50 protein-coding genes and 1 pseudogene (2 of these 51 only partly in view) are annotated in these 57,282 nt (G+C 60.8%); 35 read left to right on the top strand and 16 right to left on the bottom strand.

Features of this window, described 5'->3' with window-relative positions:
• A protein-coding gene (locus BMZ32_RS14735) for an acetyl-CoA C-acetyltransferase (protein ID WP_090243295.1) crosses the window boundary here: on the top strand, nt 1-954 show its 3' portion. It extends 225 nt beyond the left edge of the window; only the last 954 of its 1,179 coding nucleotides appear in the window; its start codon lies off the left edge, out of view; its stop codon occupies nt 952-954.
• 211 nt (nt 955-1,165) lie between these two features.
• Complete coding sequence (locus BMZ32_RS14730; RefSeq protein ID WP_090243293.1) at nt 1,166-2,032, top strand: MBL fold metallo-hydrolase; 867 nt, start codon at nt 1,166-1,168, stop codon at nt 2,030-2,032.
• Between the two features lie 8 nt (nt 2,033-2,040).
• Here the strand turns inward: BMZ32_RS14730 and BMZ32_RS14725 are convergent, their stop codons facing one another.
• The 4 genes from BMZ32_RS14725 to BMZ32_RS14710 all read right to left on the bottom strand — a co-directional run bounded on the left by BMZ32_RS14725 (nt 2,041) and on the right by BMZ32_RS14710 (nt 6,506).
• Nucleotides 2,041-2,340 (bottom strand): YceK/YidQ family lipoprotein, encoded by a 300-nt coding sequence (locus tag BMZ32_RS14725; RefSeq protein ID WP_090243291.1) that lies wholly within the window; start codon nt 2,338-2,340, stop codon nt 2,041-2,043.
• Entirely contained in the window at nt 2,333-2,965 is a 633-nt protein-coding gene (ubiX, locus tag BMZ32_RS14720; RefSeq protein WP_090243288.1) for a flavin prenyltransferase UbiX, read from the bottom strand. The genes BMZ32_RS14725 and ubiX overlap by 8 nt, the downstream gene beginning before the upstream one ends.
• Nucleotides 2,966-3,133: 168 nt before the next feature.
• Nucleotides 3,134-4,486 carry a UDP-N-acetylmuramate:L-alanyl-gamma-D-glutamyl-meso-diaminopimelate ligase gene (gene mpl, locus BMZ32_RS14715; protein ID WP_090243286.1) on the bottom strand — a complete coding sequence of 451 codons (1,353 nt, stop codon included), beginning with the start codon at nt 4,484-4,486 and terminating at the stop codon, nt 3,134-3,136.
• Between the two features lie 115 nt (nt 4,487-4,601).
• Nucleotides 4,602-6,506: a sigma-54-dependent Fis family transcriptional regulator gene (locus BMZ32_RS14710; RefSeq protein ID WP_090243284.1), complete on the bottom strand. Its 1,905-nt coding sequence runs from the start codon at nt 6,504-6,506 to the stop codon at nt 4,602-4,604.
• A 302-nt stretch (nt 6,507-6,808) separates the two neighbouring features.
• Here BMZ32_RS14710 and exaC point away from each other — a divergent pair, with 302 nt between their 5' ends.
• The 5 genes from exaC (at nt 6,809) to BMZ32_RS14685 (ending at nt 12,691) form a co-directional block, all read left to right on the top strand.
• A complete protein-coding gene (gene exaC / locus BMZ32_RS14705) occupies nt 6,809-8,329 on the top strand; it encodes an acetaldehyde dehydrogenase ExaC (protein WP_090243283.1) in 1,521 nt (506 codons plus the stop codon).
• 173 nt (nt 8,330-8,502) lie between these two features.
• Nucleotides 8,503-9,783 carry an ethanolamine utilization protein EutH gene (eutH, locus tag BMZ32_RS14700; protein ID WP_090243280.1) on the top strand — a complete coding sequence of 427 codons (1,281 nt, stop codon included), beginning with the start codon at nt 8,503-8,505 and terminating at the stop codon, nt 9,781-9,783.
• An 84-nt stretch (nt 9,784-9,867) separates the two neighbouring features.
• Complete coding sequence (locus BMZ32_RS14695; RefSeq protein WP_090243278.1) at nt 9,868-11,265, top strand: ethanolamine ammonia-lyase subunit EutB; 1,398 nt, start codon at nt 9,868-9,870, stop codon at nt 11,263-11,265.
• Nucleotides 11,266-11,276: 11 nt separating this feature from the next.
• Nucleotides 11,277-12,089, top strand: coding sequence for an ethanolamine ammonia-lyase subunit EutC (gene eutC, locus BMZ32_RS14690; protein ID WP_090243276.1), 813 nt, complete (start codon nt 11,277-11,279; stop codon nt 12,087-12,089).
• A 134-nt stretch (nt 12,090-12,223) separates the two neighbouring features.
• Nucleotides 12,224-12,691, top strand: a complete 468-nt coding sequence (locus BMZ32_RS14685; RefSeq protein WP_090243274.1) for a GNAT family N-acetyltransferase — start codon at nt 12,224-12,226, stop codon at nt 12,689-12,691.
• Between the two features lie 49 nt (nt 12,692-12,740).
• Here the strand turns inward: BMZ32_RS14685 and BMZ32_RS14680 are convergent, their stop codons facing one another.
• A complete protein-coding gene (locus BMZ32_RS14680) occupies nt 12,741-14,333 on the bottom strand; it encodes a protein kinase family protein (RefSeq protein WP_090243272.1) in 1,593 nt (530 codons plus the stop codon).
• A 111-nt stretch (nt 14,334-14,444) separates the two neighbouring features.
• On the opposite strand from BMZ32_RS14680, the gene BMZ32_RS14675 reads away from it, so the two are divergent.
• The 3 genes from BMZ32_RS14675 to BMZ32_RS14665 all read left to right on the top strand — a co-directional run bounded on the left by BMZ32_RS14675 (nt 14,445) and on the right by BMZ32_RS14665 (nt 16,433).
• The gene (locus BMZ32_RS14675) at nt 14,445-15,284 is read left to right on the top strand and encodes a M90 family metallopeptidase (RefSeq protein WP_090243270.1); all 840 of its coding nucleotides are present in this window, start codon (nt 14,445-14,447) and stop codon (nt 15,282-15,284) included.
• Nucleotides 15,285-15,363: 79 nt separating this feature from the next.
• Nucleotides 15,364-15,891 (top strand): inorganic diphosphatase, encoded by a 528-nt coding sequence (gene ppa / locus BMZ32_RS14670; protein WP_090243268.1) that lies wholly within the window; start codon nt 15,364-15,366, stop codon nt 15,889-15,891.
• A 170-nt stretch (nt 15,892-16,061) separates the two neighbouring features.
• The gene (locus BMZ32_RS14665; RefSeq protein ID WP_090243266.1) at nt 16,062-16,433 is read left to right on the top strand and encodes a PilZ domain-containing protein; all 372 of its coding nucleotides are present in this window, start codon (nt 16,062-16,064) and stop codon (nt 16,431-16,433) included.
• 46 nt (nt 16,434-16,479) lie between these two features.
• On the opposite strand, the gene radA is transcribed toward BMZ32_RS14665, so the two are convergent.
• Together radA and BMZ32_RS14655 are read right to left on the bottom strand one after the other, a co-directional pair.
• Entirely contained in the window at nt 16,480-17,844 is a 1,365-nt protein-coding gene (gene radA, locus BMZ32_RS14660) for a DNA repair protein RadA (protein WP_090243883.1), read from the bottom strand.
• Between the two features lie 180 nt (nt 17,845-18,024).
• Nucleotides 18,025-18,267: an HP1242/YdcH family protein gene (locus BMZ32_RS14655; protein ID WP_090243264.1), complete on the bottom strand. Its 243-nt coding sequence runs from the start codon at nt 18,265-18,267 to the stop codon at nt 18,025-18,027.
• Nucleotides 18,268-18,401: 134 nt separating this feature from the next.
• Here BMZ32_RS14655 and BMZ32_RS14650 point away from each other — a divergent pair, with 134 nt between their 5' ends.
• The 3 genes from BMZ32_RS14650 to BMZ32_RS14640 all read left to right on the top strand — a co-directional run bounded on the left by BMZ32_RS14650 (nt 18,402) and on the right by BMZ32_RS14640 (nt 20,800).
• Nucleotides 18,402-19,148, top strand: a complete 747-nt coding sequence (locus tag BMZ32_RS14650) for an EAL domain-containing protein (RefSeq protein WP_090243262.1) — start codon at nt 18,402-18,404, stop codon at nt 19,146-19,148.
• Nucleotides 19,149-19,214: 66 nt separating this feature from the next.
• Nucleotides 19,215-19,628, top strand: coding sequence for a large-conductance mechanosensitive channel protein MscL (mscL, locus tag BMZ32_RS14645; protein WP_090243260.1), 414 nt, complete (start codon nt 19,215-19,217; stop codon nt 19,626-19,628).
• A gap of 134 nt (nt 19,629-19,762) precedes the next feature.
• A complete protein-coding gene (locus BMZ32_RS14640; RefSeq protein WP_090243257.1) occupies nt 19,763-20,800 on the top strand; it encodes a CNNM domain-containing protein in 1,038 nt (345 codons plus the stop codon).
• Here BMZ32_RS14640 and BMZ32_RS14635 read toward each other — a convergent pair.
• A complete protein-coding gene (locus BMZ32_RS14635; protein WP_090243255.1) occupies nt 20,791-21,567 on the bottom strand; it encodes a ferredoxin--NADP reductase in 777 nt (258 codons plus the stop codon). The two genes, BMZ32_RS14640 and BMZ32_RS14635, sit on opposite strands and share 10 nt — an antisense overlap.
• 71 nt (nt 21,568-21,638) lie before the next feature.
• On the opposite strand from BMZ32_RS14635, the gene BMZ32_RS14630 reads away from it, so the two are divergent.
• Nucleotides 21,639-22,763, top strand: coding sequence for a methyltransferase (locus tag BMZ32_RS14630; protein ID WP_090243252.1), 1,125 nt, complete (start codon nt 21,639-21,641; stop codon nt 22,761-22,763).
• A 42-nt stretch (nt 22,764-22,805) separates the two neighbouring features.
• Here the strand turns inward: BMZ32_RS14630 and BMZ32_RS14625 are convergent, their stop codons facing one another.
• Nucleotides 22,806-23,585, bottom strand: coding sequence for a COG4705 family protein (locus BMZ32_RS14625; protein WP_090243250.1), 780 nt, complete (start codon nt 23,583-23,585; stop codon nt 22,806-22,808).
• 33 nt (nt 23,586-23,618) lie between these two features.
• Nucleotides 23,619-25,292 carry a phosphoethanolamine transferase gene (locus BMZ32_RS14620; RefSeq protein ID WP_244153997.1) on the bottom strand — a complete coding sequence of 558 codons (1,674 nt, stop codon included), beginning with the start codon at nt 25,290-25,292 and terminating at the stop codon, nt 23,619-23,621.
• A gap of 243 nt (nt 25,293-25,535) precedes the next feature.
• On the opposite strand from BMZ32_RS14620, the gene BMZ32_RS14615 reads away from it, so the two are divergent.
• The 13 genes from BMZ32_RS14615 (at nt 25,536) to BMZ32_RS14555 (ending at nt 37,647) form a co-directional block, all read left to right on the top strand.
• Nucleotides 25,536-26,462, top strand: coding sequence for an NHL repeat-containing protein (locus BMZ32_RS14615; RefSeq protein WP_244153996.1), 927 nt, complete (start codon nt 25,536-25,538; stop codon nt 26,460-26,462).
• 3 nt (nt 26,463-26,465) lie between these two features.
• Nucleotides 26,466-28,553 (top strand): LTA synthase family protein, encoded by a 2,088-nt coding sequence (locus BMZ32_RS14610; protein WP_090243248.1) that lies wholly within the window; start codon nt 26,466-26,468, stop codon nt 28,551-28,553.
• A gap of 102 nt (nt 28,554-28,655) precedes the next feature.
• Nucleotides 28,656-29,234 (top strand): class I SAM-dependent methyltransferase, encoded by a 579-nt coding sequence (locus tag BMZ32_RS14605; protein WP_244153995.1) that lies wholly within the window; start codon nt 28,656-28,658, stop codon nt 29,232-29,234.
• 82 nt (nt 29,235-29,316) lie between these two features.
• Nucleotides 29,317-30,084: a sulfite exporter TauE/SafE family protein gene (locus BMZ32_RS14600; protein ID WP_090243244.1), complete on the top strand. Its 768-nt coding sequence runs from the start codon at nt 29,317-29,319 to the stop codon at nt 30,082-30,084.
• A gap of 158 nt (nt 30,085-30,242) precedes the next feature.
• Nucleotides 30,243-30,563: a nucleotide pyrophosphohydrolase gene (locus BMZ32_RS14595; RefSeq protein WP_090243242.1), complete on the top strand. Its 321-nt coding sequence runs from the start codon at nt 30,243-30,245 to the stop codon at nt 30,561-30,563.
• Nucleotides 30,556-31,305, top strand: coding sequence for a methyltransferase (locus BMZ32_RS14590; RefSeq protein ID WP_090243240.1), 750 nt, complete (start codon nt 30,556-30,558; stop codon nt 31,303-31,305). Before BMZ32_RS14595 ends, BMZ32_RS14590 begins: the two co-directional genes overlap by 8 nt.
• Before the next feature lie 29 nt (nt 31,306-31,334).
• Complete coding sequence (locus BMZ32_RS14585; RefSeq protein ID WP_090243238.1) at nt 31,335-31,928, top strand: DUF4136 domain-containing protein; 594 nt, start codon at nt 31,335-31,337, stop codon at nt 31,926-31,928.
• 13 nt (nt 31,929-31,941) lie between these two features.
• The gene (locus BMZ32_RS14580) at nt 31,942-32,505 is read left to right on the top strand and encodes a DUF4136 domain-containing protein (RefSeq protein ID WP_090243236.1); all 564 of its coding nucleotides are present in this window, start codon (nt 31,942-31,944) and stop codon (nt 32,503-32,505) included.
• Nucleotides 32,506-32,586: 81 nt separating this feature from the next.
• Complete coding sequence (locus tag BMZ32_RS14575) at nt 32,587-33,075, top strand: GNAT family N-acetyltransferase (RefSeq protein WP_090243234.1); 489 nt, start codon at nt 32,587-32,589, stop codon at nt 33,073-33,075.
• A gap of 209 nt (nt 33,076-33,284) precedes the next feature.
• Nucleotides 33,285-33,734, top strand: coding sequence for a DMT family transporter (locus BMZ32_RS14570; RefSeq protein ID WP_090243232.1), 450 nt, complete (start codon nt 33,285-33,287; stop codon nt 33,732-33,734).
• Between the two features lie 300 nt (nt 33,735-34,034).
• A complete protein-coding gene (locus BMZ32_RS14565; RefSeq protein ID WP_090243230.1) occupies nt 34,035-35,522 on the top strand; it encodes a SulP family inorganic anion transporter in 1,488 nt (495 codons plus the stop codon).
• A 12-nt stretch (nt 35,523-35,534) separates the two neighbouring features.
• Nucleotides 35,535-36,386 (top strand): universal stress protein, encoded by an 852-nt coding sequence (locus tag BMZ32_RS14560; RefSeq protein WP_090243227.1) that lies wholly within the window; start codon nt 35,535-35,537, stop codon nt 36,384-36,386.
• Between the two features lie 139 nt (nt 36,387-36,525).
• On the top strand, nt 36,526-37,647 hold the full coding sequence (locus BMZ32_RS14555; RefSeq protein WP_090243225.1) for a GGDEF domain-containing protein: 1,122 nt from the start codon (nt 36,526-36,528) through the stop codon (nt 37,645-37,647).
• Nucleotides 37,648-37,738: 91 nt separating this feature from the next.
• Here the strand turns inward: BMZ32_RS14555 and BMZ32_RS19865 are convergent, their stop codons facing one another.
• From BMZ32_RS19865 to pbpC, 3 genes and pseudogenes are all read right to left on the bottom strand, one after another.
• Complete coding sequence (locus BMZ32_RS19865; protein ID WP_425272883.1) at nt 37,739-38,467, bottom strand: methyl-accepting chemotaxis protein; 729 nt, start codon at nt 38,465-38,467, stop codon at nt 37,739-37,741.
• Between the two features lie 141 nt (nt 38,468-38,608).
• Nucleotides 38,609-39,625, bottom strand: a pseudogene (locus BMZ32_RS19860) (HAMP domain-containing protein); the annotation flags it as partial.
• Between the two features lie 235 nt (nt 39,626-39,860).
• The gene (pbpC, locus tag BMZ32_RS14545) at nt 39,861-42,242 is read right to left on the bottom strand and encodes a peptidoglycan glycosyltransferase PbpC (protein ID WP_090243221.1); all 2,382 of its coding nucleotides are present in this window, start codon (nt 42,240-42,242) and stop codon (nt 39,861-39,863) included.
• A gap of 136 nt (nt 42,243-42,378) precedes the next feature.
• Here pbpC and BMZ32_RS14540 point away from each other — a divergent pair, with 136 nt between their 5' ends.
• Nucleotides 42,379-42,672: a hypothetical protein gene (locus BMZ32_RS14540; RefSeq protein WP_090243219.1), complete on the top strand. Its 294-nt coding sequence runs from the start codon at nt 42,379-42,381 to the stop codon at nt 42,670-42,672.
• 135 nt (nt 42,673-42,807) lie between these two features.
• Here BMZ32_RS14540 and BMZ32_RS14535 read toward each other — a convergent pair whose 3' ends face one another.
• Nucleotides 42,808-47,730 carry an alpha-2-macroglobulin family protein gene (locus BMZ32_RS14535; RefSeq protein ID WP_090243217.1) on the bottom strand — a complete coding sequence of 1,641 codons (4,923 nt, stop codon included), beginning with the start codon at nt 47,728-47,730 and terminating at the stop codon, nt 42,808-42,810.
• Nucleotides 47,731-47,968: 238 nt separating this feature from the next.
• Here BMZ32_RS14535 and BMZ32_RS14530 point away from each other — a divergent pair, with 238 nt between their 5' ends.
• The 3 genes from BMZ32_RS14530 to BMZ32_RS14520 are packed head-to-tail and all read left to right on the top strand — an operon-like array spanning nt 47,969 to nt 50,790.
• A complete protein-coding gene (locus BMZ32_RS14530) occupies nt 47,969-49,291 on the top strand; it encodes an MATE family efflux transporter (RefSeq protein WP_090243215.1) in 1,323 nt (440 codons plus the stop codon).
• Entirely contained in the window at nt 49,278-50,306 is a 1,029-nt protein-coding gene (locus BMZ32_RS14525; protein WP_090243213.1) for a GGDEF domain-containing protein, read from the top strand. The genes BMZ32_RS14530 and BMZ32_RS14525 overlap by 14 nt, the downstream gene beginning before the upstream one ends.
• A gap of 28 nt (nt 50,307-50,334) precedes the next feature.
• Nucleotides 50,335-50,790: a DUF2214 family protein gene (locus BMZ32_RS14520; protein ID WP_090243211.1), complete on the top strand. Its 456-nt coding sequence runs from the start codon at nt 50,335-50,337 to the stop codon at nt 50,788-50,790.
• Nucleotides 50,791-50,969: 179 nt separating this feature from the next.
• Here BMZ32_RS14520 and BMZ32_RS14515 read toward each other — a convergent pair whose 3' ends face one another.
• Nucleotides 50,970-52,241 carry a serine hydrolase domain-containing protein gene (locus BMZ32_RS14515; RefSeq protein WP_090243209.1) on the bottom strand — a complete coding sequence of 424 codons (1,272 nt, stop codon included), beginning with the start codon at nt 52,239-52,241 and terminating at the stop codon, nt 50,970-50,972.
• Between the two features lie 315 nt (nt 52,242-52,556).
• Between BMZ32_RS14515 and BMZ32_RS14510 the strand changes: the two genes are divergently transcribed.
• Together BMZ32_RS14510 and ispA are read left to right on the top strand one after the other, a co-directional pair.
• A complete protein-coding gene (locus BMZ32_RS14510) occupies nt 52,557-52,802 on the top strand; it encodes an exodeoxyribonuclease VII small subunit (protein WP_090243207.1) in 246 nt (81 codons plus the stop codon).
• Nucleotides 52,799-53,686 (top strand): (2E,6E)-farnesyl diphosphate synthase, encoded by an 888-nt coding sequence (gene ispA / locus BMZ32_RS14505; protein WP_090243205.1) that lies wholly within the window; start codon nt 52,799-52,801, stop codon nt 53,684-53,686. Before BMZ32_RS14510 ends, ispA begins: the two co-directional genes overlap by 4 nt.
• On the opposite strand, the gene BMZ32_RS14500 is transcribed toward ispA, so the two are convergent.
• The gene (locus tag BMZ32_RS14500) at nt 53,683-54,612 is read right to left on the bottom strand and encodes a LysR family transcriptional regulator (protein WP_090243203.1); all 930 of its coding nucleotides are present in this window, start codon (nt 54,610-54,612) and stop codon (nt 53,683-53,685) included. The two genes, ispA and BMZ32_RS14500, sit on opposite strands and share 4 nt — an antisense overlap.
• Before the next feature lie 160 nt (nt 54,613-54,772).
• Between BMZ32_RS14500 and BMZ32_RS14495 the strand changes: the two genes are divergently transcribed.
• Entirely contained in the window at nt 54,773-56,464 is a 1,692-nt protein-coding gene (locus BMZ32_RS14495) for an AMP-binding protein (RefSeq protein ID WP_090243199.1), read from the top strand.
• Nucleotides 56,461-57,282, top strand: the start of a protein-coding gene (locus BMZ32_RS14490) for a carboxyl transferase domain-containing protein (protein WP_090243197.1). It continues 2,457 nt past the right edge of the window; 822 of the gene's 3,279 nt are visible here — the first part of the coding sequence; it begins with the start codon at nt 56,461-56,463; the stop codon falls past the right edge of the window. The genes BMZ32_RS14495 and BMZ32_RS14490 overlap by 4 nt, the downstream gene beginning before the upstream one ends.

Raw genomic sequence — 57,282 nt, 5'->3', positions numbered from 1 at the left:
CCGCACACGGTGCCAGCGCTGACCCTGAACAAAGTCTGCGGCTCCGGCCTCAAGGCCGTGATCATGGCGGCCCAAGCCATTCGCTGCGGCGACGCCGAGGTGATCATCGCCGGCGGCCAGGAAAACATGAGCCAGTCGCCACACGTGCTGAACGGTTCACGTAATGGCCTGCGCATGGGCCACGGCCAGTTAGTCGACACCATGATCCACGACGGCCTGTGGGATGCCTTCAACGATTACCACATGGGCATCACCGCCGAGAACCTGGCCGAACAGTACGGCATCAGCCGCTCCGAGCAGGATGCCTTCGCCGCGCACTCGCAGCTGCGCGCCTGCGCCGCTGTTGAGGCCGGCCGCTTTGCCAACGAAATCACCCCGATTGAAATCCCTCAGCGCAAAGGTGACAGCCTGATCGTCGCCGCCGATGAACAACCGCGCGCCAGCAGCACTCTGGAAGCCTTGGGTAAACTGCGCCCGGCCTTCAAGCGCGACGGCAGCGTCACCGCGGGCAATGCCTCAACCCTCAACGACGGCGCGGCCGCTGTGCTGCTGATGAGCGCCACTAAAGCCGCCGAGCTGAACCTGCCGGTGCTGGCGCGAATCAAGGCCCACGCCAGTGCCGGCGTCGACCCGGCGACCATGGGCATCGGCCCGGTGTTCGCCACCTGCCGCGCCCTAGAGAAAGCCAACTGGAGCCTGGAGCAACTCGACCTGATCGAGGCCAATGAAGCCTTCGCCGCCCAGGCCATTGCGGTCGGGCGCGAACTGCAGTGGGACAGCGCCAAGGTCAACGTCAACGGCGGCGCCATCGCCCTCGGCCACCCAATCGGCGCGTCGGGCTGCCGCATTCTGGTCAGCCTGATCCATGAGATGATCCGCCGCGACGCGCACAAAGGCCTGGCCACCCTGTGCATCGGTGGCGGCCAAGGCGTGGCGCTGGCCATCGAGCGCTAAACGGCGCGGTGGATGTAAAAAGCGACATCCACCCTACGTCGACATGACCCGTAGGGTGGATCACGCTTCACCGATCCACCACGCTCGACTCGACTCGACTCGACGGGTATTAACAACCCCATCAGCCCTTCGTCCAATGGCCACACTCACCTATGTGGCTCACGCTTCAACGATCCACCGTGCAATCCCCGACAAGAACAAGAGAATCCCCATGCGAACCCTGACCACTCTGACCGGCAACAGCCAAAAACTCGACGGCGGCGCCATGTTCGGCAATGCGCCGAAAGCCCTGTGGCAACGCTGGATGAAACCGGACGAACTGAACCGCATCGACCTCGGTTGCCGCGCTCTACTGGTGCAAGAGGAAGGCCGCAACATCCTGGTTGAAACCGGCATCGGCGCGTTTTTCAGCCCCGACCTGAAACAGCGCTTTGGCGTACAAGAAGAGCGCCACGTGCTGCTCGACAGCCTGGCCGCCGCAGGCCTGAGTGATGCTGACATCGACATCGTGGTGCTCACCCACCTGCACTTCGACCATGCTGGTGGCTTGCTCGCCGCCTGGGAAGATGGCCAACCAGCTCGTTTGCTATTCCCCAATGCGCAGTTCATCACCGGCCGGCGTCAATGGCAGCGCGCCTGCCAGCCCCATGCCCGCGACCGCGCCTCCTATATCCCCGAGTTACTGGAGCTGCTCGAGGCCAGCGGCCGCCTGCATCTAATCGATGAAAGCGCATATTGCGAGCTGCTCGGTGCAGACTGGCGCTTGCACTGGAGCGACGGTCACACCCCAGGCCAGTTGATTCCCGAAGTCGCCATGCCGGACGGCCCAGTGGTGTTCCCCGCAGATCTAATCCCCGGCGCACCGTGGGTGCACCTGCCGATCACCATGGGCTACGACCGTTTCCCCGAAGGCTTGATTGAAGAGAAAGAAGCCCTGCTGGCCGATTTGCATACACGCGGCGGTCGCCTGGTGTTTACCCACGACCCGGATACCGCCATGGGCCGCGTAAGCCGTGATGAGAAAGGCCGCTATGGCCTGCAGCAAACGCTGAATCAAGCGGCAAAACTGGTCAGCTGAGTGATGCGCTACAGCCCGCCGCTGATTCCCAGGTTAAGGCCGATGGCGGTGGCCAGGGACAGCGGCAGCAACAGGGTATCGAGCAAGGCACTGACCGGCAGATCAACCGCCGGGTAGGCCGGCGCTTCAGCACCAAAGCGATCCGTGGCGCAGCAGCCCCCTTGCAGCGCATACCAATCCAGGCGCGTACCGGCATACACCACCGGTGCGCCCGGTTTGGCCGCATCCAGAGTGCGCACCGTGGCGCAACTGCTGAGGGTCAGCCCCAACAGCACAGCGACGGTGGCACGCGCCAGCGGCTTATTCATCCGGGGTGATCTGATGGTGCTCGCCCCAGCGCGGCAGCATGTCCTGCGGCACACCCAAACAGTTGAGGATGCGTGCCACGACAAAGTCGATCAGGTCATCAATGGTCTGCGGCTGGTGATAAAAGCCCGGCGCGGCAGGCAGGATGGTCGCGCCCATGTTCGACAGCTTGAGCATGTTCTCCAAATGAATGCTGGAGAACGGCGCCTCACGCGGCACCAGAATCAGCTGGCGACGCTCCTTCAACACCACATCCGCTGCGCGCTCGATCAGGTTATTGCAGGCACCATTGGCAATCGCTGACAGCGAACCGGTACTGCATGGCACCACTACCATCGCCGCGGGCGCACCTGAACCGGAGGCCACGGGGGCCATCCAGTCTTCCTTGCCATACACACGAATCTGCCCGGGTACAGCGCCGGTGTATTCGTTCAAAAACGCCTGCATGGCCTGCGGCTTGGCCGGCAAAGTCACGTCGGTTTCCGTGGCCATCACTAACTGCGCGGCCTTAGAAATCAGAAAATGCACTTCGCGGTCTTCCCGCACCAGGCAATCGAGCAGGCGCAGACCGTACTGCGCGCCGGAAGCGCCGGTCATGGCCAAAGTAATGCGTTCGGGACCGCTCATATATTCACTCTCAAAGTTGCTGCGCGTGCTTATGCTGCGTTGAAAAACTACTCGAACCGCTGATTTACCGTACCCGTAGGATGGGTGGAGCGGAGCGATACCCATCACCCACGCTCGGCCCGATGGGTATCGTCGCTCCGCTCATCAACCCATCCGACTAACGACTGATTACTCAGCCAGGGCCGCTGCCAGCTTGCCGTGCAGGCCGCCAAAGCCGCCGTTGCTCATCACCACCACCTGAGTGCCGGGCGCCGCTTCGGCCTTGACCCCGGCGATGATCGCTTCCAGCGAGTCGCACACCTGAGTGGGTACCGTTGAGCGGGCCACCGTACCGGCCAAGTCCCAGCCCAGATTCGGCGCTGCGTACCAATATACCGAGTCGGCCTGCACCACGGACTCGGGCAAACCGTCGCGGTGCGCGCCGAGCTTCATCGAGTTGGAACGCGGCTCGACGATGGCGATCAATTTGGCGCCGCCGATGCGTTTGCGCAGGCCATCCAAGGTGGTAGCAATCGCCGTGGGGTGGTGAGCGAAGTCATCGAAAATGATCACGCCGTTCACTTCGGCAACCTTCTCCATGCGCCGCTTAGCATTGATAAAACTGCACAGTGCAGCGATGCCCAACTCCGGCACCACACCGACATGCCGCGCTGCTGCCAGCACCGCCAGGGCGTTGGCGACGTTGTGCTGGCCGGTCAGTTGCCAATCCACGGTACCCGCAGCCTGGCCCTCGAAGCTCACCTCGAAGCGCGAGCCGTCAGCACTGAGCAGATTGGCCTGCCATTGCCCACCCTCGCCGGTGGTGGCGACCTCCGTCCAGCAGCCCATCTCGATCACCCGCTTGAGCGCCGGCTCAGTGGTCGGGTGAATGATCAGGCCCTCGCCGGGAATGGTGCGCACCAGATGGTGGAACTGCCGCTCGATGGCTGGCAGATCTGGGAAGATGTCGGCGTGATCGAACTCCAGGTTATTCAGGATCGCGGTGCGTGGGCGGTAGTGGACGAACTTGCTGCGCTTGTCGAAAAACGCGCTGTCGTACTCGTCGGCCTCGACCACGAAGAACGGCGTACCGCCTAAGCGCGCGGAAATACCGAAGTTCTGCGGCACGCCGCCAATTAAAAAGCCTGGGCTCATGCCGGCATGTTCCAACACCCACGCGAGCATGCTCGAACTGCTGGTCTTGCCATGGGTGCCGGCCACGGCCAGCACCCAGCGACCTTGCAGCACGTGATCAGCCAGCCACTGCGGACCACTGACGTAGGGCAGGCCTTTGTTCAGCACATACTCCACCGCCGGGTTGCCGCGCGACAGGGCATTACCGATCACCACCAGATCCGGGGCAGGCTCCAGTTGCGCGGTGTCATAGCCCTGGGTCAGCTCGATGCCCTGAGCTTCCAACTGGGTGCTCATAGGCGGGTAAACGTTGGCGTCGGAACCGGTCACGCGATGGCCAAGCTCCTTGGCCAGCACCGCTAGCGAGCCCATAAAGGTGCCGCAGATGCCGAGAATATGGATATGCATGATTTACCTTAAAGGTGCCCTAAAAAACCTGCGCATAAGCGCGATAAAAACTGGCCGCAGGTTAGCACAGCGTCGCCGCCCAGCAGAGGCTTAGCGGCGCGCTGCGAGGGTCAGCTCAACCCGCTGAGCGCACCTTGATCGCGTGCTTACGCAACTTGCGGTACAGCGTGTTACGGCTGATGCCCAGCTGCTCAGCACTGCGGCTCATGTGCCAGTGCTGTGCCTCTAGGACCGCGAGCAATGCCTGACGTTCGGCGTCGCCCAACTGGTCTGCCTTCGGTACGGCCGGCAGCGTTGGCGCTGCCCGGGCATGACGAATCTCCACAGGCAACTCTGCAAGATTGATCACACCGTGCTCGCTGAGCGCACACAAGGTACGCAGCACGTTGCGCAATTGCCGCACATTGCCCGGCCAGGCGAACGCCAGCAGCGCCTCACGTGCGGGCGCTTCAAGGTGTACGGGTTGTCCGCGCGCTTCCTCGGCCAACAGAAACTCGAGCAACTCGCGCTTATCCGTCCGCTCACGCAGCGCCGGCAACTCGACCATCAGGCCGTTAAGGCGGTAGAACAGGTCTTCACGGAACTGGCCATTGCCTACCCGCTCATTCAGGTCTCGGTGGCTGGCACTGATTACCCGCACATCGATGGCCTGCGACTCGCCGCCAATCGGCTCAACCCGGCGCTCCTCCAGCACCCGCAGCAAACGCGTCTGCAGCGCCAGCGGCATATCGCCAATTTCATCGAGGAACAGGGTGCCGCCGTCGGCCTGCTGCAACTTACCGCGCATGCCTTCCTTAAGCGCCCCGGTAAAGCTACCGCCGCGATAACCAAACAGCTCGCTCTCGATCAGGCTCTCGGGAATCGCCGAACAGTTCAGCGCGATAAAGGGCTTACCACCCCGCGAGCTAACTTGATGCAAAGCCTTGGCAAAGGCCTCCTTGCCGGTGCCGGTTTCGCCGCCGATCAACAACGGCACATCACGCTCATAAACCCGCAGCGCGCGGCGGAATTTGTTCTGCAGGGCCGGGTCGGCCAAACACAGCGCTGGCGGCGCCACTGCCGGCGTGCCGAGCACTTTAAAGCTGCGCCGTGGCTGGCCGCGAAGCATGGCGAAGAGCAACTGGCCACGCTGGGTATACAGCGGCCAACTGGCGCTTGGTTGGGCCGAAGCGCGGCCGAGTAGGTCATCCAAATGACAATCGAAGACCTCCACCAAGGTACGCCCAAGCAGTTGTCGCCGTGATAAGCCCAGCAGGTTGATCGCGCTTTGGTTGACCGCTCGCACACGACCATCACCATCGAACGCTAGCAATCCCTCACTGAACTGACCGATGTATTCAGCCTGAACGTGGAAGCGCAGCAACCACTCATCTTCGAAACTGCGCAAAAAGTGGCAGCCCTCGATGGCCTTGGCCGACAGGTTAACCAAGGCCATGGTGTGGAACTGGCTCTGCCGCGAGACGTCATCGCGCGCCGAGGACACGTCCAGCACCGCCAATAGCTCACCGTGCGGGTCAAATACCGGGCTGGCCGAGCAGGTCAATCCCGTATGCCGACTGCGAAAATGCTCGTTCTGATGAATGGTCAGCGGTTGCCGCTCGACCAGGCAGGTGCCGATGCCGTTGGTGCCTTCACAGGCTTCACTCCAATCGGCCCCCAACCACAAGCCAGCGCGCTCGAACGTGCGTTTTTCCGCCTGTTCGGTGATGCAGTTGAGGATCATCCCGCGCGCATCGGTCAACAGCACCGCATGGCCACTGCCGGCCAGCTGGCGGTGCAGGCTGTTCATTTCGACATTGGAGATTTCCAACACCTGCTGCAATTGTTCGCGGCGCTCGAGCAGGCGCGCCTGCTCGACCACTACCGTCTGTATATCCTGCGCCGGGTCGAGGTTGTGCTGCTGCAGGCAGCGCAGCCAGGACTTCGCCACTGAGGAGTCAGTCGCGGGGCCGGCGATCTGCCCACGGCCTTGAGCCGCTGTAAGCACGCGCTCGGCGTGAAGCTTTGCTGGGTTGTGCATTGTTCTTGTTCTCCGCTCTGGAGTTGCACGTAATTGGCCGAGCATCGCCCAGCCGCCCGGCCATTGCAAGGCAGCCTGACCGCTGAGTCACTGCGCTGTATCGCCTGCGGTACAAAGTGTCACCATGGCTGCGCCACAGCCGATACACGCATCCACCACTAGCCATCGGATTAATCAACGCAAGCCTTCTAAATCAACCGTTTGCGACTTCTGGCCCGCCCCTTGCTCTGGTTCTCCGGCAAGCGCCACAGCGCTCTCCGCGGCAGCACCAGAACAAACATAAGAATCAGGAGATATTCAGCATGCGTTACGCTCATCCCGGCACCGAAGGTGCACTCGTTTCGTTCAAATCCCGCTACGGCAACTACATCGGTGGCGAATTCGTGGCCCCGGTTAAAGGTCAGTACTTCACTAACATCTCCCCGGTAAACGGTCTGCCGATTGCTGAGTTCCCCCGCTCCACCGGCGAAGACATCGACAAAGCGCTGGATGCCGCTCATGCCGCCGCCGACGCCTGGGGCAAAACCTCGGCTCAGGATCGCTCGCGGGTGCTGCTGAAAATCGCCGACCGCATCGAAGAGCACCTTGAAGTACTGGCGATCACCGAAACCTGGGATAACGGCAAAGCGGTTCGCGAAACCCTCAATGCCGACATCCCCTTGGCCGCCGATCACTTCCGTTATTTCGCCGGCTGCATTCGTGCCCAAGAAGGCAGCAGCGCCGAAATCGACGAATTCACCGCCGCCTACCACTTCCATGAACCGCTGGGCGTGGTCGGGCAGATCATCCCGTGGAACTTCCCGCTGCTGATGGCCGCATGGAAACTCGCACCGGCGCTGGCCGCCGGTAACTGCGTGGTGCTCAAACCCGCGGAGCAAACGCCGCTGGGCATTAGTGTGCTGATGGAGCTGATCGGCGACCTGCTACCGCCAGGCGTACTCAACGTGGTGCAAGGTTTCGGCAAAGAAGCCGGCGAAGCGTTGGCGACCAGTACGCGCATCGCCAAAATCGCCTTTACCGGCTCCACGCCGGTGGGCGCGCATATTCTTAAATGCGCCGCCGAGAACATTATCCCAAGCACCGTAGAGCTGGGCGGCAAGTCGCCGAACATCTTCTTCGAAGACATCATGCAGGCCGAGCCGAGCTTTATTGAAAAAGCCGCTGAAGGCCTGGTGCTGGCCTTCTTCAACCAAGGCGAAGTCTGCACCTGCCCTTCCCGTGCACTGGTGCAGGAGTCGATCTACCCGGCCTTTATGGCAGAAGTGATGAAGAAGGTGGCCCAGATCAAGCGCGGCGACCCGCTGGATACCGAGACCATGGTCGGCGCCCAGGCGTCCGAACAGCAGTTCGACAAAATCCTCAGCTACCTGGAAATTGCCAAGCAAGAAGGCGCCGAACTGCTCACCGGCGGTGCAGTGGAGAAACTCAGCGGCACCCTGGACGGCGGCTATTACATCCAGCCGACCCTGCTCAAGGGCCACAACAAGATGCGCGTGTTCCAAGAAGAGATTTTTGGCCCCGTGGTCAGCGTCACCACCTTCAAGGACGAAGCCGAAGCCCTGGCGATTGCCAACGATACCGAGTTCGGCCTTGGCGCCGGCTTGTGGACACGCGACATTAACCGCGCCTACCGCATGGGCCGGGCGATCAAAGCCGGTCGCGTGTGGACCAACTGCTACCACCTTTACCCCGCGCATGCGGCGTTCGGCGGTTACAAGAAGTCCGGCGTTGGCCGCGAAAACCACAAGATGATGCTCGACTACTACCAGCAGACCAAAAACCTGCTGGTGAGTTACGACATCAACCCGATGGGCTTCTTCTGATCGACCCTCCCGGCGATGCACTCGCCGGGAGACGCTTTAACCCTACGCTCCGCGTGTTTCGCAACGAATTTAGCTCAAGTAACAGGCCAACGTGACGCTCAACCGAACGTCACGTTGGCCGCCTCGTGCTTAAAAGATTGCGCGCAAGAACAACAATAAAAAGGTACAACGCAATGGATCAGATCGGTAACTACGTGCTCTACCTCATCATGTTCTGCGCCGTGCTGGGTGCCTTCGCGGCGATCCGCAACAGCGACGAAGGACTTGGCAAAGAATTCATGGAGGGCATCCACGCCACCGGCCACATTTTCGTGCCCGCGGCGGGCATCATGGCCTCCATCCCTTACCTGACCGTGGTCATCGAAAAAGTCTTCGGTCCGTTCTTCAGCGCCCTCGGGGCTGACCCCGCCCTGGCGGCGACCATGATCATCGCCTCGGACATGGGCGGTTATCACCTGGCCTCAGCCCTGGCAGCCAGCAAAGAAGCGCTGGTGATGGCGCTAATTACCGGCTTTATGGGCGGCGCGACCATCGTCTTCTCGATCCCCATGGGCCTGGCGATGCTTGATAAGCGCGACCACAAGTACATGGCGCTAGGCATCATGTCGGGGATTCTGACCATCCCCTTGGGTGTATTGATTGCCAGCGTGATCCTGGCGTTCAGCAACCCGCTGGTACGCGAGTTGGTTTCAACCAACGGTGAGGCGACCTATCAACTGGCATTGGGCCTGAGCAGCATTTTCGCCAACTTGCTGCCCATTCTGATTTTCGTCACAGCCCTGGCCTTGGGCCTACGCTTTTTGCCCGACATGATGATCAAAGGCTTCATCATCTTCGGTCGCACACTGGATGCCGCGATCAAACTGGTGCTGGTGTTCTCCATCGTCGAATACTTCACCGGCGTATTTACTCTGGTATTCGGCGGCTGGGGTTTCCACCCGATTATCGCCGACGCCGAAGACCAAACCCGCGCGTTGGAGACGGCCGGTTACATCGGCATCATGCTGGCCGGCGCGTTCCCGATGGTTTACTTGCTGCGCAAATACCTGGGCACGCCGCTGGAAAGCCTGGGCGGCAAGGTCGGCCTGAGTGCCGTAGGTAGCGCTGGTATGCTGGCCACCATTGCCAACATCCTGGCCATGTTCCGCCTGGTTCGCTTTATGCCGCCCAAGGACAAAGTGATCAACATCGCCTTCGGTGTGTGCGCGGCCTTCCTATTAGGCGATCACCTGTCATTCACGGCTAACTTCCAACCCACCATCATCGTGCCTGTGCTGATTGGCAAGATAAGTGCAGGTTTCCTCGCCGTCGGGTTGGCATACTGGCTGTCGGTGCCCAAAGCTCTGCAACTGGAAGCCGAAGACCGCGCCGCCGGGATCATCGCCGAAGGCGAGTACTTAGACTTGCCTGTCGTCGAAACCCCCGCCCTGACCGGTCAAAACGTAACGGCCTGAATCCGCTGTATTGAGGTGCGCCTGCCCCGCAACAAACCCTCGCATGGTGGCGCGCGCACCTCCCTATTTGAAACGGAGACTTAAATGGCAAGCTTTTCCCACACTGCCGGCGCTATGACTTACCGCTTTGATGACCTCAAAGAAGTCATGGCCAAAGCCAGCCCGGCACGCTCTGGCGACTTTCTCGCCGGCGTGGCCGCGAGCAATGCCGGTGAACGGGTCGCGGCGCAGATGGCCCTGGCCGATATTCCGCTCAAGCATTTTCTCAACGAAGCGCTGATCCCCTATGAAGACGATGAAGTCACCCGGCTGATCATCGACAGCCATGATGCCGCTGCCTTCGCCCCGGTCAGCCACCTGACCGTCGGAGGCTTTCGCGACTGGCTGCTTGGCGACAGCGCCGATGAAACCAGCCTGCGAGAGCTGGCGCCCGGCCTGACCCCAGAAATGGCCGCCGCCGTGTCGAAGATCATGCGCGTGCAGGATCTGGTCCTGGTCGCACAGAAAATCCGCGTGGTCAGCCGTTTTCGTAACACCGTCGGCCTGCGCGGGCGCATGTCTACGCGCTTGCAGCCGAACCATCCGACCGACGAGCCCTCAGGCATTGCCGCAAGCATTCTCGACGGCCTGCTCTACGGCAACGGCGACGCCATGATCGGCATCAACCCGGCCACCGACAGCCTCAGTTCGATCAGCGAGATGTTGAAGATGCTCGATGGCATCATTCAGCGCTATGAAATCCCCACCCAAGCCTGCGTGCTGACCCACGTCACCACCTCGATTGAGGCGATCAACCGTGGCGTACCGCTGGATTTGGTGTTCCAGTCGATTGCCGGCACCGAGGCGGCCAATGCCAGCTTCGGCATCAACTTGAAGATTTTGCAGGAAGGCTATGACGCCGGCCTCTCGCTGAAGCGCGGCACCCTGGGCGACAACCTGATGTATTTCGAAACCGGCCAAGGCAGCGCGCTGTCGGCCGGCGCGCACCATGGCCTCGACCAGCAAACCTGCGAAACCCGCGCCTATGCGGTGGCCCGCCACTTCAAACCATTTTTGGTGAATACCGTGGTCGGCTTTATCGGCCCGGAGTACCTGTACAACGGCAAGCAGATCATCCGCGCCGGCCTGGAAGACCACTTCTGCGGCAAGCTGCTGGGCCTGCCGATGGGCTGCGACATCTGCTACACCAACCACGCTGAGGCCGACCAGGACGACATGGATGTGCTGCTGACCTTGCTCGGCGTAGCCGGTATCAACTTCATCATGGGCATTCCTGGCTCCGATGACGTGATGCTCAACTACCAAACCACGTCCTTCCATGACGCTCTATATGCCCGCCAGAGCCTGGGGCTGAAACCAGCCCCTGAGTTCGAGGCCTGGCTGCAGCACATGGGCATATTTACCCAGGCCGACGGGCGACCGCGCATGGGCAACAACCTGCCGCCGGCATTCCGCCAGGCGCTGGCGCAGCTTGGTCAGTAAAGGAACCGCGTATGTACGATGACAGCCCACTCAGCGGTGCCAGTGAAAATCCCTGGCAGCAACTGCGCAACCTGACCCCGGCACGCATCGCCCTTGGCCGGGCGGGCACCAGTATGCCGACTCGCGCGCAGCTGGATTTCCAGTTCGCCCATGCTCAGGCCCGTGATGCCGTGCACCTGCCGTTCGACCACGGCGCCTTGGCCGCCGGTCTGGCCAGCCAGCAGCGTGAAAGCCTGCTGCTGCACAGTGCCGCCCAGGATCGCGATACTTACCTGCAACGCCCCGACTTGGGCCGCCGCTTGAACGATGAATCCGCCGAGTTGCTGCGCCAGCACCGCGCCGCTAACCCAGACGGTTACGACCTGGCCATAGTAGTCGCCGACGGTCTCTCGGCCCTGGCCGTGCACCGTAACGCCCTGCCTATGCTGCAACGTATCGAAGAACAGGCATTGGCCGAAGGGTGGAGCCTGTCACCCGTCGCCCTCATCAGCCAGGGCCGAGTGGCGGTGGCCGATGAAGTGGCCGAGCGACTCGGTGCGCGCATGGTGGTGATTCTGATCGGTGAACGCCCCGGCTTGAGTTCGCCAGACAGCCTAGGCCTGTACTTCACCTATGCCCCCAAGGTCGGCCTGACCGACGCTTACCGCAACTGCATCTCCAACGTGCGCGCGGAGGGCCTGAGCTACGCCATGGCCAGTCATCGCCTGCTGTACCTGATGCGCGAGGCCTGCCGCCGCCAGCTGTCTGGGGTCAACCTCAAGGATGAGGCCGAGGTGCCAGTCCTGGCGGGAACCGGTAAAAATGAGAATTTTCTACTGGGATAAAGGACAAGTCTGGGATTACAACCAAACGCTTGTTTGGATTGCACTTTCCAAATGCTTTAGGCAGCATCGGTAGCGTTCGCAGGCAGCGCTGCCGTGTTGCCGAAGCCATTCACAGACTGAAGTAGAGGCTCACCATGCGCATCGTCCAAGCGACCCTGGAGCATCTGGATCAACTGACACCGCTGTTCGTCAATTACCGCGAGCACTTTGGTCAGCTGCCTTACCCTGACTCCTCACGGAAATTTCTGGAAAACCGCATCAGCCGCAAAGAGTCAGTGATCTACCTGGCCATGGCCGATGATGAGGACAAGATTCTCGGCTTCTGCCAGCTCTATTCGAGCTTCTCCTCGCTGTCGCTCAAGCGCGTGTGGATTCTCAACGACATTTACGTCTGCCAAGACGCGCGTCGCCAGCTGGTCGCTGATCGCCTGATTCAGACCGCCAAGCAAATGGCCTTCAAAACCAATGCCGTGCGCCTACGCGTTGCCTCCAGCGTCGACAACGAAGTCGCACACAAGCTCTACGAGTCCATCGGCTTCAAAGAAGACAGCGAATTTAAGAGTTTTGTCTTGCCCATCACCGAAGACTTCACCGCGCCTTAAACCTCACGTTAAGCCTGCGATGCACAACTTATCGCAGGCTTAACGTGCCTTAGCCACCCAGGCTCAGCCACAAGCCAACCCCCAACTGCAGCACCAGCAAACCGAGCGCCGCCAGATGCCAGGGCTGCCGATAGCGCCGTATGCGCGAAGATGTCGCTGGTTGAGGCTGCAACGGCTGCTGCAGGGCATGCTGAAACTCCGACAGCGCGGCGAAGCGCGCCTGCGGCCTGGGTGCCAATGCCCGCGCCAGCACACCATCCCAACCAACCGGCACGCGTACATTGAGCTGCGCCAACGGCACGTAACGGCTGGTGTGATCAGCATCCGCCTGCGCCGCTTCGGGCCAGCGGCCACAGACCAGCCAGTAGGTCAGTGCCGCCAGGGCGAATTGATCTGCGCGGCCATCAAGCGCCTGCCCGACACGCGCCTCTGGCGCCAGCGGTACGGCCTGCCCAGGCAATGGCTGCTGCGGCACTCCGGGTAACAACGCGGCATATTCGGGCAGCAACAACACGCGCCCGCCGTCATCCACCAGAATAGCGCGTGGATCCAGCCACAAACCCTGCATGCCCCGGCGCTGGAGACCGCGCACGGCAGCAATCAGCTGTTCGAGCAACACCAACACCGTTACCGCGTCCACAGGGCCACGGGCTGCCAGCCAGTCGGGCACGCTACGCATCCCTGCCGGGGCAGGTTCGAATAGCCAAAAAGCATGCTGCCGCGGCTGATATGAGGACATCACCTGCGGCAAGCTCAGCAGCGGACTGCGCCGCAGCGCCCACTCACGCTGCCAGAAGACCTCATCTGCAACGCCCTCGGCCAAGCACAGCATGGCCTCACGGCCGCGCGAGTCGATTGCACGAAACACCCGTCCTGGCGGCCCGAATTGACAGGCCGAGAGCAGCGTCCAACCATCCAACTGCAACCCGGCTTGTGCATTGTTTACGACCGGCCAAGGCTCACGCGACGCCAACACCGGCGCGATGTCTGCCGCCCCCGGCAACAGCAACGCCGCCGCGCCAGGGCCGTTGCTCAAGGGCGCAAACAGATCAGATAGCGGGGCCCAGGTATCACTGCGAGCGCGAAAGCCCTGCAGATCCGCCACATCCAATAATGGCTGCGGAGCCAGCAACAACAACTCACCGGGCCTTAGTACGAAGCTGTGCTGCACCAGCGCCAGTTCAGCCTGCAAGCCTAACGGCGTATCCTCGCGATCCAGTAGCTGCTCGCATTTGCCATGCTGATAGCGCTGCAGACCGATGGCCCCCGCCTGAAGAAACTGCGCCTCGCCGCCCTGCACCAGCAGCAACCCGGCATCTAGCTGAGCTCGATTAGGCGCTAGCTGGCTCAGGCGAAATAACTGTTGATTGAAAGCCGCCAACACCTGCCGCGCTGCTTGAGCTTCGCTCCAACTCGCAGGCGTGCAACCGAAGTCAGCCAGTAGAGCGTCTAGGTGCGCCTCCAACGTACGCACCACTTCAGTGCACTCACGCGCCCATAACAGCGCAACAAGCAGCACCGGTTGACGCCCAGCACGGCCCGACAACCAGGTCGTGCGAGTTCGTGCCGCCTGGCGAGGCAAGTCAACACCCTGGCCGCAGAGCAGTTTGACGGCGGGATGATCGAGACGCTCAATCGACATTGGCAGCCCTCCCAGGTCGCGAATAGGTAGGCCACTGCAGCCTTTGTGCCGACTTGCCCAGCGCCGTCCCCGGGCTTATGGTGGCGGCTTCCTAGAGCCTGAGCAGAGCCCATGTGGTCCCTTCGTGCCTGGCGTCGCCAGCACACCCTTGCCCGTCATCCCGTCAGCAGCGCTCAGTGGGACGCCGTCGTGCGACAACTGCCAATTCTTGATGGCCTGGATGCTGCCGAACAGCAACGCCTGCGCGAGCGTGCGGTGCTGTTCTTGCAACACAAGCACCTCAGCCCACTGCCCGGCCTCGAACTGGACGCCCACGCCTGCCTGCTACTCGCGGTTCAAGCCGAACTCCCCCTGCTGCACCTGGCTGAGCTCAACTGGTACCAGGGTTTCCATGAAATCGTGCTGTATCCGGACGACTTCGTCAGCCCACAGCGCCACCGCGATGCCAGCGGCGTGGTGCATGAATGGGATGGCGAACACAGCGGCGAGGCCTGGCTGCAAGGCCCGGTGATACTTGCCTGGCCAGGGGTGCAGGCAAGCGGCCAGTGGGACGGCTACAACCTGGTGATCCACGAACTGGCGCATAAACTGGACATGCTCAACGGCGACGCCAACGGCCTCCCGCCGCTGCACAACAGCATGCATGTCGAGGACTGGGCCAAGACCATGCAGAGCGCCTTCGATCAGCTGAATGCCGAACTGGATGCCACCCCCAAGGCTGATACGGCCATCGACCCCTACGCCGCAGAAAATCCAGCAGAGTTCTTTGCGGTCACCAGTGAATACTTCTTCAGCGCGCCAGACCTGCTAGCGGAAGCCTTTCCAGCCGTTTACGCGCAACTGACGCTGTTTTACCGTCAAGACCCACTGGCGCGGCTGCAGCAACTGCAGGCGCGCAATCCGACCTACCCGACTAAAGCCAAAGACAGCCCACTCGCGACCAATGGCTAGATAAGCTGGCGTAGCAACGCTTGGGGAATATGCCTATAATCGCGCCACTTTTTTTGGCCCACCCTTCGGGAGTCGCCCCATGAGCTACAGCAAGATCCCAGCCGGTAAAGACCTGCCGAACGACATCTACGTCGCCATCGAGATCCCGGCCAACCACGCGCCGATCAAATACGAAATCGATCACGACCTCGATTGCCTGATGGTTGATCGCTTCATGGCCACCCCGATGTTCTACCCGGCCAACTACGGTTTTATCCCGCACACCCTGGCTGACGACGGCGACCCCCTCGACGTGCTGGTTGTGACGCCGTATCCAGTAGCCCCAGGCTCGGTCATCCGCGCCCGCCCGGTTGGTGTACTGCACATGACCGACGAAGCCGGCGGCGACGCCAAGCTGATCGCCGTACCCCACGACAAGCTGAGCCAGCTGTACGTGGACATCAAGGAATACACCGACCTGCCTGCCCTGCTGCTCGAGCAGATCAAGCACTTCTTCGAGAACTACAAGGATCTCGAAAAAGGCAAATGGGTCAAAGTTGAAGGCTGGGGCAATGCAGACGCTGCCCGCGCCGAAATCATCAAGGCGGCCGCGGCTTACCAAAAATAAGTCGAGGCTACCCCCTAAAAGCCGGCCACAAGCCGGCTTTTTTATTGCTTGAAATCCATAGCAAGCAGCCTTTCTGGCCACCGCTATGCGCCGGCGTAAACCTAGATAAAACCAAGCCATTGGCTGCCGCCTTGGCTATAGTGGGTAAAACCTCGCAGGAGTTTCTTTGCATGAGCGATACAGCCAATGAGCGCCGGCGCTTTCACCGCATCGCTTTCGACGCCCCCACCGAGATTGTGCAAGGCGAGCGGCGCTGGGCAGTCGAACTGCATGACGTTTCGCTAAAGGGCTTGTTAATCAAGCGCCCCGACGGCTGGAACGGCGACCCCAACCAGCCGTTTGAGGCTAATATCCAGCTGGCTGATGACACCCGCGTACAGATGGAAGCGGTGTTAACCCGCACCCAAGCGGACCTTCTCGGTTTTGTCTGCCGGCATATCGACCTCGACTCAATCAGCCACTTGCGTCGTCTGGTGGAGCTCAACCTCGGCGATGAAAGCCTGCTCGAACGCGAACTCGCCGCACTCGGCGAAGATCAGTAACGAAAAAAGGAGGCCTCGGCCTCCTTTTTCATACCCATCTGATCGATTACTCGAACAGCGCATCCAGCGCCTGCTCTAGGCGCGTTACAGCGATGACCTGCAAACCCGGTGGCGGATCTTTCGGGGCATTGCCCTTGGGTACGATGGCGCGCTTGAAGCCGTGCTTAGCCGCCTCTTTCAGCCGCTCCTGACCGCTCGGCACCGGGCGTATTTCGCCAGACAGGCCGACCTCACCAAACACCAGCAGATCATGCGGCAGCGGCTTGTTGCGCAAACTGGAAATCACCGCCGCCATCAACGCCAGGTCAGAGGCAGTTTCCAACACCTTGACCCCACCTACCACGTTAAGGAACACGTCCTGGTCATAGGTGGGAATCCCGCCATGGCGGTGCAATACAGCCAGTAGCATGGCCAGGCGATTCTGATCCAACCCCAAGGTCACACGCCGCGGGTTGCCCATATGGCTAGTGTCGACCAGCGCTTGCACCTCTACCAGCATCGGCCGGGTGCCTTCCCAGGTGGCCATCACCACACTGCCGGGCACTTCTTCCTGGGCGCGGGTGAGGAAGATGGCCGAAGGGTTGGTGACTTCCTTCAAGCCCTTGTCAGTCATGCCGAACACGCCGAGTTCGTTGATCGCGCCAAAGCGATTTTTCACCGCACGCAGCAAGCGCAGGCGACCGTCCGATTCACCCTCGAAATACAGCACGGTGTCGACCATGTGTTCAAGCACGCGCGGCCCGGCCAGGGCACCTTCCTTGGTCACGTGGCCGACCAGGAAGATCGCCGTGCCACTCTGTTTGGCGAAGCGCACCAACAGCGCTGCACTCTCGCGCACCTGGGACACGCCACCAGGAGCCGAGGACAGTTGTTCGGTAAAGATGGTTTGGATCGAGTCGATCACCATCACCTTGGGTTTTTCTAAGCGCGCGGTGGCTATGATGGTTTCGATGCAGGTTTCGGTCATCACCTTGAGCTTGTCTTCCGGCAACCCCAGACGCCGGGCGCGCATGGCTACTTGCTGCTGGGACTCTTCGCCGGTGACATACAGCGCAGGAAAGCGCGTGGCGATATTGCACAGGGTCTGCAAGAGGATGGTCGATTTACCGATGCCGGGGTCACCGCCAATCAGCACCACTGAGCCATCCACCAGGCCACCACCGAGAACACGGTCCAACTCGCCAGAGGCGGTGGAGAAACGCGGGACTTCCGCGACGCTGACCTCGGCCAGGGTTTTGATCTGCGCCTGCTCACCAGCCCAGCCGGAGCGCCCGCTAGGGACTGCCGCATTGGCCTCGAGCACAGTCTCGACCAAGGTATTCCAAGCCTCACACTCGCCACACTGGCCGGCCCACTTGGGAAAGGTCGCACCACACTCGGTGCAGCCATACATACGCTTGGCCTTGGCCATGCCGGACTCCTCTAAAATCTGAGCCAGGATCATACGAAATAGCTGGATATATTTACAGCACCAGAACGCTAAGGCTTGCAGCCACCAGTGCATTCACAGCACTGCTTGGCAGCGCAGCTAAATCGCTGGGAAAGCCCATCCTTGATGGCCGGCATCCTTGTCCGTATCAAACACGCAACGCTATGGCGCTTTTTGCAGGTAGACAGCGAGTTCGTCCTTGAGGCTGACACGCTGCATTTTCAAGCCGAGCAGTAACACCTCATCCATGGCCACACGCCCGCTTTCAACTTCATAGATGCGCTTGTCGAGCTGTTCATATTCTTCGGCCAAGTGCACGAAATGCCCATCACTGGACATCAAAGCCAGTAACTGCGCCTTGAACTCGGGAAACTCGCGGCGCAACGGGTGATGTTCCAGTGGCATAACGGCATCCTCAGGAGTGGGTTTGAATAGAGCCTAGTTCAGCCCTACTGGCTCTGCCGCGACACGCTGAATTGAGGCTTGCAAAGCAACTTCTGCTATCGTGAGCATCATCTGCAAAAATCAGAGAACAGGTAATGGGTAAAACATCCGGATGCGCGGCTTGCCGTGACGGCCAGGGACTTGGTTTTCCAATCAGCATGGCTTTTCAGCCCATCGTTAACTTGAGTGCGGGCACTGTATTCGCCCATGAAGCGTTAGTGCGCGGCACTGCTGGCGAATCCGCCGGCAGTCTCCTGAATAAGCTTAATAAAGACAATCTTTACCCCTTCGATCAGGCTTGCCGCATTACCGCCCTGGAATGGGCCGCCAAGCTGCAAGTGCCAGCCATGGTCTCGATCAACTTTATGCCCAACGCGGTGTACAAGCCCGAGACCTGTATCCGCGCCACGCTGGAAGCAGCCGAACGCTTCAACTTCCCCCTGGAACGGATCATTTTCGAGGTCACCGAACAAGAGCAAGTGCTGGATATCGACCACCTCACCAGCATCCTGCGCGCTTACCGTAAGCAAGGCTTTATGACGGCTATCGATGATTTCGGCGCAGGCTATGCCGGTTTGAACTTGTTAGCCGACTTCCAGCCCGACCTGATCAAGCTCGACATGCACCTGATCCGCAATATCGACCAGGACAGCGTTCGGCAGACGCTGGTCGAAGCTACCCTGCAGATGTGCCGCAAGCTGAATATCCGCGTGATTGCAGAAGGCATCGAAAGCCGCGGCGAGCTGCACGCATTGCGCGACATGGGCGTGGAGCTGTTCCAGGGCTACCTGCTGGCCAAACCAGGCTTCGAATCATTGCCTGAGGTGAATTGGCCGACCTGAGTACTGGATGGCAGAGGACGTAAGCTGAATTACACTGAGTACGACCTCACCATCTAGGGAAGCAGCATGAGCATACTCAGTGAATTCAAAACCTTCGCCGTCAAAGGCAACGTGGTCGACATGGCTGTCGGCATCATCATCGGCGCCGCGTTCGGCAAGATCGTCTCCTCCTTTGTCGGTGACATGGTGATGCCGCCTTTGGGTATGCTGATTGGCGGCGTGGATTTCTCTGACCTGGCCGTTGTGTTGAAAGCCGCCGAAGGCGATGTGGCCGCCGTGACGCTGGGCTACGGCAAGTTTATCCAGACCATCATCGACTTCATGATCGTCGCCTTCGCCATCTTCATGGGCATCAAGGTGATCAATAAGCTCAAGCGTGAAGAAGAAGCCGCTCCGGCAGCGCCCCTCGCGCCAAGCAAAGAGCAGGTACTGCTCAGCGAAATCCGCGATTTACTCAAAGCGCAACACAGCAAAGAGTAAGGCAATCCAGTTAATGCCTGGGGCCTGACCGCTCCAGGCAAAGACATGATTTGTTGCAGCTTGCTCCCCCAGCAAACGCGAATGTGGCGCGTGTTCAGGTACATTAATCGCCCGTTAGCCACTCTCCCACCCTAATGACACTCTTACTGGCGTTTGCTGTTCTCTCCATCCTCGTTTCATTTATCTGCTCCATTCTCGAAGCAGCATTGCTCTCGCTGACACCCAGCTATATCGTCCAGCAGAGGGCTGCCAAGCCCAAGCTTTATGAGCGGCTGAAAGCGCTGAAAGACCAAATCGACCAGCCGCTTGCCGCGATCCTCACGCTAAATACTGTGGCCCACACCGTGGGCGCAACCGGCGTCGGCGCTCAAGTGACCGTAGTCTTTGGTGATGGCTACCTTGGCGTCGCGTCGGCCGTCATGACCTTACTGATTCTGGTGCTGTCAGAAATCCTGCCGAAAACCATCGGCGCGCGCTACTGGCGGACACTGGCACCGTTCCTGCCCGGTTTGTTGGGCGCCATGATTCTCTTACTTAAGCCCTTCATCTTTCTGTCTGACTCGATCATGCGCCTACTGGGCGGCAAAGAGCCCGAGCACGACATCCGTCAGGAAATTAAAGCGCTGGCGCTATTAGGTCGTGAGTCGGGGCAACTGGACGAGGACGAGCAACGCGTGATTGGCAATATCCTCGACCTGCATGACATTAAGCTGCGCGACATCATGACCCCGCGCATCGTCTGCGAGTCCGCGGCACCAGGCGAAACGATCAGCGCGTTCAAGATGAGGGTTAAGCAAAGCCAGTTCTCTCGCTACCCGGTAATCGACGAAGACGAATCACCGCTAGGCGTGGTGTTCCGTTATGACGCGCTGTCAGCTGAGAATGACGACGGGCCCGTGACCAATATTCTCAAGCCGCTCAAGGTGGTCTTAGACACCATGAACGTAGAAAACCTGATGACCTTGCTGATGCAGGAGCGGCAGCATATGTGCTTGGTTTATGACGAATTCGGTAGCTGGCGCGGCCTGGTAACCCTAGAAGACATCATGGAGACCATCATTGGTAAAGCCATCCTTGATGAAACCGATGACATCCCGAATATGCGCCGGTTTGCTAAGCGCCGCTGGGAGCACCGGATCAAAGCCATCGCTAGCCGAAATACTTACCAGTAATTCTCAACCGCCACCTGACCGGGCCGCCGCGTCAGGCTGAGCTGTAGATCACGCTGTTTCAGCAGCGCGCGGGTATCTTCGATCATCTGCGGGTTGCCGCAGATCATCAGCCGCGAATAGGCGGGATCTAGGCTCAGCCCCGCCGCACGCTCTAACTCGCCATTCGCCAGCAAGGTGGTGATCCGTCCGCCCAGACAACCGGGCACCTGCTCGCGCGTCACCAAGGGTAGATAGACAAAGCGCTCGGCGTATTCCTGCAGGTGCGCCTGCTGCATCAGCCCCTGAATCAGCGGCTGATAAGCCAGCTCGCCGGCCGTGCGCGCGCTGTACACCAGCACCACCCGTTGAAAGCGCTGCCACACCTCCAGCCCCTGCAAAATCGACAGAAACGGCGCCAAACCGGTGCCGCTGGCTAATAACCAGAGATCACGGCCATCGGCAAAACGATCAAGGGTGAGAAACCCTAAGGCCTGTTTTTCCACCAGCACGCTGTCGCCGACCTGCAGCCGGCTCAGCTCAGAGGTGAACTCACCGCCCGGCACCACGATGGAGAAAAATTCGAGAAACTCATCGTGAGGCGCCGACGCCATCGAATAGGCACGCCAAACCCGCGTGCCGTCGGGCTTCTGCACGCCCAGGCGGGCAAACTGTCCGGCATTAAAACGAAACCCGGCATCGCGGCTACAGCGCAGGCTGAACAGGCTGGGTGACCAGACCTGAATAGCGCTCAGGGTTTGCTGGGTGAACTTGTCTTCGCTGACAGTCATACTGGCTCCACTCCGGTGACACGTCAGCCCAGTGTCCCGCAAACCGACTCGAACAAACACCAGCAGCCTATATGCCTATATTTGTTACGCCTTTCGCCCAGCTCGACCTGATTCGCCAACCCGACCAACCGCATGAGCCGCTGCAGGCGTTTGACGCCGCCGACGAATACCTGCTTAACCATGTGCATGAACACGGGCTACCTGACGCGGCGCGCGTATTGGTACTGAATGACAGTTTCGGCGCGCTGGCGGCCAGTCTGGCCGGCCGAGCAGACGTCACCAGCAGCGGCGACTCGCACCTCGGCCACCTCGGTTTACAGGTCAACCTGCAGCGCAACCAGTTACATGCGGATGCCGTGCGCTTTGTTCCGAGCAGTGAGTGTGCGCAAGGGCCGTTTGATCGGGTGTTGATCCGCGTGCCGAAAACCTTGGCGCTGCTGGAGGAGCAACTGATTCGCCTGCACGGCCAGCTCGCCCCTGGCGCGCAGGTGATTGCCGCGGCCATGGTCAAACACCTACCACGTGCGGCGGGTGATCTGCTGGAGCGTTACATCGGCCCGGTGCAGGCCTCACTGGCAGTGAAAAAAGCCCGTCTACTGTTCGCCACGCCAGCAGCCAGGCCCGCGCCGGTATCGCCCTACCCCACGGCCTACCGCTTGGATAATCCGGCGATTGAGCTGCGCAACCATGCCAATCTGTTCTGCCGCGAAGACCTGGATATCGGCACCCGCGCGTTTCTCCCGCACTTGCCCAAGCACCTCAGCCGCCTGCGCGTGGCCGATCTCGGTTGCGGCAATGGCGTCCTCGCTATCGCCTACGCCTTGGGCAGCCCGCAAGCTGAACTGACGCTGGTGGATGAGTCCTATATGGCCGTGCAGTCTGCCGCAGAAAACTGGCAGGCGGCCCTCGGCGAACGCCCGGTAGCGATCCGTGCAGGCGATGGCCTGGCTGAACAGGCTGCGGATTCGCTAGACCTGGTGTTGTGCAACCCGCCCTTCCACCAACAGCAAGTGGTCGGTGACTTCCTCGCCTGGCGTATGTTCCAGCAGGCCCGTGCCGCCCTAGTGACCGGCGGCGAACTGTGGATAGTCGGCAACAGGCACCTGGGCTACCACGCCAAACTGAAACGCCTGTTCCGCGGCGTCGAACAGATCGCGGCCACGCCGAAATTTGTGGTGCTCAAAGCGACGAAGTAAACCGCACGCCATGGCCTGCACACTCCGGCGCACGAGCAGCCATTAGCGTGGAGTTATAGCCAGCGGCACGCGATGCTGTTGCCAAGTTAGCAACGCCACCAGGCCGACAATAATCACCGTAAACACGTCGCTGGTGCCGACCACGCCAAGGCCTAATCCGCCTTTAGCCACCGAGTGCGACAGCCAGTCACCGCAGGACGCACCAAACGGCCGAGTGAGGATGTAAGCCATCCAGAAACTCGGCACAGAGGCGAGTTTGAACAGGTAATGCGCCACGCCTACCAGCCCAATCGCCGCCAAGAACAACAACGCGGACACGGCATAGCCCAAGCGCATTTCCTCAGCCACCCAGTCGCCTGCCGCCGTGCCCAAGGCAAAGGTCATCAGAATGGCCAGCCAGTAGAAATATTCACGTCGACCCCGATATATGGTGCGGATCGACAGGCTCCGCTCGCAGGCATACCAGAGCCAAAATGTCAGCGCCAACGCCACACTAAAAAACGCCGTGGTGGTGGTCAGCGCCACCCCATAGGTGTCGACCAGACTGTCAGTCAGCAGCGTGCCAAAGATGCTCACCTGCACCACGCATAACCAGTACGCCCAAGGCTCGTAACGGGCGCGACGCAGCTGTAATGCCATAACCAGCAGCAATAGCGCGCCCATAATCAGCGTGGTCACGGGCAGGCCGACATGCAGCTTGAAAATGAGAAAGTCGGCACCGGTCTCACCCACTGTGGTGGACAGAATCTTGATTAACCAGAACACCAGCGTCACCGCCGGCACTTTATTCAGCGCAATCTCTTCAGCCTGAGCTGCATGCATCACATCACCTCTCACGTATCTGGCTGTAATGGGTTAATCAACACGCAGCTCACTGCGCTCAACCTGCTGGGCCACAGTGGCGGGCATGCAACCACGGAAGATATCCAGCTGCGGTTGATAGACCGAGGTACGCACGCCCATCAGGCCGATCACCGAGTGGAACAGATTGTCTTGCGACACCGGCTGGCCCGCCTGCTGGCGCAGGCAATCGGCTGAGATGCCGCTGCTGCGCTGCATGCCGTCGGAGAACCACAGCACCATGGGCACATGGGTTTGCTCACTCGGCGCCATGGCGTAGGGCACACCATGCAGGTACATGCCGTGCTCACCAAGAGATTCGCCGTGGTCCGACATATAGAGCATGGCGGTGTCCAAACGCGCCGCATTGCTGCGCAGCAGGTCGATGGTGGCGGCCAGCACATGGTCGGTGTAGAGCAGGCTGTTGTCGTAGGCATTGACGATGCTGGCGGTATCGCAGCGATCAAGCTGCACCTCTTTGCACACTGGGGTGAAGCGCTCAAACGCGGCAGGGTAGCGCTTGTAATACGCTGGGCCGTGGCTGCCCTTCATATGCAGCACCACCACGGTGTCACGGGTCAGGCCGTCCAGGTACGCCTGCAAGTTGTGCAGCAATGCCTCGTCGTGGCATTCGCCATCAGCGCAGAACTGCGCAAGGTTGAGGTGTGAAACATCCTCGTTGGGCACCCGATCACAAGCGCCTTTACAGCCGGAGTTGTTATCACGCCACAGCACATCCACGCCGGCACGCTGCAACACATCAAGCATGCCTTCGCGATTGCCGGCCATCGAATCTTTGTAATCCGCCCGGCCGAGGTCCTGGAACATGCAAGGCACGGACACTGCCGTGGCGGTACCGCAGGAAGAAGCTTGCGGGTAGTTGATCACATCGCGCTTAGCCAGCTCTGGGTTGGTCGGGCGCGCATAACCGTTAAGCGAGAAGTTCGCCGCACGGGCCGTTTCGCCCACCACCAAGAGGGTGACGCGCGGCCGGTGCTGGGTGCTGACTGCGCTGATGCGATGGGCATCGGCACCGACTACTTCCAGTACGGCCGGCGCGGCCAACTCGCGCTTCAGATAGCCGTGCACGGCCCCGACCACATTCGACGGCACCAACATCAGGCGCACCTCGCGGTGGTTACGAATCAGTGAGGCATACGGCTGGTACTGGCTCATCACCAACACGGCAAATACCCCCAACAGCACGGCCATGCTACCCAGCTTGCCGGCCAGCTCTCGCCGCCATGTGAGGGGCCGAGTCGGCATACGACTGATCAACAGCGCAGGCAGCACGCCCAGCAACAAAAGCCAAAGCAGCAGGCGACCGTTGAGCAGTTCAGTGGCTTCGGCCACATCGGTCTGCAGCATGTTGGTGAGCATGTTGTAGTCGATGACGATGCCGTAACAGTTCATAAAGTAACTGGCACCGGCCGACACCAGCACCAGCCCGCCCAGCACCGGCTTGGTCAGCCGCCCCCAGGCCAGCAGGCTGAGCAGTACATACAGCCAGATCCAGACAAACAGCGGCAGGCTGAGTAGGAACAGTGGGCTGTCATTGCTCATGCCGCCCACGCCCTGCCAGACGCTGCGCCAGAACGGCAGGTTCATGGTCAGCATCAGCCACAAGGCAACCAGCATGGTCAGTACGTTACGGCTGACGGCCACACGTTTAAGAATAGATTCGCGCACAAGACACCTGAAGAAGACGACTAAACTTGCGCAAATTTACTCAGGCGCATGTGAAATGCCTGTCGGGTAGATGTGAAAAAACTGTTGGGTGATCGTCACGCTGTTTCAATACTCAGCCCGCCGTCACTGCGTCAGCGCCGCCCTATGAATTGCCCAAGACTCACGAATTTTTCACATTCTTTTGACATGGAATTGAACGTCCGACTTCTAGGATGCAGCACTGCCTAAAGATGGATATTGCCCATGCTGCCCACTTCATTAGCCAACAAGCCTTTGCCCGCGCCCGCCGGCCTGCTCAATGCGGTCAACCCGAGCGACAAACGTGGCTGGCTGCTGTTGGCGCAACTGTTGATGGTCGCGCTGCTCGCCACACTCGCGTATATGGGCTGGCGTCATCTGTATCCACCCGTGGCCGAAACGGGCTGGCGATATGAGGCCTTCCTAACCGGCATCGAAAAGGTCAGTGCGATTGCCCTGGATGCAGAGGGCAGCCTGCTGCTCAGCGAAGAGCTGCAAAGCGGCGAGGGTCGAATTTTGCGCTACAGCGCCGACGGCAGCCTTGAGCCGGTCGAGGCCGGTTTGTCCAAGCCCGACGGCATGGCCAGCTTCCGCGGTGGCGTGGTGTTTAGCCAGGAGCAAGGCGATGAGGCTGTACTCTGGCGCACCCCAGAGCGCACCGTCGAACTGTTCGCGGGCAGCAATGTCGAAGGGCTGGCCAATGATGGCCAGTACCTCTATGCCATCGAAGACCGTCATGGCAATGGTCGCCTGCTGCGCTACGACCCGAGCAACGACACTACCGTGGTGCTGCGCTCCGGCCTGGATCAAGCCGAAGCGATTAGCGCCTGTCCTGATGGCCGCTTGTTCTACAGCGAGAAGAAAAACGGCACAGTCTCGCAGTTGCATGCTGAAGGCCACGATAGCGTGGTCCTGTCGGGGCTGAATCAACCCGGCTTTTTGCTGTGTAATAGTGAAGGCCTGTGGATTACCGAAGATGCTACGCACATGGCGCGCCTGTTACGGCTGACCCCAGACGGCCAACTGCACACGGTGCTGTCGCACCTGCGCTCGGCACAAAGCCTGATCGAGACCCGCCCTGGTCATTACCTACTCGCCGAACAAGGCCGCAATCGCGTGCTGAGCCTGCAACGCAACCCGACAGGAAATTGATTGATGCCCGCCACGTCTACCCGCTCCCCATCAGGCCGCAACGGCTTGCGCCAACACCTGCTGTTCACTGCACTGAGCGGTCTGCTGTTGATGCTGCTGTACAGCCTGCTGCGCGTGGCGCTGCTGGTTTATAACCATGAGCTAATAGGTGAAACCACCGTCAGCGACCTGCTCGAAGCGTTCGCTAATGGTCTGCGTTTTGACCTGCGCGTTGTAGTTTTTGTTCTGGCTCCGCTGCTCCTGGTAATGGGCAGCCGGCGCCTAATGGCCGCTCGCACCTGGCAGCTGATCTGGCTCAGCGTGGCGGCCAGCCTCACCCTGTTTCTCGGCGTGCTGGAGCTGGACTTTTATCGCGAATTTCATCAGCGCCTTAATGCGCTGGTGTTTCAGTACCTCGGCGAAGACCCGACCACCGTGGTGAGCATGCTCTGGCATGGTTTCCCGGTCGGTCGTTATCTGATTGCCTGGGTACTGGCCAGCTGGCTGCTGTTCAAAGCCCTGCAAGCGATACATCGCTTAGCACCGCCGGCCGACCCAAGCCTCACCGCGATGGCGGGCGAGCGCTGGTATTGGCGCATCAGCGTGTTCACCCTGTGCCTGCTGCTGGCCGTAGTATCAGCGCGTGGCACCCTGCGCCAGGGCCCGCCGCTGCGCTGGGGCGATGCCAGCACCACCGAATCGGTATTCGCCAACCAACTCGGGCTTAACGGTACCCTGACCCTGGTCGATGCCGGTAAAGCACGCTGGTCCGATCACCGTGATAACCAATGGAAAGCCAGCCTGCCCGCAGACGAAGCCCAAGCGCTGGTGCGGCAGATGCTGCTGACCCCGCAGGATCTGCTGATCGACAGCAACGAGGCGGCGATCCGCAGGATCAGCACGCCAAAGCCCCAACTGCAACTGCCAGTGCGCAATGTGGTGGTGATCCTGATGGAAAGCTTCGCCGGCCACTATGTCGGCGCGCTCGGCGGACAAGGCAACGTCACACCCAACTTCGATCGCCTGACCCAGGAAGGCCTGTTGTTCACCCGTTACTTCTCCAACGGCACCCACACCCATCAAGGCATGTTTGCCACCATGGCCTGCTTCCCCAACCTGCCAGGCTTCGAGTACCTGATGCAGAGCCCGGAAGGCTCCCATGATTTCTCCGGGCTGCCGCAGTTGTTGGGTGATCGCGGCTATGACGACCTCTATGTGTACAACGGCGACTTTGGCTGGGATAACCAGAAGGGCTTCTTCGGCAACCAGGGCATGAGCCACTTCATTGGCCGCAACGACTATGTCGACCCGGTGTTTTCCGACCCAACCTGGGGCGTTTCCGACCAGGACATGTTTGACCGCGCCGACCAAGAGCTGCGCAAGCTGGACCGCCAGCGGCCGTTTTATGCCCTATTGCAAACCCTGTCCAACCACACGCCTTACGCCCTGCCCGACCCACTGCCGGTAGAGCCGGTTAGCGGTTTCGGCTCCAACGACGAACACCTCACGGCCATGCGCTATTCGGACTGGGCCCTGGGCCAGTTTTTCGAGAAGGCGCGTAAAGCCCCCTACTTCAAAGACACGATGTTCGTGATCGTCGGCGACCATGGTTTTGGCAGCCCCGAGCAGCTCAGCGACATCGACCTGTACCGCTTCCATGTGCCACTGCTGGTGATTGCCCCCGGGGTTCAAGAACAATTCGGCACCCGCAATGACATTGCCGGCACTCAGCTGGACATCGTCCCCACCATCATGGGCCGGCTTGACGGCCCGGTGCAGCAGCAATGCTGGGGCCGTGACCTGTTGGCGCTGGACCCGGCGGACCCGGGCATTGGCGTGATCAAGCCCTCCGGCAGCGATCAAACCGTCGCTCTGGTTTCCGGCAGCAACCTGCTGATCCAGGCTCGTGACGGCGCGCCGCGCTTGTATGACTACAAGCTGCATGAGAACGCAGGCATACAGCCCACCGACAACGCCTCGCTGCAAGATCATCTGCTGCCGCGCCTGCAGGCCTTTTTACAGGTCGCCACCCAGAGCCTGTTAAGCAACACCGCGGGGGTCGGCGATACGCAACCCAACACCCGCCAAACCGCCGCACAAAACAGCCCATAACGCAGCCGTGATCGAGATAACCCGGACAGCCCTATGTCGAGCCACCCGCACAGTTCGCCGCGCCTACCAAACGCCGGGGCGGGCCAACCGTCCGCCAGGCGCATGCTGAGCCGCCTTGTCAGGCGCACGGCACAGTGGCGCGCCCAGCAACTGATCAGTAGCGCCCTAAAATTAGCGGACGAACCCAGCCTGGTGCTCGACCTACCCTGCGGCGCCGACGGTTTCTGGCCCTTACTGCACACCAGTAATAGTCGAGTGGTGATTGCCGCCGAGGCCAATACCGAGCGCCTGGCAGCCGCAATGGCAGGGCTTGCGCCGGGCCTCGCCAGCCGGGTTCACCCTCTGCAAACTTCCGCGTTTGCGATTGATCTGGGACCCAATGCGGTGGACTGTATTTTCTGCATGCACTACCTGCATCAGGTCGACGAACCACAACGCCGGCTGGCTCTGCTGCGCGAATTCAACCGGGTTACGCGTGACTGCGTGATCGTTTCAGTCTGGGTCGATGGCAACCTCGAAGCCGCACGCCAACCACCCCTCAACCGGCGCAACGGTCAGGTTCACGCACGGGCGCAAATCGAACGTGAGTTTATCAATGCAGGCTTCGGCATCAGCGGCCACCGTGACTTCATCCCCGGTCTGGCCATGCTGCGCCTCTATGTCCTGCACAAACTCAGCTGAGTCGCCCCTCTAATACCTTGATCGACATGGCCGAACACCCCAGGCCTGGGTATGCTGCACCTTTTTTGTGCGAGCGATTGCCATGCCTGTGTCCGATATTCTGCTATTGGTGCTTGCCGGTTTTGCCGCCGGCGGGATGAATGCTCTGGCCGGCGGCGGCACGTTCTTCTCCTTCCCAGCATTGCTCGCCGCTGGCCTGCCGCCGGTCACGGCTAACGCCACCAATGCCGTGGCGCTGTGGCCAGCCAGCCTGGCTGGCGCCTGGGCGGCGCGGGCCTCACTGCGGCCCTTGGGCGGTTATTTAGTGCCCTTGCTGATAGCGGGACTGGCGGGTGGTCTGCTCGGCGGTTTGCTACTGCTGGTAAGCGGCGATGCGGTATTTGCCAAGCTGATTCCTTGGCTGCTGCTGCTCGCTACCGCGCTATTTGCCGCTAGCCCCTGGCTCAGCCGTTGGCTGGCCGCGCGCCGCGGCGGCGCGGCGCAACCACCGCACAGCCCGCTGTCATTGGCGGCGCATGTCGGCGTGTCAATTTACGGCGGCTACTTCGGCGCCGGCATGGGCATCCTGCAATTGGCGGCGTTCTCCATCGAAGGCCACCCGCTGGCACGCTCCAACGCGCTGAAGAACCTGATTTCAGCGGTGATCTACAGCGTGGCCACCGCCACCTTCATCATCGCTGGCCGGGTTAGTTGGTATGAGCTGGTGATTTTGCTGGTGGGGGCCACAGTCGGCGGTTATGTCGGCGGCGCGCTGGGCCAACGTTTACCCGCCAACTTGCTGCGCGCGCTGGTGATCGCGGTAGGCAGCGGCATGACTGCCTATTACTTCTGGGTCACCTATTTCGCCTAATAGTCGGACCGAGACTTGCCCCGTTGGCGGAACCCCAGTGGGGTTTCGTCAAACCACCTCCGTGCATTCAACACTGGATATCTAGGCGCGACTCCAGCCGTCGCTTGCACCGCGCCAGTGAACCCCCGAAGCTAGGCGCCTGCTGACTGGAGCGCCCAATGAACCTCGCCGAACTGACCACCCGCATGCACGCTATTCGTGATCACAACGACTGGCGACCCTTCCACAGCCCAAAGAACCTGGCCATGGCCGCCAGCGTGGAAATGGCCGAGCTGGTGGAAATCTTCCAGTGGCTGACCGAGCAGCAGTCGCGACAGCTGCCTGCCGATCAACTCGCTCACGCCGGCCAGGAAATCGGCGACATCCTGCTCTACCTGATCCTCCTCTGCAGTGAGCTGGGTCTGGACATGGAGCAAGTGGTACGCGACAAACTGGCCGACAACGAAAACCGCTTTCTAGGAGCAGCTCACCATGACTGATCGGCACTTTGATGAACTGGCCACCCGCTTCGCCGAGAAGATCTATGGCGGCGCCAAAGGTGCGATTCGCCTCGCCGTACTCCAGGCCGACTTAGCCGAAGCCTTACCCGAGCGCCCGTTGCGGGTGCTGGATATTGGTGCGGGCCTTGGCCATATGTCGCTGTGGCTGGCCGAACGTGGTCATCAGGTAACTCTGGCAGAACCGGCCGCGCCCATGCTCGCCGGCGCCCGCGAACGCTTTGCCGCCGCCGGGCAACAGGCCACCTTTATTCAGGCGCCCTGGCAGGACCTGCTCGGCCAGCTTGAACAACCCTATGACCTGGTGATCTGCCATGCGGTACTGGAGTGGCTGGCCGAGCCGCACAGTATTTTGCCGGTGCTGCACCAGCTGTGCACGCCAGGTGGCTGGCTGTCGCTGGCGTTCTACAACAAGGACGCGCTGATCTACCGCAACCTGCTCAAGGGCCACTTCCGCAAACTGCGTAAAGCCGAGTTCGCCGGTGAAAAACAGAGCCTGACCCCGCAGATGCCGCTTGATCCGCGCGAGCTGGCGGCGCAACTTGAGCTTAATTGGCAGGTCGAAAGCCAGAGTGGCGTGCGGGTGTTCCATGACTACATGCCGCAGCCGTTTCAGGCCAAAGCTGAGCTGATTGATTTGCTGGAAATGGAGCTGGCCTACCGTCGCCACCCGAGCTTTGCCGGTTTAGGCCGTTATCTACACTGGATCTGTCGACCCCATTGATTTCACTCTCATAGCTCTGGAGGCAGCACATGCACAAACTCAGCGTTTTACTGTTGCTGGCCACCCTCGCGGCCTGCCAGAGCCAGAACCCTTACAAGTCCGTCAGCAAGCCACTGCCACCAGCACCCACGCATGCCGTCCAGCAACTGGATCGCAGCGCCTACCCCGCCGCGCCTCGCGACTTCGCCCGCTACCGCACCTGGAGCTGGCAGCGCTTGCCGGCGGGCACAGCCTGGGCCAGTTCCGAGCAGGTGCAGGAAGCCCTGAGCAACGCCCTCGACCAGCGTGGCCTGCGTCCTTACCGGGCCGGGGCGAGCAGCGATTTAACGGTCACTGCCGAGCTGCGTTTAGAGCAACGTATTCGTGAGGTTCGCGAAAATTATGGCGGCGGCTACGGCAATAACCGTTATGGCGACCCATACGGCATGTGGGGCAGTACGCCACAGGTGCGCAGCTACACCGAAGAGGTGATAGTGGTGCGCATTGACCTATTCGACAGCCAAGACGGCCAGCCGATTTGGAGTGCCAGCGCCGAAACCCTCAGCAGCGGCACCCAGAGTGAACGCGCGGCGGCCCTGCGCAACGCCATACAACAAGCCCTGACGGCGTATCCGCCGAACTAATTCGGAGAACACCATGCGTGCATCACTGCTGTTATTGCCCCTCATGCTCCTACTCAGTGCCTGCCAGACGCCAAGGTTGGAGCGCGACTTTGATCCCAGCCGGGACTTTGCTGCCTACCGCAGCTGGAGCTGGCAGGAACCCGACGTGCAATACAAACCCAATGACCCACGCATCAATAGCGACCTCACCAGCCAGCGTATTCGCGCGGCGGTTAGTGAACAGCTTGATCAGCGCGGCCTGCGCCAGGCTGTTGCACACACGCCGGGCGACCTCAAGGTGCAGGTCTGGCTGATCGTCGATAACCGCCAGCAGCAGGTCAGCACACAGGTGGGTGGTAGCTGGGGCGACCCATGGGGTGGCGGCTTCTGGGGTGGCCCGAGCTACGTCGAAACCCGCAACGTCGACTATCAGGTCGGCACCTTGCAGATTGATCTACTCGACGGCAAAGACAACAAGCTGGTCTGGCGCGGCAGCGCCGAACAGGTGCTGCGTAATCGCCAGCCCAGCCCCAGTGAGCGCGAAGCGTCGATTCGCAGCACCGTGGCCGAGGTGCTAAGCCAATATCCACCGCGCTGAGACGCTTTTTATAGCCTGCGGCGCGACGGCCACGCGGCGCTGAAACAGGGTCTAAGTGCACAGCGCCCCACAGGAGACTGCATGAGCGCAACCGTATACCTCAGCCATCGCCCTGCGGCAGCAGTGGATTTGGCCGAGATCGTCAGCTTTCCACAAGACGCCGACGAGCTGTTCTTCTGCTACCCCAAGGCCAATTGGCCACTGAGCATCGGCCAGCTGGCCGCCGCCATGGCCGAGCGCCGCGACAGTAACGTGGCGCTACTCGATGGCCGGGTCGCCGGCTTTGCCAACTTCTATCAATGGCAGTACGACGACCACTGCGCCCTTGGCAACCTGATGGTCGCACCTTGGGCGCGCGGACATGGCGTCGCGCATTATTTGGTCGCGGTGATGGAACAGCTGGCCCGCGAGCACTACCACGCCAAGCGCATGCAGGTGTCATGCTTCAACGCCAACAGCGCTGGCCTGCTGCTCTACCCAAAACTTGGCTATGCCCTGAGTGGAGTGGTCGAACGGCGTGATCCTAAGGACCAGCGGGTGGCGCTGATCCAGTTCAGCAAACCGCTCTGACTCCCCGCTACATATCGCCATCTGCCGATTGAGTGTTGTTCACCCGTAGGTGCGGTATTGGCTGCGATGTTTTCAATTGCCTGTATCGCAGGTAAGCCCGCGCCGACAAAGGCTACCCTCGACAACCGTCAACACGGGCAGCGCCTCGGCTGACTAAGCGGGCAACTTTTGCGGCATACTCACTGGCTTTGCCTGCTCTGGAGAGACTCATGCCCGCCCCGATCTGGTGGTTATTGGCCCTGCCTTTTGTTGCCGGTGCTTGCCTGCCGCTGCAGGCGGGCATCAACGGCCAGCTGGCCAAACAGGTGTCCAGCGTTCTGGCCGCATCACTGATCTCTTTTGCCGTAGGCACCTTGGCCCTGATGATTTTAGTGTTCGCACAGCGCGAGATCCCCAGCCTTGGCGCGCTGAAAGGCCTGACCTGGTGGCACTGGAGCGGCGGTCTGCTCGGGGTGATGTTTATTGCTACCGCCGCCTTTGCCGGGCCAAAGGTCGGCGCGGTGCTGTTTATGGTGCTGGTAATCGCCGGGCAACTGAGCATGGCCGTGACCCTGGACCACTTCGGCTGGGCTGGTTTTCGCGAAGCCCCCATTACCGCCGGCAAACTTGGCGGCCTGCTGTTGATCATCGCCGGCATCTGGCTAATCAGGCGCAGCTAGGCCAGAGGCCCCAGCCTGTAAGGGTGTCGACCAGGGCGCGGTATGTTAAGGTGGCCGCCCTTTTCGCCTGAATGGATAGAGACAGGTCGCAATGACACTGGCCCAACCATCACGCTGGCTGCCTACGCCGCCATAGCGTTTCGCCCCCTGCTAGCGCAGAGCCCGGCAGGCTTAAGCCTCGCTCGGCGTTGCTCATGCGCACGCCCCACAAGGCTGCGCTACGCTCGATACATCCCGTTTTTATTAGCCCTCCGCCCTGCCCTTGCGTGCACCTGCGGACTCCAGCCTTTGGAACCCACGATGCTACAAAGCCTGAAAAACACCTGGTTCTTTAATATCCGCGGCGATGTGCTCGCCGGTCTGGTAGTGGCGCTTGCGCTGATCCCAGAAGCCATAGCCTTCTCGATCATTGCCGGGGTCGACCCTAAAATCGGCCTGTATGCCTCGTTCTGTATCGCCGTGGTGATCGCCTTTGTTGGCGGCCGTCCTGGCATGATCAGCGCCGCTACGGGAGCCATGGCCCTGTTGATGGTCACGCTAGTTAAGGAGCACGGCCTGCAATATCTACTGGCCGCCACGCTGCTGACCGGCGTGCTGCAGATTCTTGCCGGTTACCTCAAGCTCGGCAGCTTGATGCGCTTTGTCTCGCGCTCGGTGGTCACCGGCTTCGTTAATGCCCTGGCAATTTTGATTTTTATGGCGCAGCTGCCCGAGCTGACCAACGTCACCTGGCACGTCTACGCCATGTGCGCTGCTGGCCTGGGCATCATCTACCTGTTCCCCTATGTGCCGAAAATCGGCCAGCTGATCCCCTCGCCATTGGTGTGCATCTTGTCGATGACCGCCGTGGCCATGTATTTCGGCCTGGATATCCGCACCGTGGGAGACATGGGCGAACTGCCGGACACCTTGCCAATCTTCCTCTGGCCAGAAGTGCCGCTGAACCTGGAAACCCTCGGCATCATCTTCCCCTACGCCGCCGCACTGGCCGTGGTCGGCCTGCTGGAGTCGATGATGACCGCCACCATCGTCGATGACCTGACCGATACCAGCAGCGATAAAAACCGCGAATGCAAAGGTCAGGGCGTGGCCAATATCGCTTCCGGCCTGCTCGGCGGCATGGCCGGTTGCGCGATGATCGGCCAATCGGTGATCAACGTGAAATCCGGCGGCCGTGGTCGCCTGTCGTGCTTGGTGGCCGGTGTGGTGCTGCTGCTGATGGTGGTCTTTCTCAGTGACTGGGTCAGCCAGATCCCCATGGCCGCGCTGGTGGCCGTGATGATCATGGTGTCGATCGGCACCTTCAGCTGGGATTCGATCCGTAACCTGAGGAAATTCCCGCTCTCCACCAATATCGTCATGCTCGCCACCGTGGCCGTGACCGTCTATACCCACAACTTGGCGTATGGCGTGTTTGTCGGCGTGCTGCTGGCAGCGATGTTCTTTGCCAACAAGATCGGCCACTTCCTCTATATCAACTCGCAAGCCGACAGCGATGCTGGCCAGCGCACCTACACCGTGGTGGGCCAGGTTTTCTTCAGCTCTGCGGATAAATTCGTTAACGCCTTTGACTTCAAAGACGCCGTGAGCAAGGTCACCATCGACCTGTCCCGCGCGCACTTCTGGGACATCACCGCTGTTGCCGCCCTGGATAAGGTGGTGCTCAAGCTGCGCCGTGAAGGCACCGAGGTTGAAGTGCTGGGTCTAAATCAAGCCAGTGCCACCATAGTCGACCGCTTTGGTGTGCACGATAAGGACAACGCTACCGACCTGCTGTCGGGCCACTAAAAGGAAGGTGTTATGACCCAAGTAATGGCATGCATTGATGGTTCGCACTCCACCCGCGCGGTCTGTGATTACGCGGCATGGGCCAGCCAACGCCTCAGCGCGCCGCTGACCCTGTTGCACGTGCTGGATGAGGTGCAGTACCCAACCCAGCCGGATCTGTCCGGCGCTATTGGTCTGGGCAGCCGCGAGCATTTGCTCGAAGAACTGGCCAGCCTGGACCAGAAGCGCCACACCCTGGCCATGGAACAAGGTCGCCTGATGCTCGAGGCCGCACGTGAGCGGGTGCAGACCGAAGGCGTCGAGCCGGCTCAGTTGCGCCAGCGTCACGGGGATCTGGTCGAGTGCCTGAGTGAGCTTGAAGCCGATATCCGCTTGCTGGTCATCGGCCGCCAGGGCAAGACCTGCGACAGCTTCAACCAACTGCTCGGCAGTCATCTGGAAAACGTCATTCGCACCCTGCACCGGCCGATCCTGGTCAGCTGCGGCGAGTTCAAAGCGCCGCAAAGTTACATGCTGGCCTATGACGGTAGCGCTACGGCGCGCAAGAGCCTGGAAATGATCGCCGCCAGCCCACTGCTTAAAGACCTGCCGTGCCACCTGGTGATGATCGGCGCCGACACCAGTGATGCCAGGGAACAGCTGAAAGCCGCTGCACGGGTGATAGAAGGCTCGGCCAGTGAAGTGCACCAGGTCATTCGCGCAGGAGAAGTGGAGCCTACGCTGCACGCCTACCAACTCGAACAGGGCATCGACCTGCTGGCCATGGGCGCTTACGGCCACTCGCGGATTCGCCAGTTCCTAGTCGGCAGCACCACCAGCACCCTGCTGCGCACTAGCAACAGCGCGCTGCTGATTCTGCGCTAATAGCCCGACATAGCGGCCTGTACGCGGCCGCTATGTCGGCGTGCAGCGGCAGGCCGTAGACATTTTGTGCTGGCACTTTGATATTTTTCCACGATTTACGGGTTATCCTGTAATCACGTCGATTTTGTGATCACAGACCATGACCGAGTCTTACGTCCCCCGCCAGCCTCAGGTTTTCGCACTCTGGCGCGAAGCCCAAGACACGCGCACCCGCACACCGCTGGGGGGCATTTACTACCTGATCGCCTGGCTGCTCACCTGGGCGTTCAGCAATGATCCGGTGGCGCTGTTGGCCACCGGACTGGTCGGCACGGTCATTTTCGCGCTGCTGCTGGCGCTGCGCCTGCTGCATCGTCTGCCAGACGAGCAAACGCCTGCCGCGCTAAACCGCTGGCTCAATCATCATTGGCTGCTAATCCTCAGCACCGCGCTGGCCTGGGGCATGGCCCATGCACTGGTGCAGACACAGCCGTTGTTTAGCAATTCGACGATGATTGCCACCCTTAGCACGATTGCCTTCAGTACCGCGCTGACGTTCACCTTCTCGATGCGTAAACGCCACGCGATCCTGGCCCTGCTACTGATTTACCTACCGGGTCTGTTTAGCCTGGCACTGGATTGGCAGGCGCATTACGCCATTGTAATTACCCTTGGGTTCTACCTGAGTTACCTGCTGTTGGCGCTCAATCGCAGCCACCGCGAGTACCGCAGCACTCTGACGCTGGAACTGCAGTTGCTCGACCAGCGCGAGCGTCTCGATCAGCTCAGCCGAACGGATAGCCTGACGCAGCTGGGCAACCGTTATCAATTCAACAGCTTGTTCCCCGTGATGCTCGCAAACGCTCAGCGGCAAAGTCAGCCGCTGTCATTGGTGCTGTTGGATATCGATTTTTTTAAACGGATCAATGATGAGTTCGGCCATACCTGTGGCGACCGTTGTCTGAGCGACTTTGCCGAGCGCATGCGCCAGAACTTCCGTCGCGACAGTGACACCCTGCTGCGCTTGGGCGGCGAAGAGTTCGGCATTCTAATGCCCAATACCCCGCTGGAGCAGGCGCGCTTGCTCGCTGAGCAGTTTCGTCAGGCGCTGGAACGTGAAGGCTTTGATGTAACGGGCGCGACCCTGCCGCTGACCGCCAGCCTGGGTGTGGGCTGTTACGACACACAACGCGACAGCAGCGCTGAAGGATTCTTCAAACGTGTCGATGATGCGCTCTATCAAGCCAAGGCGGCAGGTCGTAACCGCCTGGAGCTGGCCTGATCCGGCCTCATGCGCAGGCCGCCGGTTACTCGCCCGTTGACTGTTGTCACACCTGCGGGTGCGACAACAGTCAACAAGGGATAGAGCCTGCTTAAAGGCGGAAGCTACCCATCTGCTTGGCCAGATCATCTGCCAGGCCGCGCAGGGTTTTGCAGTCCTCTTTACACACCAAGACCTCACCGGCGGTGGCATGTGCCAGGTCAGCGATGCCCTGCACGTTGCGGTTGATTTCTTCAGTTACCGACGACTGTTCTTCAGTGGCGGTGGCCACTTGGGTGTTCATGTCGCTGATGCGTTCAATCTGTTCAGTAATGGCGCTGAGCGACTGCCCGGTTCGCTGGCTGGCAGCAACACCGGTACCCGTCGCATTTTGCCCGGCATGCATGGACGTTACGGCCGTTTCCGCGCCCTGCTTGAGGCGCTGAATCATCTGCTGAATTTCATCGGTGGAGCTTTGTGTGCGGCTCGCCAAGGTGCGCACCTCGTCGGCCACCACGGCAAAGCCACGGCCCATTTCACCGGCGCGCGCCGCTTCGATAGCGGCGTTGAGTGCCAGTAGATTGGTTTGCTCGGAAATGCCGCGAATCACCGCCAATACCTGATCGATGGAGGCTACCTGCTCGGCCAACTCGCTCACGGCAACCGCCGCATCGCCAATGTCGGTGGACATGCTCTCGATATGACCAATCGACTGGCCGACTTCCTTGCGTGCGCCTTGTGCCTCGCTGCGCGCGGCTTGCGAAGCCTGCGCCGCACTGCTGGCATTGCGCGCGATTTCCTGCACAGTGAGGCCCATCTCATGCACAGCAGTGGCCACCATATCGGTCATTTCTTGCTGCTGGCTGGAGCGCCCAGCCGTGTTGTCGACCACCTGTGCCACCTGGCCGACTGCGGCACGCAAACGCTCGCTGGTTGCCAGTACTGCACTGATCAAGTTGCGTTGGCCACCGATAAAGCGATTGAAACCGCGTGCCAGATCGCCCAACTCATCTTCACGCGACTCATCCAGGCGCCGAGTCAGGTCACCGCCGCCTCCACCAATTTCCACTAACGCCGTGGTCACCTGGCGGATCGGCCGCACCAAACCGCGCGCCAGCAGCACCACTAGGCCTAGACAAAACAGCGCCACACCCACACCGATAGCGCTGGTCATAAACAGCGCTTGGTGCGCCTCAGCATAGATTTCTGCCTCTGGCACTTCACTCACCAGCAGCCAGTCGATGCTGCTGAGCTTCTGCGTCAGCGCCAGAAAGGCCTCACCGTCACGCTCGAAGCGTACCGCCGTGCCCTCGCTGCTCAACAGTTGCTTGGCCGGCTCTTGACCGAATAACGCGGCGAGGCTGCCACTGCCGCTCAACTCAGCCTGCGGATGCACCTTGATAACACCCTGGGCGTCGGTCAAAAAAACCTGACCGCGCTCGCCAAAGCGAAAATCACGAATCATTTCAGACATGGCTTTCAGGCTGAACCCCAACCCGGCAACGCCAAGCACTTTGCCGCCCTGCTTGATTCGCTGGTTGATAAACAGCGTCGGCAAGCGGGTGGCTTTGTCGATATCGACTTCCATAACCTGATCACGGCTGCCGTCGACCAGCCTGTAGAACCACTGATTTTCGACCTGATTACGGTTGATCACCCGGCTCAGACCATCACCAGTGAAGTAATTACCGCTTTCCAATACGGCAACCGAGGTGGTCAGGGCATTCTGCTGCTGGCGCACACCCTCGAGGTAACGCGCGACGGTATCACGCAGTGCCGGGTCTTCGCCGGCACCCAGCCAGTCCTGAATAAAAACGTTGGCGGCAATCCCGGCATTGGCCGTGATCGGCGCCGTTAGCATCCGCTCTAGGTCATTACGAATCGCCAACACCTTGGCCGGCAACGCCTCTTCGAGCAAAAACCGTTCGCTTAAGCGATTAACCACTGCGGAGTAAACGCCCACCACGATCAGAATGCTGACAAGCAGGGCTGCGCCCATGCTGAGAATCAGTTGCCACTGAATGCTGCGTTTCCACAAGCCCATGAAGGTTACCTTTTAGTTATTATTGGAAGAAAACAATTGAATACAGTTTTGTATACAAATTCAATTTCCTGCCGACGTATAACCGCTATCGGCTGCCCTGCCTGGCGGCTTTAATAGGCTCATAAGGTACCGCCCCTGCACCGCTGGAATACCTTGAACGACGCAGTCACGGGTCAGCTGCACTTAGATTTTAGTTCTGCAGGCTGAAGCTCAGCTGGGCGGTCTGCCCACTTTCATCGAGCACACTGAGCTGGTAGTGGCCTGCACGCTCAAAGCGTTGGCTGAGCGACGCCTCAGCGCTGGTCTCAGCAACCGGTTGACCGTCGACAAACCACCAGCGCCGGCCACTGCCGCCCAGGGCCGACAAGCGCAAACGCAGCGCCTCAGTACTGCCGGCCGGGCGCCGCAAGCGGTCACCGTCACGCACGCCGACAATCGACAGCGGCGCCGCCACGGCCACATGCTGCGGCGGGCACTGTGGATCAATTGCTGGCAGGCGCGCACTGCGCCGCTCGCGGCGTGGCAGCCAGGGTTCCAGTGGCGCGGACCACAAGACCAGCCGCTGCGAAGTGGCGTCAGGGCAGCTGGCATCGACGCGCAGCCCTGCTGAATTGACCCAGATTCGCGCCTCTAAGCCGAGACCCAGCGGCTGATCCAGCGCTTGCAGGGTCGGCGGCGTGGTGCCATCCAGGGTCCAGGCAAACCGTTGGCGGCGACAGTTGGGGTCGCTGCTGTCCATGGGTTGCCCTAGTGGCCAGCAGATTGCGGCCACACCGACTGAGCTGGGTTGCGGATCAATCGGCAGGCCAATGCCACGCTGGCTATCGCGGTTAACCAGCAAATCATGCACCTGCAGCAGCAACGGAGCGGCTGAAGCCAGGCCAAACTGCCCCGGCACCGGCGTGCCGTCCGGTCGCCCAATCCAGATACCGATCAAATAGCGTGGCGCTACACCAATCGCCCAGGCATCACGAAAGCCATAGCTGGTGCCGGTCTTCCAGGCCAGACTGGGGCGCTGCACCAGATGCGCGCGCGGGTCACGGTCCGGCCGCGCCTGACCGCTGAGAATGCGCCGTACAACCCAGGCGGCGCCAGACGACAGTAATCGCCGCTCATGCAGCCTCTGCTGCGGCTGAAAGCGCAGCCGCGCGGCCTTGCCACCACGGGCAAAGGCACTGTAACCACTGACCAAATCTTCCAACCGGCTGCCGGCACCCCCAAGAATCAATGCCAGATTGGGCTCGGCTAGCGGTGGCAACAACAAGGGCACGCCGGCGCTGCGTAACTCGCCGGCAAAACGCTTCGGCCCGTAGGCTTCCAGCAGCTGCACAGCCGGCAAGTTGAGCGAGGTGGCCAGGGCCTGGCTGGCAGACACCGCACCACTGAAACCACTGGAAAAGTTACCCGGCCGGTAATCGCCGTAACGGCGCGGCACGTCCTGCAGCAAGGATTCGGAGTGGATCAACCCCTCATCCAGCGCCATGCCATACAGGAACGGTTTGAGCGTTGAGCCGGGCGAACGCACGGCGCTGATCATGTCGACATGACCGAAGCGCTTGGCATCGCCGATATCCACCGAGCCTAAATAAGCACGCACTGCCATGCTCGGCTGCTCGACCACCAGAATCGCCGCCGAAGTATGCTCCGGCAAGCGTGCGCGCCAGCCCAGCAGCAGGTCTTCCAGGCGCCGCTGCAACGCAGCATCAAGGGTGGTACGAATCAGTGGTGGGCTGCCGGGGGTATTCAGCCGGCGCGCCAGCAATGGCGCCAGTCGCGGAGCCTGGCGCGGTGCCAGCAGCACCGGCTCCTGCAGCGCATCGTTGATCGTCGCTTGCGGCCATACGGCAAAATTAGCCAGGCGCTGCAGCACTTTGTCTCGCGCCGCCTGGGCCCGCGCGGGGTGGCGGTCCGGGCGCAAACGGCTCGGCGCTTGCGGCAGAACCGCGAGCAGCGCTGCTTCGGCGCGGGTCAGCTGCCGTGGCGACTTACCCAGATAAGCCCAACTGGCCGCTGCTACGCCCTGCAAGGTGCCGCCAAAGGGTGCGCGATTGAGGTACAGGGTGAGAATTTCAGCCTTGGACAGGTGCCATTCCAGCTGCAGCGTACGCCACAGCTGCTTGAGCTTGCCGGGATAACTACGCGCATGCGGATCGAGCAACCGCGCCACCTGCATCGACAGCGTGCTGCCGCCCGACAGCACCCGCCCGCCGCTAAGGTTCTGCCAGGCAGCGCGGCCCAGCGCCAGCGGGTTAACCCCCGGATGCTGGTAGAACCAACGGTCTTCGTAGGTCAGCAGCGCCTCTAAGTAATAAGGCGACACGTCGGCAGGACTGACCGGGTAACGCCATACGCCGTCATGATCGGCAAAGCGCCACAACGGCGTGCCGTCCTCGGCCAACACCACGCGGGCCAGGTCATCGGCCGGTAAAGGCAACGGAAATAACCGATCGCCTAGCGCTAGCACTCCCACCAAGCACAGCGGCAGCCACAGCCAGGTGCGGCGCAGCAGCGAGCAAAGTCGGTGACGCCAAACACACAGGGCCAACAGGTAGAACTGTTTAACGCGGGTCATGCGTGATCCCTTCCTTGCATCGCGAGGGTGTTCTGCCAATCAGCGGCTCGCCCCACTAACAGCGCTGCCATTCTGCCAAATGGCTGGCACACTGACGCGCAGCAACCATCACATACGCTCGTTTGGAACAGAAATTATGGCTGTAGAAGGTTTTTTTGAATCCCTTGGCGAAGCCGTCGGCTCGGCGATCCGCTTTATCATCGAGGGTATGAGCGGCTTTTTCGGCATGCTCGGCGGCGCGGTCAGCAGTTTTATCACGGGCATGTCCAAGGCGTTGGGAGTGACGCCGTCATTGCTCAGCATCGTGGTGTTGGTGACCGGCCTGTGGTTGCTCTACCTGGCGGTGCGCGCCTTTATCCGCCGCTCAATCATCGCCGGAGTTATCTGGCTGCTGTTGGGGTTGTGGTTGCTAAGCGGCCTGATCAGCTAAGAAGTACATGATAAACAACAAGGCCTGCCACCATGGCGGGCCTTGTGTGCGCTAAGGGCCTGTTTCGGATCGCGCGAGCTGAAGCGAGACCGCTGTTAACGCGGCATCGCCACGCGCAGCAAACCGAGCTTGGCTCTAGCGCTCCTTGACGATGAGGCGCCCTGGGGTTTCGCCCAGTGCCTGCCAGTTCGGCCGGTACATCGACTCCACCTGCGGGGGCGGTACGCGGTAGCTGCCGGGGGTGACGGCACGGGCCAAGTACAGCAGGTGGGTGGTGTCGTAGCCGTTTATATCCACGGCTGCGACGTAGCGATCACCGCGGAACTCCTGGTGCTTGATCGCGGCGTTCTGCATCGATTCACGCCACTCTTTTACCGCGCTGCTGGCGTCGTCCAAGCTGGCCGCGCTTTGCGCCAGGTTCTGGTTCTCTAACTCCAGGCCCGCGGGTAGCAGGTCGACCACCAGGGCATCCGGCACCCGTTGCTTGGCGGACACGGCCAGGTGCACCAGCACCAGCTCGCCACTGCGCATGTTGCTCAGGTCGAGCTTACGCCCGTCCATACCCAAGTATTCGCGGTAGATGCTGAGGTTTTCGCCGCCGGCTGTAGGCGCTTGGCTCGGATAACCGGATAAGGTCAGCTGCTGATAAAGCGGCGTATCTCCCGGTTTGCTCGTCGAGTTGCTGATGCTCAGCGGTGCCGCCAGATCGCGCCCCTCCAACTTGAGCCCCGATTGAGCCTTGCTCAGTTCGAAGGCCAAACTGGCGCTTTGCAACTGCGCACTCCAGCTCGGCTCTGGCGTGCTCAGCAGGTTGCGCCCAGCCAGGTACAGCGAGTTGCGCTCCTGAGTGGATAACCACTGCTGCCCAGCCACTTCATCAGCCAAGTTGAACAGGCGCTGTTCACGACGATCGCTCGCCAGGTCGTGCTCTTCCAGCAGCGCCAAAATCAGCGCCTGATCGCGCAGCGGGCTGCCGTAATCCGCCAGCCAGGTGTTGCTCTCGCGACCACGGGCCAGACCGGCAGTCAGCAGCTCATCGGCACGCGGCTGGTCGCCCATCTTCTGCAGGGCCACGGCCAAGTGCACCAGAGGTAAGCCAGACAGCGCATCGCTACGACGCTCATACAGGCTACGTAATGCGCCGAGCGGTGCCTGTTGGCTGCGCGCCAGCACGTAAGCGGCATAGGCTTGCACAGCAAAACGGCTATGGTTGGCGTTATCGCTGTAGTTGACCTCAATCAGCTGACGCTCCTGCAGGTAGCGCAGCAGGCGTTCGTTAGCTTTTTTCAGCGCTTCTTCCGGCACGCCGAAGCCTTGCTCACGGGCGCGCAGAAGGAAGTCGCTGACATAAGCGGTCAACCAATATTCTTCATCACCGTCCGCCCCCCAAAGGCCGAAGCTGCCGTTGTAGCGCTGCATACTCAGCAAACGCTCGATGCCCAGTTCGATAGCGCGTTTACGCTGCTCGTCAGGCTCAGCTTCCACGCCCAAGCGTTTTAGCGTGGCCGCATCGGCGTAGAGCGACGGGTACAAGCCGCTGGTGGTCTGCTCTAGGCATCCATAGGGATACGCTTTGAGCGCGCGAATTTGCTCGCCAAGATTCAGCGGCGGTCGGCTGGAAATCGCCAGGCGCGCTTCCAGGCCGGCAGACTCGAAGGCACTCAAGGCATCGGCCGGCAGTAACCAAGGCTCGTCCTTGAGTACCGCACGGAAGTGCTGCAACTGTGCGGGATAGGCTGGACGGATGCCGAGTTGCCACTCACGGCTGAACGGAGGTAACGTTTCGCCAGGCAACTCCAGGCCATTGACGCTGACCTTGATCTGCCCCTTGCCGTAGCCACCCAGCGCCACTACGGGAATGCGCAGAATGGTCCGCTGACCATCGGCCAAGGTAATAGGTGCAACCGCCACACCCGGACTTTGCGCCAGCCGCAGCTGGCCTTCGGCGCTCAGTTGCACATCGAGCGTTTGCTCACGACCGGACAGGTTATTCAGGTCCAGAGCCAGGGTGGTTTCATCGCCACCGGCCAAAAAGCGCGGCGCTGACAGCTCAGCAATCAGCGGTGCAGCGACCACTGTTTTGCCTTCACCCATACCGTAATGCTCATCGGTCCAGGCTTGCGCCATCAGGCGCAGTTCGCCATTGAAGTCGGGAATAGCCAGGCTGACTTCGCCTTCACCCTGCTCGTTCAGCGCCAATGGCTGGCTCTGCAGCGCGACGATCAGCACGCTGGTGTCCGGGCGTTTACCGCCCGCGGCCAGCGCCGCATCACCACCGAAGGCCAGCTTAGCCACTCGGCCCTGACCGGCTTCGATCAGCTGCCCGTAGATATCCAACTGATCCGCGCCATAAGCCTTGCGGCCGAAGAAGTTGGCAAAGGGATCGGGCGTGGCGTACTCGGTGATATTGAGGATGCCAACATCCACCGCTGCCACCAGCACCTGTGCGTGCTTAGGCATGCTGCCATCGGCGTTACGCACCCGCACCTTGACGGTGAGCGGCTGGTTGGGCCGAATTTTCTCTGCGGCGGTTAACGTCAGCGCCAGTTTGCGCGGCGCGCGCTCCAATGGCAGGTGCAGCAGGCCAACCGCACGCTTAGGCGTGGCATTGCTCTTGCGCTCACCGGGGCGGATCACCAAGGCGCTGACATACAGGTCATGCCGCGCCCAGTCCTTAGCAATCGGGATGGCGAAGGTTTTGCCCTCGGCAGGCACATCAACCTCTTGCCACCACAATGGACCGTCGCTGGATTCCACCATCAAGTAGCCTTTGCCTGCGGTAGGCGGGGTAACGGTGACCTGAGCGGTTTCGCCGTCGACATACGCCGGTTTATCCAGCGCCAGCTTGACCTGATCCGGCCGCACTGCGCCGCCGTCGGCGTTATCCTGCCAGCGGTAACCGGCCCAGAAACGCAGACTACTGAGCAGGCCGGTTTGCGCATCGACAACCTCAACGCGGTACGGGCCCCACTCCACTGGGAAGCTGATTTTAGCGGTGCCGCCAGCGGCAACTTCGAGCGTTTCCTCGTTAAGGGTGAGGAATTTTTCGTTGTAGTTATGGCTCCAGCCATCGCTCTCGGAGAAGTTCCAGAAGTAGTCGCGGCGCTCACGAATCAGGCGCACGCTGAGTTGCTCCGCCGCCAGCTTGTTGCCGGCCGCGTCGGCCACCAGCACTTCGAATTCAGCCAGGCTGTCGGCATCCACTTCCTCGCCGTCGAACAGGCCGCGCACGCCAGGCAGACGCTCAGCCGGCCATACCGGCTGAATCAGCCGTCGGGTAATCGCACGACCACCAGACTCCTGCAGGCTGGCTTGCAGGATCAAACGCAGCGGCGACTTGGCATCAGCCCAACGGCTTTCGATGTCCAGGCTGGCGTTGCCCTGCTCGTCCAGGCTGGTTTCATCCAGCTCGATGTCCTCGCTCAACTCTTCTTCAGTAACCGAACCAAACTGGTAGCCCGGCAGGCTGGCCACCGCCTCACGCAGCGGCCGCACATACAGTTGACCGCTAAGGCGATTACCCGCCGCCGGCGCGCCGTAAAGGTAGCGCCCAGTGACCTCGAACTGTGCATTTTCCGCTGGAGTGTAAGGTTCTTCACTGCCTTTGATTTCCAGCGCCATGCGTTCTGGTAAGAAGTCTTCCACAGAGAATTCATACAATTGCGGCTTGCCATCACCCAGTTCAAACAGCAGCTGCCAGCGCCCAGTCGGGGCTTCATCAGCCAGTTGTAGCTGGTACTGATACAGGCCAGCGTCATCGGCCTGCCAGACGAATTTACGGCTGACCTGCTCATCTGGGCGGCGCACTTCAACATTTACCGGCTGGGCTTTTAGCGCGCGACCATCGGCATCACGCAACAGGCCATTGAGCAGCACGGTTTCGCCCGGGCGATACAAATCACGCGGGCCGAACACAAAGAACTGCAAGGGATGGGCGACAGGTCCGGCGATATCAAACTCAGCCAGATCCAACGCCGAGCTGTTGAGGCGCAGCAGGCTGGTCTGCTCGCCCTGATGGGCCAGCAGCACTTCGGCCTTGGCCGGCAGCGGCAGTTCAGCATGGCCGGCGCTGTCGGTCTCGCCTTCTGCCAGCACCTGGCCCTCACCATTGAGAATTTCCAAGCGCACGTCGCCGAGGGCATCGCCGCCGGCCAGGGCTTGAGTAAATACGTCCAGACGGTTCTGATAACGCCGTGCCGACAGGCCGATATCACTTAAGGTGAATAGTGTGGCGGGTTGTGAGTAGTTGTAGCTACCGGCCTCGCGCATCACCGCCAGGTAAACACCGGGTTGCTTGAAGGGTTCCAAACCGGCAATCGGCAGCAGCAGGGTTTCACGGGTGTTGCGCGCCGGGTTGAGGTCGAAGCGGCCGCCGTAGACCAGGTCGGCCATCGGCAGCAGGCTGCGCGACTCCCAGTTATCCATGTTGCTCGAACGCCCCCAGCGGTTGAGGAAGGCCGGCAGTGATTCGGGTTTGATGCGGAAGAACTCGACATTCACCTTGTCGACGTTCAGGGCAATCACCGGCAGGCCTTCGGCCAGACGCGTAGGCAGCAAGGAGCCGCGGCTGGCGAAGCCGACGCTGGCTTGTAGGTCACGGGTTTCCAGGCGACTCACCTGTTCGTCAGCCAGGCGCTCACCATTCAGCGCGAGCAGCCCGGCATCCACCGTCAGCACTAATTTACGCTGCGGCTCCAGGTGGCGCAGGCGTACTTCCATCAGGTTGTCGGCCAGCTCCCAGGCGCCATCAACCTTGCCGCTTTTACTGTCGACCAGGTGCAAGCGCTCGGCGAGTTTCTGCTCGGGGTCGAGCGGCACTGAAAAGCTGATCGACAGGGTGCTCGCGCCTTCCAGCTGCACTTCCGAGACATCCACCACGCTCAGTTCGCGCCCGGCATAACGCTCGGCCAATGCCTTAAGGTCGAGCGCCGGCTTGGCCGTCTCATCACTCACCGGAGTGGCTTGGGTCGCCGTCACTTCGGCAGGCTCGGGGGCGGATGAATCACAGGCACTGAGCAGGCTCAGGACAAGTGCCAGAAGCAGTCCATTCTTCGGCATTGCGGGCTCCAACAGGGGATAGGTGCAGAGGGTTGCTACTATAGCCGAGGCACTTAGCGACAACTAAGTGTGCGTGCGCAAAACGCGCTCATCAGCGCGCCCCAGTCGATCAGTGTTTAATAGCACGCCTGTGACACGCGCCTGCGCATTCAGTTGCAGGTATTTTAATGACCGACCGAGAACAGCATTGATAACCGCCATACGCGAAGCCTGGCAGCACGCCCCCACCCATAAGCGGATGTGGGCGCTGGCTGCACCGATGATTCTCTGTAACCTCTCGGTGCCACTGGTGGCGTTAGTCGACAGCGCGGTCATCGGCCATTTGCCGCACGCCCACCAACTGGCTGCCGTTGCCGTGGGCGGCAGCCTGTACACCCTGCTGACCTGGGCCGTGGGTTTTCTGCGCATGGGCACCACCGGTTTTAGCGCCCAGGCGGCCGGACGTGATGATGGCGGCGCACTACGCCAAGTACTGGTGCAAGGTCTGCTGCTCGGCATGCTGCTGGCGGCACTGCTGATCAGTTTGGCCATCCCCTTGAGCAGCGCTGCATTGAGCCTGATGAACCCCTCGGCACAACTCGACGAGCTGGCGCGTGGCTACCTGCATATACGCTTGTTCGGCCTGCCCGTTGCGCTGACCACCTACGCGCTGGTCGGCTGGCTACTGGGGACGCAAAACGCCCGCGGCCCGCTGGCCATTCTGCTCACCACTAACCTACTCAACGTTGCCCTCGACCTGCTGTTTGTCCTCGGCCTGCACTGGGGCGTAGCCGGAGCTGCCTGGGCGTCGGTGATAGCCGAATGGAGTGGCGCACTGCTTGGCCTGTACCTGGCGCGCCGCGCCTTGCGTGCCTATGCCGGCACGCTAAATTGGGCGGCACTGCGCCTTTGGCTGAACTGGCGGCCCTTGCTGACGGTCAACCGAGACCTATTTATCCGCACACTGGCGCTGCAGGCGGTGTTCTTCCTGATTACCGTACAGGGCGCTCGCTTGGGGGACGCAACTGTGGCAGCCAACGCACTGCTTCTTAATGGCCTGTTGCTGGTGGCACATGCTCTCGATGGCCTGGCCCATGCGTTAGAGGCGCTGTGTGGGCATGCTCTCGGCGCGCGTGATCGCAATGCGCTGCGACGAACGCTGATCGTCGCCGGCGGCTGGTCGCTGCTCGCTAGCCTGGGCTTTGCCCTGTTCTTCCTGCTCGGCGGGCACTGGTTTATCAGCTTGCAGACCAACATCGAGGTGGTGCGCGAGGCGGCATTTGCCTACTTGCCGTACCTCGCTTTACTGCCGCTGATCGCCGTCTGGAGCTACCTGCTCGACGGCCTGTTTATCGGTGCCACTCGCGCCCGGGAAATGCGTAACGCTATGCTCTTGGCCCTGTTACTCAGCTTACCGCTGGCCTGGGCCCTGCAATCGTTGGGTAATCAGGGCTTGTGGCTAGCTTTTCTCAGCTTTATGGGGCTACGCAGCCTGTGCCTAGGGGGCTATGCTTACAGCCTGACACGGGCCGATCAATGGTTCGTTTCTAGCTCACCAGGTGCATTCCATGCTCAGTCCTGACACGCCCGCCGATGAACTGCTGCGCCAGCAGATCCTCGACGATAACGATTTACTCGATACGCCTGCCGACCCTTACCTGGACACCCTCGTGCGGGTAGTGCGTGAGGTGTTCGCGGTCAAGACCGTATTGGTCAGCCTGATCGACCGTGATCGCCAGTGGTTCAAAGCGCGCATCGGCCTGGATGCCGACGCTACATCACGCGCGATCTCTTTCTGCGGCCACGCGATTCTGGGCACCCAGGCATTTATCGTCGAAGACACCCACAGCGACCCGCGTTTTCACGACAATCCGCTGGTGCTCAACAACCCACATATCCGTTTTTATGCCGGACGACCGTTGCTCTCCAAGGAAGGCCAAGCACTGGGTACCCTCTGCCTGATCGACCCGTTACCGCAGACGCTCACGGATAAACAGCAGCGCCTGTTTAACGACATGGCCTTACTGGTTGAGGGCTACCTGAAGCTGCGCAACGACAATGAGCAGACCGCACAATTGCGGGCGGCGCTCAGCCGCGAGCAGCGCAAAGTCATGCTCGACCCCTTGACCCAGTTGTGGAACCGCGCGGGCCTCAACCATTTCCTGCCGCGCCACCAGCAACAGGCAGACGATTTAAGCCTGCAATTGGGCGTGCTGTTCTGCGACCTGGATTACTTCAAAAAGGTTAACGACAACCATGGCCACGCCGCCGGCGACCAGGTGCTATGGGAAACCGCGCGGCGCATCAACGCCGCCGTGCGCCCGCAGGACGTGGTGACACGCAGCGGTGGCGAGGAGTTTGTGGTGCTACTTCACGTGCATGACGAGAATGAACTGCTGCACATTGCCGAGCGCGTTCGCTGCGCCATGAGTAATCAGCCGCTTGAAATAGACGATCAAAAACTCAACCTGACCATCAGCATCGGGGCAACCCTGCGTGTCCCGCCGGAAGCCCTGAGCAACACTCTCAACCGTGCTGATCAAGCGCTTTATCAGGCCAAGGGCAACGGTCGTAACCGCGTAGAGCTTGCCAGCTGAGCCACTGAATACGTGAAGAGACGCCACAATGGGCCAAGCGCTTGTCGCCTACCTGCATTACTTATCGGTTTTCCTGCTGTTCGCCCTGTTAAGCATCGAACACGTGCAATTCAAGCTGCCGCTGAATCTGCGCCGCGCACGCAGCCTGATCATCACCGATATCGCTTACGGCATCTGCGCCGGCGTGGTGCTGTTTAGCGGCCTGGCCCGCGTGCTCGTGTACGGCAAGGGCCTGGACTACTACCTGGGCAACAGCCTATTTCACGTCAAAGTGGGGCTGTTTATCTTGGTCGGGTTGATTTCCGTGCTGCCGACCTTTGTCTTCCTCAACTGGCGCAACAGCCTCAACGCCGGCGAAATACCGCAGGTCAGCGCACGCCAGGGCCTCCTGGTAGTCCTAGTGATTCGCTTGGAACTGCTGTTGCTGCTGGTTATCCCACTGTTAGCGTTGCTGGTGGCGAACGGTTATGGCGTGAGCGGCTGACCATCACCCCTGACAGACCACGCTTCTGCCCAGGTAAATCGGTCCAATGCGCCAGCGCCGAGTCGGTGCTACTAATGCCCTGCACAGCCGCCGCTTCAGTGCCCAATCGCGGCGCAATAAAAAGGGGCAGACCTCTCGGCCTGCCCCTTTTTATGTTTAGCCCGTGAGTGACGGCAGGCTTACTTCAACGCTTTAATCGCAGCCGCGATAAAGTCGTAAGTTTCCATCTCCCGCGTGTCCATCTCCGGCTCTGGCCATGCACTCCAGACCACTGCTACAACGTTTTCCTTACGGTTTACGTAGACAAACTGGCCGAAGATGCCCTGCGCTTCAAAGGCGCCATCATGCTGGTCGCGCGCGGCTTTGCCAGTAGGGAACAACCACCACTGGTAGCCATAACCGAGAATGTAATCACCACCATACAACTTGCCCGGCGCTAGGTAGGACGCAGGGTCTACCTCGGTCGCTTTATCCATCCAGCCCTTAGGCAGAATACGCTCCCCGTCGATAACGCCATCATTAAGAATGAACTGGCCGAAACGCCCGTAATCTTTCAGCGTTGCAGAAAAACCACTGCTGCCGATTTCTTGGCCAGCTTGTGCATCCAGTTGCCAGTAAGCCGGCTGCTCCATGCCCATGCGCGCCCAGATACGGTCGGACAAGTAATCGCTGGTGGTCATACCCGTCGCGGCGTGAATCAACTCACTCTGCAAATGCGACTCGCCTGTGCTGTATTTGAAAACAGTTCCGGGCGGCGACTTGCGCTTAAGTTGGCTCAGCTGCTTAACCAATGCATCCGGCGTGTTCGACAGTTGCAGCTCGAACATTTTGCGCCGATCAGACGCAGGATCACGGTAAGTTTCATTCCAGTCTGCGCCAGAGCTCATGCGCAACATCTGCTCCACGGTAACGCCGTCATAAGCACCACCCTTAAGCGCGGGCAGGTACTGGGTTATCGGCGCTTTAACATTGATATGACCTTGCTGCACGGCCGCGCCAACCAAGGTCGACGAGATCGACTTAACCACACTGAATGACGTCCAACGGCTATCGGCGTCATTACCCAGGCCATATTTTTCCAGCACCACGTTGCCGTCTTTGATGATTAATACCCCGCCCACATGGTTGCGGCGCATAAAGTCATCAGCCGTTTGCTTGGCACCGTCAGCTTGATAGGTGACGTCAATATTTGGCTTCTGCGGTAAAGGGTACACCTGCTCTCCCCGCGCAACGTCGCGAGTGAAATACAGCTGATCCATATTGCGGTAAGTGTCTGGCTGATACAGCGGCGACAGGTCGTACAGGTCTTGGGCGCGCCCGATATAGGCGCGTTTTTCCTGCTTGAATGAGTCGTTTGCAGCCTCGATTGGCGTACTGGCAGTCTGCGCGCATCCGTTCAGCAGCAGGCCAACAGTCATGGTGAATAAACCGCCTGCTGCTCGCATCTTCATCGACATCTCAAGTCCTTATTTTTAGCTTTGAGGAAAAGGGGGTCAGGTTGCTTGCGCCCAACCATAACGACAATTAAATCCCCTGTCGTCCTACAAGATCAGAATATCGCCCTCGCCAACTGGCGTTCAATTAGCCCCGAACAGGCATACAAGTGCCTTTTGAATTTGGCGGTGCTCAGCGCCAGCATGGCGTTTGCTGCATGCGCCATCGAACGCTCACAGAGCCAATTTAAAGCCCACAAATTTGCCCGTACGGCCCTGCTCTGCTAGTGTCGCGCCGGTTACACTTCCCCGTTCTACCCCGAGAAACTCGCCATGGCTGCCCGTAAAAAAGCTGCGCTCAACTTCGAGCAATCCCTGACCGACCTGCAAAGCTTGGTCGAGCGCTTGGAAAACGGCGAACTGTCGCTGGAAGACTCGCTGACCGCCTTCGAGCAAGGCGTGCGCCTGACCCGTGACTGCCAGACCGCCTTGGCTCAGGCTGAACAGAAAGTGCAAATTCTTATGGAGCGCGACGGTGAGCTGGAGGAAGCTCCCTTCGACGCGGATCAACAGGCATGATTGCGACCTACCAGGGCCTCTGCCAAGGCCGCGTCGATGCTGCCCTGGAAAGCCTCTTGAGCAGCCCGCGCGCGGAACTTGAACGCCTTTACGCGGCCATGCGCTACAGCCTGTTCAATGGCGGCAAACGCGTGCGTCCGCTGCTCGCCTACGCGGCCTGTGAAGCCCTCGGCGGCGCGCCAGAACGCGCTAATGCCGCGGCCTGTGCGCTGGAGCTGATCCACGCTTATTCATTAGTACACGACGACCTGCCGGCGATGGACGACGACGACCTGCGCCGCGGCCAGCCAACCACCCATAAAGCGTTCGATGAAGCCTGTGCGATTCTCGCGGGCGACGGTTTGCAGGCCCTGGCTTTCGAAGTGCTCGCCGACGCCACACACAACCCACTCGATGCCGAAATACGCCTGACCATGCTCAGCGCCCTAGCGCGTGCTGCCGGCCCGGCCGGGATGGTCGGTGGCCAGGCCATCGACCTAGGTTCGGTCGGCAAAATCCTCGATCAGAACGCACTGGAAACCATGCACCGGCACAAGACCGGCGCATTAATAGAGGCCAGCGTGCAACTCGGCGCACTCGCTAGCGGCCAGGCTGACGAGCACGCGCTGAAGGCTTTGCACACTTACGCCCGCGCCATTGGCCTGGCGTTTCAAGTGCAAGACGACATCCTCGATGTGGAAAGCGACACAGCCACCCTGGGCAAAACCCAAGGCAAGGACCAAGCGCACGACAAACCCACCTACCCGGCCCTGCTCGGCCTCGATGCTGCCAAGGCCTATGCCCTAGAGTTGCGCGACCAGGCCCTGCATGCCCTGCGCCCGTTCGACCAGGCCGCCGAGCCGCTGCGCGACTTAGCGCGCTATATCGTTGAGCGGCGCAGCTAAACCGCCGCCGAGCGACGGCCGGCCAACGCCAGCATCTGCTCACGCAACCAAGCATGCCCTGCCTGATTTTCGACCTGCATCGACCAATAAAGATTGAGGTTCACCGGCGCCAGTGCCAGCGGCAAATCGAGCAAACGATTGGGCAAGCCGGCATTGATCAGCTCGGCGTAACGCCTCGGCATAGTCAGCAACCACTCACTCTGTGCCACCAACAAAGCCGCCGACAGGTAATGCTGACAACGCTGCCGCACCTGTCGCGCCAAACCCTGCCGCGCTAACGCCAGGTCTTCCACGCAGATCCCGCGCCGCCGTGACGTCACCGCAATGTGCTCGGCAGCCAAATAACGCGCCGCACTTAACTCGCCGCTAAAGCCCGGCCCGGCCACCACGCACAGCGGGTCACTCAAGAGCAGCTGTTGGCGCAGCTCGGGGTCCGTTGGACGGGCAATTTCAATGGCCAGATCGACCCGCCCCGCGCTTAGTTCACGCTGTAACTCGGCCCAATGCACGCTGCTGCAACGCACCTCCAGCTGTGGGGCGACCTCACACAGGTGGGCAACGATGCTCGGCAGCACTATCGGCTCCATCTGCTCGGGCATATTCAAGATGAAGGTGCGCCGATCACGCAGCGGGTCGAAGTCTTGCCCGCGCGTCACGCTGCGCAGCAAGCCGGCCAGCGCCTCCTGAATACCGGGGGCCAGCTGCGTAGCCAACAGGGTCGGTGCGACGCCGCGCCCCTCACGGACAAACAGGGGATCGCCCAGCTGCTCGCGCAGACGATTGAGCGCATGGCTGACCGCTGACTGGCTGAGGTGCAACAAAACCGCGGCGCGGGTCAGGTTGCGCTCACGGTAAATCACCTCAAACACCCGAAACAGGTTCAGGTCGATGCGTTCCATCTTCGACCATTCATGCTGCTGATTCATGGTTACCCCCTGCAATAGCACATAGCCTCAGCCTAACAGCCGTGCACGCCGAACAAACCATGAATACAGCTCATGGATAACGATGCATAAGCATCAGTTCTACCGCACCGGCAAGGCTGCCTAAGATGCCCGCAAACAAGAACACCGAGGCTCTCCCGTCATGCTTGAAAAAACTTACCTCGACCAACTGGCCAGCCTGCAAGCCGCCGCATGGCCCGCCAACACCCCACGTGAAGCGCAGTACCCACACGGCCAGCAACCGCTCAGCGAGTACCTGCGCGCCTGGGCGAAACAGCAGCCCGACCAGCCGGCACTGGATTTTTACGGCCACAGCATCACTTGGGCCGAACTGGACCGCTTGTCCGACCGCTGCGCCGCCCTGCTCGACGAACTGGGGGTTAAAGCCGGGGACCGGGTCGCGGTGTTTATGCCCAACTGCCCGCAACTGCACATCGCCTTCTACGGCATCCTCAAGTGTGGCGCCGTGTATGCGCCGGTCAGCCCGCTGAGCAAACCGCTGGAGCTGGCTTACCAACTCAAGGACAGCGGCGCGCAGGTCATCCTCTGCTTTGACCAATTGCTGCCAGTAGTCCGGGCGGTGCGCGAGGACTGCGCGCTCAGCCAGGTACTGAGCACCAGCCTGTCGGAACTGCACCCCAGCGTGCCGAGCATCCCGGTGGCAGACCTGCTGCTCGCGCCCAAGGTTCAGGCTGATGACGCCATCGACTTTCTCCCGGCGCTGGAACACTGCCAGCGCGCCACGCCCAGCCACCGCCCGCAGCTGGATGACATCGCCGCGCTCAACTACACCGGCGGCACCACCGGCCTGCCGAAAGGCTGCGTGCACACCCACGGCGATATGCTCTACACCTGCGCCAGCTTTGTACCCGTCGCCCTGGGGCTACAAACTGATAGCGTGATGCTCAACTTCTTGCCGGAGTTCTGGATTGCCGGGGAAAACGCCGGGCTGTTGTTCCCGGTATTCAGCGGTTGTCGCTTGGTGTTACTGGCGCGCTGGGATGCCGTGGCGTTTATGGCGGCCATCGAGCATTACCGAGTCAGCCATTGCGGCTTACTGGTCGACAGCGCCGCCGAGGTGCTCGATCACCCTGACGTGGGCACCTATCGCTTCGACTCTCTCCAACGCACCGGCAGTATTTCTTTCATCAAAAAGCTCACCCGTGACTACCGCGCACGCTGGCACGCGCTGACCGGCTGCAAGCTGTTTGAGTTCAGCTTTGGCATGACCGAAACCCACACCTGCGACACCTTCACCTACGGCCTGCAAGATGACGACTTTGACCTGACCAGCGCGCCGACCTTCGTCGGCCTGCCGGTCCCCGGCACCACGTTCAAAGTCTGCGATTTCAACAGCGGCGCATTGCTGCCGCTGGGCAGCGAAGGCGAGCTGTGCGTGCGCAGCCCGTCGCTGCTGCACGGTTACTGGCAACGCCCGGAAGAGTCCGCGGCAGTCCTCAAGGACGGCTGGCTGCACACTGGCGACCTCGGCCAGATCACCGAACAGGGCTTTATCCGCTACCTGGGACGGCGCAAGGAAATGCTCAAGGTCAACGGCATGAGTGTATTCCCCAGTGAGCTGGAAGCCATGCTCGGCCAGCACCCCGCCTTGCTTGCCAGCGCAGTGATCGGCCGCGCAGATGCCAGCAGCGGCCAACGCCCGGTGGCCTTTGTGGTGCTCAAGGCAGCTAGCCACGAGAACGCCGCCAGCCTGCACGCCTGGTGCAAAGAGGTCATGGCCAGCTACAAGGTCCCGGAGATTCGTGTGGTCGAGGCACTGCCCATGACTGCCACCGGCAAGGTGAAGAAGAACGAACTGGAGAGCCAATTGTGAGCGCGCCTTTTACCGCCCTGCTGATCGCCAACCGTGGCGAAATCGCCATCCGCATCGCCCGCGCTGCCAGCGAGCTGGGTATTCGTTCGGTGGCCGTGTATGCCGAGGATGACGCCGCCTCCCTGCACTTGCTCCAGGCCGATAGCGCCGTGGCGCTGCAGGGCCGTGGCGTCGCGGCCTATCTGGACATGGATCAATTGATCGCCATCGCTCAGGCCGAAGGCTGCGATGCCGTGCATCCGGGTTACGGCTTTCTTGCCGAGAACGCCGAATTCGCTCGCCGCTGCCAGGCCGCTAACTTGTGTTTTGTCGGCCCCAGCAGCGAGGTACTGCAGCTGTTTGGCGACAAGGCCGCTGCGCGCGATTTGGCCGAAGGCTGCACGGTGCCGTTGGTGGCCGGGATCAATCGACCGATCAGCCTTGCCGAAGCCCACGGGTTCTTCACCGAACATGGCGCAGTAATGCTCAAGGCCCTGGCCGGCGGCGGTGGCCGAGGCATGCGTCCGGTGTTGCGAGCCGACGAGCTGGACGAAGCTTTTGCCCGCTGCCAGTCGGAAGCCAGCGCCGCATTCGGTAATGACGCGCTGTATATCGAGCAGTTGGTCAGCCAGGCCCGACATATCGAAATTCAGGTGCTGGGCGATGCCACTGGCGCGGTCAGCCACCTGTGGGAGCGCGACTGCAGCCTGCAACGCCGCCAGCAGAAGCTGGTGGAAATCGCCCCCAGCCCGGACCTGCCTGCCGCCACCCGTGAACGCATGATCGCCTGCGCGCTAAAGCTAGCCGGAGCGGCAAAGTACCAAGGCCTCGGCACCTTC

Origin of the sequence: Pseudomonas guineae, assembly GCF_900113745.1 — a bacterium.
GTDB classification, from domain to species: domain Bacteria; phylum Pseudomonadota; class Gammaproteobacteria; order Pseudomonadales; family Pseudomonadaceae; genus Aquipseudomonas; species Aquipseudomonas guineae.
This window is presented reverse-complemented; position numbering and strand designations above follow the sequence as displayed.

Coding starts and splice junctions, on each gene's coding strand:
- exaC (WP_090243283.1), top strand. CDS start 6,809: ATGCGTTACGCTCATCCCGGCACCGAAGGTGCACTCGTTTCGTTCAAA.
- BMZ32_RS14570 (WP_090243232.1), top strand. CDS start 33,285: ATGCCCGCCCCGATCTGGTGGTTATTGGCCCTGCCTTTTGTTGCCGGT.
- ubiX (WP_090243288.1), bottom strand. CDS start 2,965: ATGAGCGGTCCCGAACGCATTACTTTGGCCATGACCGGCGCTTCCGGC.
- mscL (WP_090243260.1), top strand. CDS start 19,215: ATGAGCATACTCAGTGAATTCAAAACCTTCGCCGTCAAAGGCAACGTG.
- BMZ32_RS14535 (WP_090243217.1), bottom strand. CDS start 47,730: ATGCCGAAGAATGGACTGCTTCTGGCACTTGTCCTGAGCCTGCTCAGT.
- BMZ32_RS14525 (WP_090243213.1), top strand. CDS start 49,278: ATGCTCAGTCCTGACACGCCCGCCGATGAACTGCTGCGCCAGCAGATC.
- radA (WP_090243883.1), bottom strand. CDS start 17,844: ATGGCCAAGGCCAAGCGTATGTATGGCTGCACCGAGTGTGGTGCGACC.
- BMZ32_RS14655 (WP_090243264.1), bottom strand. CDS start 18,267: ATGCCACTGGAACATCACCCGTTGCGCCGCGAGTTTCCCGAGTTCAAG.
- BMZ32_RS14650 (WP_090243262.1), top strand. CDS start 18,402: ATGGGTAAAACATCCGGATGCGCGGCTTGCCGTGACGGCCAGGGACTT.
- BMZ32_RS14565 (WP_090243230.1), top strand. CDS start 34,035: ATGCTACAAAGCCTGAAAAACACCTGGTTCTTTAATATCCGCGGCGAT.
- BMZ32_RS14560 (WP_090243227.1), top strand. CDS start 35,535: ATGACCCAAGTAATGGCATGCATTGATGGTTCGCACTCCACCCGCGCG.
- BMZ32_RS14520 (WP_090243211.1), top strand. CDS start 50,335: ATGGGCCAAGCGCTTGTCGCCTACCTGCATTACTTATCGGTTTTCCTG.
- BMZ32_RS14580 (WP_090243236.1), top strand. CDS start 31,942: ATGCGTGCATCACTGCTGTTATTGCCCCTCATGCTCCTACTCAGTGCC.
- BMZ32_RS14640 (WP_090243257.1), top strand. CDS start 19,763: ATGACACTCTTACTGGCGTTTGCTGTTCTCTCCATCCTCGTTTCATTT.
- BMZ32_RS14590 (WP_090243240.1), top strand. CDS start 30,556: ATGACTGATCGGCACTTTGATGAACTGGCCACCCGCTTCGCCGAGAAG.
- BMZ32_RS14695 (WP_090243278.1), top strand. CDS start 9,868: ATGGCAAGCTTTTCCCACACTGCCGGCGCTATGACTTACCGCTTTGAT.
- pbpC (WP_090243221.1), bottom strand. CDS start 42,242: ATGACCCGCGTTAAACAGTTCTACCTGTTGGCCCTGTGTGTTTGGCGT.
- BMZ32_RS14575 (WP_090243234.1), top strand. CDS start 32,587: ATGAGCGCAACCGTATACCTCAGCCATCGCCCTGCGGCAGCAGTGGAT.
- BMZ32_RS14630 (WP_090243252.1), top strand. CDS start 21,639: ATGCCTATATTTGTTACGCCTTTCGCCCAGCTCGACCTGATTCGCCAA.
- BMZ32_RS14625 (WP_090243250.1), bottom strand. CDS start 23,585: ATGCATGCAGCTCAGGCTGAAGAGATTGCGCTGAATAAAGTGCCGGCG.
- ppa (WP_090243268.1), top strand. CDS start 15,364: ATGAGCTACAGCAAGATCCCAGCCGGTAAAGACCTGCCGAACGACATC.
- eutC (WP_090243276.1), top strand. CDS start 11,277: ATGTACGATGACAGCCCACTCAGCGGTGCCAGTGAAAATCCCTGGCAG.
- BMZ32_RS14500 (WP_090243203.1), bottom strand. CDS start 54,612: ATGAATCAGCAGCATGAATGGTCGAAGATGGAACGCATCGACCTGAAC.
- BMZ32_RS14710 (WP_090243284.1), bottom strand. CDS start 6,506: ATGCACAACCCAGCAAAGCTTCACGCCGAGCGCGTGCTTACAGCGGCT.
- BMZ32_RS14730 (WP_090243293.1), top strand. CDS start 1,166: ATGCGAACCCTGACCACTCTGACCGGCAACAGCCAAAAACTCGACGGC.
- BMZ32_RS14600 (WP_090243244.1), top strand. CDS start 29,317: ATGCCTGTGTCCGATATTCTGCTATTGGTGCTTGCCGGTTTTGCCGCC.
- BMZ32_RS14605 (WP_244153995.1), top strand. CDS start 28,656: ATGCTGAGCCGCCTTGTCAGGCGCACGGCACAGTGGCGCGCCCAGCAA.
- BMZ32_RS14540 (WP_090243219.1), top strand. CDS start 42,379: ATGGCTGTAGAAGGTTTTTTTGAATCCCTTGGCGAAGCCGTCGGCTCG.
- BMZ32_RS14510 (WP_090243207.1), top strand. CDS start 52,557: ATGGCTGCCCGTAAAAAAGCTGCGCTCAACTTCGAGCAATCCCTGACC.
- BMZ32_RS14555 (WP_090243225.1), top strand. CDS start 36,526: ATGACCGAGTCTTACGTCCCCCGCCAGCCTCAGGTTTTCGCACTCTGG.
- BMZ32_RS14680 (WP_090243272.1), bottom strand. CDS start 14,333: ATGTCGATTGAGCGTCTCGATCATCCCGCCGTCAAACTGCTCTGCGGC.
- BMZ32_RS14665 (WP_090243266.1), top strand. CDS start 16,062: ATGAGCGATACAGCCAATGAGCGCCGGCGCTTTCACCGCATCGCTTTC.
- mpl (WP_090243286.1), bottom strand. CDS start 4,486: ATGCATATCCATATTCTCGGCATCTGCGGCACCTTTATGGGCTCGCTA.
- BMZ32_RS14515 (WP_090243209.1), bottom strand. CDS start 52,241: ATGAAGATGCGAGCAGCAGGCGGTTTATTCACCATGACTGTTGGCCTG.
- BMZ32_RS14610 (WP_090243248.1), top strand. CDS start 26,466: ATGCCCGCCACGTCTACCCGCTCCCCATCAGGCCGCAACGGCTTGCGC.
- BMZ32_RS14675 (WP_090243270.1), top strand. CDS start 14,445: ATGTGGTCCCTTCGTGCCTGGCGTCGCCAGCACACCCTTGCCCGTCAT.
- BMZ32_RS14530 (WP_090243215.1), top strand. CDS start 47,969: ATGTGGGCGCTGGCTGCACCGATGATTCTCTGTAACCTCTCGGTGCCA.
- BMZ32_RS14495 (WP_090243199.1), top strand. CDS start 54,773: ATGCTTGAAAAAACTTACCTCGACCAACTGGCCAGCCTGCAAGCCGCC.
- BMZ32_RS14595 (WP_090243242.1), top strand. CDS start 30,243: ATGAACCTCGCCGAACTGACCACCCGCATGCACGCTATTCGTGATCAC.
- eutH (WP_090243280.1), top strand. CDS start 8,503: ATGGATCAGATCGGTAACTACGTGCTCTACCTCATCATGTTCTGCGCC.
- BMZ32_RS14585 (WP_090243238.1), top strand. CDS start 31,335: ATGCACAAACTCAGCGTTTTACTGTTGCTGGCCACCCTCGCGGCCTGC.
- BMZ32_RS14635 (WP_090243255.1), bottom strand. CDS start 21,567: ATGACTGTCAGCGAAGACAAGTTCACCCAGCAAACCCTGAGCGCTATT.
- BMZ32_RS19865 (WP_425272883.1), bottom strand. CDS start 38,467: ATGGTGGCCACTGCTGTGCATGAGATGGGCCTCACTGTGCAGGAAATC.
- ispA (WP_090243205.1), top strand. CDS start 52,799: ATGATTGCGACCTACCAGGGCCTCTGCCAAGGCCGCGTCGATGCTGCC.
- BMZ32_RS14615 (WP_244153996.1), top strand. CDS start 25,536: ATGCTGCCCACTTCATTAGCCAACAAGCCTTTGCCCGCGCCCGCCGGC.
- BMZ32_RS14725 (WP_090243291.1), bottom strand. CDS start 2,340: ATGAATAAGCCGCTGGCGCGTGCCACCGTCGCTGTGCTGTTGGGGCTG.
- BMZ32_RS14685 (WP_090243274.1), top strand. CDS start 12,224: ATGCGCATCGTCCAAGCGACCCTGGAGCATCTGGATCAACTGACACCG.